At 47.5% G+C, this 57671-nt stretch carries 47 protein-coding genes and 3 tRNA genes (1 of these 50 cut by a window edge); 20 read left to right on the forward strand and 30 right to left on the reverse strand.

Translation table 11 applies throughout. From position 1 onward, the window contains the following. Positions 1–60: 60 nt before the first annotated feature. Positions 61–1653 (forward strand): 5-guanidino-2-oxopentanoate decarboxylase, encoded by a 1593-nt coding sequence (locus B067_RS0105420; protein WP_026244441.1) that lies wholly within the window; start codon positions 61–63, stop codon positions 1651–1653. Between the two features lie 118 nt (positions 1654–1771). Here B067_RS0105420 and B067_RS0105425 read toward each other — a convergent pair whose 3' ends face one another. The 4 genes from B067_RS0105425 to B067_RS0105440 all read right to left on the reverse strand — a co-directional run bounded on the left by B067_RS0105425 (position 1772) and on the right by B067_RS0105440 (position 7689). Further along, on the reverse strand, positions 1772–4900 hold the full coding sequence (locus tag B067_RS0105425; protein WP_019529051.1) for an efflux RND transporter permease subunit: 3129 nt from the start codon (positions 4898–4900) through the stop codon (positions 1772–1774). A 12-nt stretch (positions 4901–4912) separates the two neighbouring features. Then, positions 4913–5821 carry an efflux RND transporter periplasmic adaptor subunit gene (locus tag B067_RS19720; RefSeq protein WP_019529052.1) on the reverse strand — a complete coding sequence of 303 codons (909 nt, stop codon included), beginning with the start codon at positions 5819–5821 and terminating at the stop codon, positions 4913–4915. Between the two features lie 29 nt (positions 5822–5850). Next, positions 5851–7191, reverse strand: a complete 1341-nt coding sequence (locus tag B067_RS0105435) for a TolC family protein (protein WP_019529053.1) — start codon at positions 7189–7191, stop codon at positions 5851–5853. 81 nt (positions 7192–7272) lie between these two features. Further along, a complete protein-coding gene (locus tag B067_RS0105440; RefSeq protein ID WP_156820762.1) occupies positions 7273–7689 on the reverse strand; it encodes a hypothetical protein in 417 nt (138 codons plus the stop codon). Between the two features lie 306 nt (positions 7690–7995). Here B067_RS0105440 and B067_RS0105445 point away from each other — a divergent pair, with 306 nt between their 5' ends. Continuing rightward, positions 7996–8700: a DUF3334 family protein gene (locus B067_RS0105445; protein WP_019529055.1), complete on the forward strand. Its 705-nt coding sequence runs from the start codon at positions 7996–7998 to the stop codon at positions 8698–8700. 67 nt (positions 8701–8767) lie between these two features. Here B067_RS0105445 and B067_RS0105450 read toward each other — a convergent pair whose 3' ends face one another. From B067_RS0105450 to B067_RS0105460, 3 genes are all read right to left on the reverse strand, one after another. Further along, positions 8768–10111 (reverse strand): Na+/H+ antiporter NhaC family protein, encoded by a 1344-nt coding sequence (locus B067_RS0105450; RefSeq protein WP_019529056.1) that lies wholly within the window; start codon positions 10109–10111, stop codon positions 8768–8770. Positions 10112–10195: 84 nt separating this feature from the next. Continuing rightward, positions 10196–12463, reverse strand: a complete 2268-nt coding sequence (locus tag B067_RS0105455; RefSeq protein ID WP_019529057.1) for a TonB-dependent receptor — start codon at positions 12461–12463, stop codon at positions 10196–10198. A 205-nt stretch (positions 12464–12668) separates the two neighbouring features. Beyond that, entirely contained in the window at positions 12669–13505 is an 837-nt protein-coding gene (locus tag B067_RS0105460) for a helix-turn-helix transcriptional regulator (RefSeq protein WP_169335549.1), read from the reverse strand. A gap of 470 nt (positions 13506–13975) precedes the next feature. Between B067_RS0105460 and B067_RS19725 the strand changes: the two genes are divergently transcribed. Next, entirely contained in the window at positions 13976–15310 is a 1335-nt protein-coding gene (locus B067_RS19725) for an agmatine deiminase family protein (RefSeq protein ID WP_019529059.1), read from the forward strand. Positions 15311–15441: 131 nt separating this feature from the next. On the opposite strand, the gene B067_RS0105470 is transcribed toward B067_RS19725, so the two are convergent. Then, positions 15442–15657, reverse strand: coding sequence for a hypothetical protein (locus tag B067_RS0105470; protein ID WP_019529060.1), 216 nt, complete (start codon positions 15655–15657; stop codon positions 15442–15444). A gap of 183 nt (positions 15658–15840) precedes the next feature. After that, positions 15841–17499, reverse strand: a complete 1659-nt coding sequence (locus tag B067_RS0105475; RefSeq protein ID WP_019529061.1) for an HDOD domain-containing protein — start codon at positions 17497–17499, stop codon at positions 15841–15843. A 317-nt stretch (positions 17500–17816) separates the two neighbouring features. Between B067_RS0105475 and moeA the strand changes: the two genes are divergently transcribed. Beyond that, positions 17817–19049: a molybdopterin molybdotransferase MoeA gene (moeA, locus tag B067_RS0105480; protein WP_019529062.1), complete on the forward strand. Its 1233-nt coding sequence runs from the start codon at positions 17817–17819 to the stop codon at positions 19047–19049. Positions 19050–19108: 59 nt separating this feature from the next. On the opposite strand, the gene nhaD is transcribed toward moeA, so the two are convergent. Beyond that, positions 19109–20506 carry a sodium:proton antiporter NhaD gene (nhaD, locus tag B067_RS0105485; protein ID WP_019529063.1) on the reverse strand — a complete coding sequence of 466 codons (1398 nt, stop codon included), beginning with the start codon at positions 20504–20506 and terminating at the stop codon, positions 19109–19111. 215 nt (positions 20507–20721) lie between these two features. Between nhaD and B067_RS0105490 the strand changes: the two genes are divergently transcribed. The 3 genes from B067_RS0105490 to B067_RS0105500 all read left to right on the forward strand — a co-directional run bounded on the left by B067_RS0105490 (position 20722) and on the right by B067_RS0105500 (position 24043). Continuing rightward, on the forward strand, positions 20722–21012 hold the full coding sequence (locus B067_RS0105490) for a cupin domain-containing protein (RefSeq protein WP_019529064.1): 291 nt from the start codon (positions 20722–20724) through the stop codon (positions 21010–21012). A gap of 63 nt (positions 21013–21075) precedes the next feature. Further along, on the forward strand, positions 21076–22017 hold the full coding sequence (locus tag B067_RS0105495; protein ID WP_019529065.1) for a carbohydrate binding domain-containing protein: 942 nt from the start codon (positions 21076–21078) through the stop codon (positions 22015–22017). A 313-nt stretch (positions 22018–22330) separates the two neighbouring features. Beyond that, positions 22331–24043, forward strand: a complete 1713-nt coding sequence (locus tag B067_RS0105500; RefSeq protein ID WP_019529067.1) for an ABC transporter substrate binding protein — start codon at positions 22331–22333, stop codon at positions 24041–24043. Positions 24044–24126: 83 nt separating this feature from the next. Here the strand turns inward: B067_RS0105500 and B067_RS0105505 are convergent, their stop codons facing one another. Then, positions 24127–25578 (reverse strand): protein adenylyltransferase SelO, encoded by a 1452-nt coding sequence (locus tag B067_RS0105505; RefSeq protein ID WP_019529068.1) that lies wholly within the window; start codon positions 25576–25578, stop codon positions 24127–24129. Between the two features lie 284 nt (positions 25579–25862). Here B067_RS0105505 and B067_RS0105510 point away from each other — a divergent pair, with 284 nt between their 5' ends. Both B067_RS0105510 and B067_RS19730 read left to right on the forward strand, forming a co-directional pair. Beyond that, positions 25863–27248, forward strand: coding sequence for an FAD-binding oxidoreductase (locus B067_RS0105510; protein ID WP_019529069.1), 1386 nt, complete (start codon positions 25863–25865; stop codon positions 27246–27248). Positions 27249–27340: 92 nt separating this feature from the next. Then, a complete protein-coding gene (locus B067_RS19730) occupies positions 27341–28486 on the forward strand; it encodes an alpha-hydroxy acid oxidase (protein ID WP_019529070.1) in 1146 nt (381 codons plus the stop codon). A 117-nt stretch (positions 28487–28603) separates the two neighbouring features. Here the strand turns inward: B067_RS19730 and B067_RS0105520 are convergent, their stop codons facing one another. The 14 genes from B067_RS0105520 to B067_RS0105585 form a co-directional block, all read right to left on the reverse strand. Continuing rightward, positions 28604–30748 carry a sensor domain-containing phosphodiesterase gene (locus B067_RS0105520; RefSeq protein ID WP_019529071.1) on the reverse strand — a complete coding sequence of 715 codons (2145 nt, stop codon included), beginning with the start codon at positions 30746–30748 and terminating at the stop codon, positions 28604–28606. An 838-nt stretch (positions 30749–31586) separates the two neighbouring features. Further along, a tRNA-Pro gene (locus tag B067_RS0105525) sits at positions 31587–31663 on the reverse strand. A gap of 89 nt (positions 31664–31752) precedes the next feature. Continuing rightward, positions 31753–32121 carry a MerR family transcriptional regulator gene (locus tag B067_RS0105530; RefSeq protein ID WP_019529072.1) on the reverse strand — a complete coding sequence of 123 codons (369 nt, stop codon included), beginning with the start codon at positions 32119–32121 and terminating at the stop codon, positions 31753–31755. Then, positions 32102–32404, reverse strand: coding sequence for an integration host factor subunit alpha (ihfA, locus tag B067_RS0105535; RefSeq protein ID WP_035801549.1), 303 nt, complete (start codon positions 32402–32404; stop codon positions 32102–32104). Before ihfA ends, B067_RS0105530 begins: the two co-directional genes overlap by 20 nt. A gap of 4 nt (positions 32405–32408) precedes the next feature. Next, the gene (gene pheT, locus B067_RS0105540; RefSeq protein ID WP_019529074.1) at positions 32409–34799 is read right to left on the reverse strand and encodes a phenylalanine--tRNA ligase subunit beta; all 2391 of its coding nucleotides are present in this window, start codon (positions 34797–34799) and stop codon (positions 32409–32411) included. A gap of 216 nt (positions 34800–35015) precedes the next feature. Beyond that, positions 35016–36032, reverse strand: a complete 1017-nt coding sequence (gene pheS, locus B067_RS0105545) for a phenylalanine--tRNA ligase subunit alpha (RefSeq protein ID WP_019529075.1) — start codon at positions 36030–36032, stop codon at positions 35016–35018. Positions 36033–36520: 488 nt separating this feature from the next. Then, a complete protein-coding gene (gene rplT, locus B067_RS0105550; protein ID WP_019529076.1) occupies positions 36521–36877 on the reverse strand; it encodes a 50S ribosomal protein L20 in 357 nt (118 codons plus the stop codon). 34 nt (positions 36878–36911) lie between these two features. Next, positions 36912–37106, reverse strand: a complete 195-nt coding sequence (rpmI, locus tag B067_RS0105555; RefSeq protein ID WP_019529077.1) for a 50S ribosomal protein L35 — start codon at positions 37104–37106, stop codon at positions 36912–36914. A 113-nt stretch (positions 37107–37219) separates the two neighbouring features. Next, a complete protein-coding gene (gene infC / locus B067_RS0105560; protein WP_083921364.1) occupies positions 37220–37765 on the reverse strand; it encodes a translation initiation factor IF-3 in 546 nt (181 codons plus the stop codon). After that, positions 37762–39705, reverse strand: coding sequence for a threonine--tRNA ligase (gene thrS, locus B067_RS0105565; RefSeq protein ID WP_026244442.1), 1944 nt, complete (start codon positions 39703–39705; stop codon positions 37762–37764). The genes infC and thrS overlap by 4 nt, the downstream gene beginning before the upstream one ends. Positions 39706–39832: 127 nt before the next feature. Further along, positions 39833–40909 (reverse strand): histidinol-phosphate transaminase, encoded by a 1077-nt coding sequence (gene hisC / locus B067_RS0105570; RefSeq protein ID WP_019529080.1) that lies wholly within the window; start codon positions 40907–40909, stop codon positions 39833–39835. Positions 40910–41079: 170 nt separating this feature from the next. Then, positions 41080–42075 carry an oxygen-dependent tRNA uridine(34) hydroxylase TrhO gene (gene trhO, locus B067_RS0105575; RefSeq protein ID WP_019529081.1) on the reverse strand — a complete coding sequence of 332 codons (996 nt, stop codon included), beginning with the start codon at positions 42073–42075 and terminating at the stop codon, positions 41080–41082. A 399-nt stretch (positions 42076–42474) separates the two neighbouring features. Further along, positions 42475–42825, reverse strand: a complete 351-nt coding sequence (locus B067_RS0105580) for a DUF6164 family protein (RefSeq protein ID WP_019529082.1) — start codon at positions 42823–42825, stop codon at positions 42475–42477. A 20-nt stretch (positions 42826–42845) separates the two neighbouring features. Then, a complete protein-coding gene (locus tag B067_RS0105585) occupies positions 42846–43469 on the reverse strand; it encodes a DsbA family protein (protein ID WP_026244444.1) in 624 nt (207 codons plus the stop codon). Between the two features lie 139 nt (positions 43470–43608). On the opposite strand from B067_RS0105585, the gene hpf reads away from it, so the two are divergent. From hpf to B067_RS0105625, 8 genes are all read left to right on the forward strand, one after another. Beyond that, a complete protein-coding gene (gene hpf, locus B067_RS0105590) occupies positions 43609–43989 on the forward strand; it encodes a ribosome hibernation-promoting factor, HPF/YfiA family (protein WP_019529084.1) in 381 nt (126 codons plus the stop codon). Positions 43990–44165: 176 nt separating this feature from the next. Continuing rightward, positions 44166–45374: a methyltransferase gene (locus B067_RS0105595; protein WP_019529085.1), complete on the forward strand. Its 1209-nt coding sequence runs from the start codon at positions 44166–44168 to the stop codon at positions 45372–45374. A 130-nt stretch (positions 45375–45504) separates the two neighbouring features. After that, positions 45505–45580, forward strand: a tRNA-Glu gene (locus tag B067_RS0105600). 39 nt (positions 45581–45619) lie between these two features. Next, positions 45620–45696, forward strand: a tRNA-Asp gene (locus tag B067_RS0105605). 842 nt (positions 45697–46538) lie between these two features. After that, the gene (locus B067_RS0105610) at positions 46539–47126 is read left to right on the forward strand and encodes a class I SAM-dependent DNA methyltransferase (RefSeq protein ID WP_026244445.1); all 588 of its coding nucleotides are present in this window, start codon (positions 46539–46541) and stop codon (positions 47124–47126) included. 61 nt (positions 47127–47187) lie between these two features. Further along, positions 47188–47433, forward strand: a complete 246-nt coding sequence (locus B067_RS0105615) for a Rho-binding antiterminator (RefSeq protein WP_019529087.1) — start codon at positions 47188–47190, stop codon at positions 47431–47433. A gap of 170 nt (positions 47434–47603) precedes the next feature. Continuing rightward, on the forward strand, positions 47604–49001 hold the full coding sequence (locus B067_RS0105620; protein ID WP_019529088.1) for a class II fumarate hydratase: 1398 nt from the start codon (positions 47604–47606) through the stop codon (positions 48999–49001). A gap of 22 nt (positions 49002–49023) precedes the next feature. Then, complete coding sequence (locus B067_RS0105625; protein WP_019529089.1) at positions 49024–49707, forward strand: MOSC domain-containing protein; 684 nt, start codon at positions 49024–49026, stop codon at positions 49705–49707. Positions 49708–49797: 90 nt separating this feature from the next. Here B067_RS0105625 and B067_RS0105630 read toward each other — a convergent pair whose 3' ends face one another. Further along, a complete protein-coding gene (locus B067_RS0105630; RefSeq protein ID WP_019529090.1) occupies positions 49798–51867 on the reverse strand; it encodes a TonB-dependent receptor in 2070 nt (689 codons plus the stop codon). 122 nt (positions 51868–51989) lie between these two features. Further along, positions 51990–52262 carry a hypothetical protein gene (locus B067_RS0105635; protein ID WP_169335550.1) on the reverse strand — a complete coding sequence of 91 codons (273 nt, stop codon included), beginning with the start codon at positions 52260–52262 and terminating at the stop codon, positions 51990–51992. A gap of 177 nt (positions 52263–52439) precedes the next feature. On the opposite strand from B067_RS0105635, the gene B067_RS0105640 reads away from it, so the two are divergent. The 3 genes from B067_RS0105640 to ppnN all read left to right on the forward strand — a co-directional run bounded on the left by B067_RS0105640 (position 52440) and on the right by ppnN (position 55809). After that, positions 52440–53105, forward strand: coding sequence for an alpha/beta hydrolase (locus B067_RS0105640; protein ID WP_019529092.1), 666 nt, complete (start codon positions 52440–52442; stop codon positions 53103–53105). Between the two features lie 423 nt (positions 53106–53528). After that, entirely contained in the window at positions 53529–54317 is a 789-nt protein-coding gene (locus B067_RS0105645) for a PhoH family protein (protein WP_019529093.1), read from the forward strand. Between the two features lie 136 nt (positions 54318–54453). Then, a complete protein-coding gene (gene ppnN / locus B067_RS0105650; RefSeq protein WP_019529094.1) occupies positions 54454–55809 on the forward strand; it encodes a nucleotide 5'-monophosphate nucleosidase PpnN in 1356 nt (451 codons plus the stop codon). A 73-nt stretch (positions 55810–55882) separates the two neighbouring features. On the opposite strand, the gene B067_RS0105655 is transcribed toward ppnN, so the two are convergent. The 3 genes from B067_RS0105655 to B067_RS0105665 all read right to left on the reverse strand — a co-directional run. Further along, entirely contained in the window at positions 55883–56563 is a 681-nt protein-coding gene (locus B067_RS0105655) for a GGDEF domain-containing protein (RefSeq protein ID WP_019529095.1), read from the reverse strand. A gap of 303 nt (positions 56564–56866) precedes the next feature. Next, a complete protein-coding gene (locus B067_RS0105660; RefSeq protein ID WP_019529096.1) occupies positions 56867–57268 on the reverse strand; it encodes a DUF4870 family protein in 402 nt (133 codons plus the stop codon). A 29-nt stretch (positions 57269–57297) separates the two neighbouring features. Further along, positions 57298–57671, reverse strand: partial view of a BamJ family beta-barrel-assembly machinery protein gene (locus B067_RS0105665; protein ID WP_019529097.1) — the 3' portion only. The gene runs 103 nt beyond the window's last position; 374 of the gene's 477 nt are visible here — the last part of the coding sequence; its start codon lies off the right edge, out of view; it ends in the stop codon at positions 57298–57300.

A 57671-nucleotide genomic window follows, 5' to 3' on the forward strand; every position in this document is an offset into this window, starting at 1 on the left:
ACTAGACATCCACTAGACACCCACTAGACATTGTTGAACAAATTTTTTAAAGAGGTAGTTATGGCCACTTGTGGTGAAGTATTAGCAAAATTATTAGAAGCCTATGGCGTGGATACTATTTTTGGTATCCCCGGCACCCACACCATAGAGTTGTACCGCGGCATTCCGCAAACCAGCATGCGCCACGTCACTCCACGCCATGAACAAGGCGCAGGTTTTATGGCTGATGGCTACGCTCGCGTCACCGGTAAGCCAGCCGCCTGCGTAACCGTGTCTGGCCCTGGCGCTTATAATATCGCCACCGCCATGGGCCAAGCCAAGCAAGACTCCGTGCCCATGTTAGTGATTTCTGCCGACAACAATAGCTGGCAAAAAGGTTTGGGCGAAGGCCGCCTACATGAAACCCGCGATCTACAAGCCGCCATGGCGGAGTGCTCGGTGTGGGCCCACACCCTAGCTAGACCCGATGAGTTACCGCAGGTGCTGGCCAGAGCCTTTGCTATTTTTAATAGCGAACGCCCCGGCCCCGTGCATATCACCATGCCGCTAAACGTGATCACCGCTAATGCCGACCACGTGCCCGTGCAAACCTGGCCACTGCCCAGCAAAGCCGCACCCGCGCCAGAGCAATTACAGGCTGCGGCAGAACTACTGAATAAAGCCAGCAACCCAGTATTAGTGCTGGGCGGCGGCGCCGCTGGTGCAGCTCGATCTATTTTAGAATTGGCCGAAGCATTGGGTGCACCCGTAACCACTACCCATAACGCCAAAGGCCTGTTAGCCCCCGAGCATCCACTGTATGTAGGCGGTAGCCCTTCACAAACCGCCAGCCGTGAGTTATTCCAAAATGCCGATGTGATACTGGCCATAGGCACCGAGTTTGGCGAAACCGATTACGATTTTTTCTTTACCGGCCATTTCGATATGGGCGCTGCCAAAATCATACGGGTAGATATAGATCGCGCCCAACTCAGCCGCAATGTGTTACCCGCTATCGCCATACAAGCCGATGCCGGTTTATTTGCCCAAGCGCTTACGCCCCTACTAAGCACGCCTTGCAGTAACGGCACCGCCCGCACCGCTGTCGCCAGTGCCGCCCGCAAGGTAGATGATATAGAAGGCTACCAGCTGTTTTTAAGCCAGCTACAGGTCGCGCTACCCGGTGCAATTTTAATTGGCGACTCTACCCAGCCCGCCTACTTTGCCGGCCTGCAATATGACGCCCCCGCTGCTCGCCGCTTTGCCAGCGCCGCCACCGGTTACGGCACGCTGGGTTATGCCCTGCCCGCCGCCTTTGGTGCCAAGCTAGGCCAGCCCCAGTTACCGGTGATCAGTTTAATTGGTGATGGTGGTTTGCAGTTCACTATTAATGAATTATCCACCGCAATAGAGGCACAAATCCCCGTTGCCATCGTGGTATGGAATAACCAACGCTATGAAATGATTGCGCAAAACTTTATAGAAGCAGGTATGGAACCCATAGCCTGTGATATCTACACGCCAGATTTTAAAGCGATAGCACAGGCCTATGGTTGCCCCGCTTATAGAGCCCATAACCTAGAGGAATTAACGGAGTACTTGCGCACTGCACAACAGCAAACCGTGCCCACGCTAATAGAAGTAATGGAAGCAGATTTTTTGCCCGCTCAGTAAATTGTTAAGTAAACATACGAAAAGTTATCTTCAGGTCTCCACCTGATATTTGCAGGGGCTTTATGCCCCTGCTTTTTTTTGTCTGTTACTTATACGGTATTGAGTGTGATGTTTATGCTTACGTTACTGACTGCGGCATTTGCTTACCGCGGCCATGAGCCCAGCTATACAGCAGGGGCAACACAAACAAGGTTAACAAGGTGGAGGAAATTATTCCCCCTATCACCACGGTAGCCAAAGGCCGTTGCACCTCCGCACCGGTGCCAGTGTTTAACGCCATGGGCACAAAGCCTAAGCTGGCCACTAAGGCTGTCATTAATACCGGACGTAACCGCAGCAACGCGCCATCAATAATGGCTGAGCTTAAGTCACCACGCTGATGCCATAGTTCGCGTATAAACGACAGCATCACCAAACCGTTTAGCACTGCCACACCCGACAAGGCGATAAAGCCCACCCCTGCGGAAATGGATAGCGGCATACCCCGAAGCCACAAAGCAATGACGCCGCCGGTTAAGGCTAAAGGCACACCGGTAAAAATAATCGCAGCATCTTTAAACGAATTAAAAGCCATCACCAACAAGCCTAAAATGATTAGCAGCGTTACCGGCACCACTATAGCTAAACGCTGGCTGGCCGATTGCAGCTGCTCAAAACTGCCGCCGTAGTCCAACCAATAACCGGCGGGTAAATTCACCTCTTTATCTATACGTTGTTTTGCTTGCGCAACAAAAGAGCCTAAGTCTTGGCCGCTAACATTGCTGGTAACGACTACCCGACGCTTGCCATTCTCTCTGCTGATTTGATTGGGGGCCGGCGCTAATACCAAGCTCGCCACTTCCGACAAAGGCACATAGCCGCCGTTGGCCAAAGGCACAGGCAGTTGCTGTAAGGCGTTCACATTGAGTCGCAGCGGTTCGGATAAACGCACCACTAATTGAAAACGTCTGTCGCCTTCAAAAATTAAGCCCGCCGGTTCACCACCTATGGCCATGGCCACCAAGTCTTGCAGTTCCATCACACTCAAACCATAACGGGCAATGGCCAAGCGCTTAGGCAGCACCGATAACATAGGCAGGCCTGAGACTTGCTCCACTCTGGCATCTACCGCTGCAGGCATGCTTTGTAAAACTTGTAAAATTTGATCGGCCGATGCGCTTAGCTGCTCTAGGTCATCACCAAACACTTTAATACCTAAATCGGCGCGCACCCCAGAAATTAATTCGTTAAAACGCATTTCTATAGGCTGGGTAAACTCATAATTATTACCCGGTAATTGTTTAACCGCGTCCGCTATGGCCAATCGCAATTCTTCCTGTGGCAGCTCGGGATTTGGCCAAGCACTGCGCGGTTTGAGCATGACAAAGGTATCGGCGACATTGGGCGGCATGGGATCAGTGGCCACCTCTGGCGTGCCAATTTTAGAGAACACCAGTTCCACTTCTGCAAACGCTAAAATTTCTTGCTCCAATAATTTTTGCATAGCCACCGACTGCTGCAAACCTGTGCCGGGTATACGCATGGCATGCAAGGCGATATCCCCTTCGTTAAGCTGCGGCACAAATTCAGAGCCCATGCGGCTGGCCAAGCCTGCTGACAGCAACAGTAATACCAGCGCCGCTGCCAATACCGGCCAACGATGCTGCATGGCCATTTGCAAAGCCGGTTGATAGCAAGACTTAGCCGCGCTAATCACCACACTTTCTTTTTCGCTAACCTTGCCGTTCATAAAAATAGCCACGGCAGCGGGTACCAAGGTTAAGGAAAAAACCAAGGCTGCTAATAAAGCCATTACCACGGTAGCCGCCATAGGCTGAAACATTTTTCCCTCCACCCCGGTTAAGGTGAATAGCGGTATGTACACCACGGTAATAATTAACACACCAAATAAACTGGGGCGTATCACTTCGTTGCTGGCATCAAACACTAACTGCAAACGCTCATTTAAGGGCAGCACACCGGGTTTGTCGCGCTGCGCCTGTGCTAAACGCCGAGTTGCGTTTTCAACAATAATCACCGCGCTGTCAACGATTAAACCAAAGTCCAACGCCCCTAAGCTCATTAGGTTAGCTGATACCCCCGCTTGCACCATGCCGGTAATGGTCGCCAACATAGCCAAGGGGATAACCGCTGCAGTTATTAACGCAGCGCGCATATTGCCCAGTAAAATAAACAACACGGCAATAACTAGCAGCGCGCCTTCTATCAGATTTTTTTTAACCGTGGCTATGGCCTTATCAACCAAACGGGTGCGATCGTATACCGCTTCAACGTGAATACCCTCGGGTAGTGTTTGCTGCACTTGCTGTAAGCGCGCCGCCACTGCTGCAGCCACCGCCCGCGAGTTTTCACCCACTAACATCATGGCCGTGCCCAATACTGTTTCGCGGCCATCGCGAGTGGCCGCCCCGGTGCGTAACTCTTTGCCTATAGCCACTTCAGCAATGTCGGCAATTTTTATAGGCACGCCATTAATAGACTTCACCACCACCTGTTCTATATCGTCGATACTTTGCAGCTGCCCCGGTGAACGCACTAATAATTGCTGGCCGTTATTTTCTATATAGCCAGCGCCGCGATTACTATTATTGTTACGCAACGCGGTGCTGATATCCGCCATGGCGATGCCAAATGTGAGCATGCTTTGCAGCTTAGGGGTGATGTGGTACTGCTTATCAAAACCGCCTATGGTGTTGATCTCGGTAACACCGGGCACCAAGGCTAATTGCGGCTTGATTATCCAATCCTGAATTTCCCGCAAGGCCGTTGCATCATAGGCTGCACCATTGGCTTGCTTAGCACCCGGCGTGGCCGCAACGGTGTAGGAAAATATTTCCCCCAAGCCGGTAGCTATCGGCCCCATGCTAGGCTCTATGCCCGGCGGCAAACTGCTTTTAATTACCGCCAAGCGCTCATTAATCAGGCTGCGGGCAAAATATAAATCGGTGCCTTCATTAAATACCACAGTCACTTGCGATAAACCGTAGCGCGATAAAGAGCGGGTATACGATAACTGCGGTATGCCAGCCAAAGCCGTTTCTACCGGATAGGTAATGCGCTGCTCTGACTCCAAGGGTGAGTAACCCGCTGCTTGAGTATTAATTTGTACCTGCACATTAGTAATGTCAGGCACGGCATCAATCGCTAAGTGTTGATAACTCCAAACCCCTGTGCCCAATAGCACAAAGATGAAAGACATCATTAACCAGCGACGCTCTATAGAAAGGCGTAATAGTGCTTCAATCATGAGATAACTCGCTTAGTGTTGGTGCTCGGCGCCAGACTTTTGCAAGTCGGCTTTGATGAGATAACTGTTGGCGATGACATAGTCTTCGCCGATGTTTAGCCCTGCTAACACTTCATTGTAGTGCTCATCGGCACGCCCCAAGGTAACGGGCCTAGCTTTATAGCTATCACCCTCTTTAACAAAAACCACAGGCCTGCCCTCCAGCTGCTGTATCGCACTGTTGGCCACCACTAGGGGCACGGCTTCTCGCAATATGCTGACCTTGGCCTCTAGCAACATACCCGGCGTCCACTCACCGTTACGGTTATCGATGGGTACTCTGGCCAGTACAAAAGCCGAGCCTGTATCATTGGGGATTAAGTGTTTTATCACTGATAGTGCTTGGTTATTTTTCGCGTTCATATTCGCGTTCAAGCTTACCTGCTGACCTACCGCTATGGATTGTAGTTGGCTGGGGAATACCTGTAGCTCGGCCCATAAACAATCAAAGTTGGCGACGGTAAACAGGGTCTGGTCTGCCGTACTCTCACCGACGGTGGCATGCCTATCAGTGACCATGCCGCTAAGTGGTGCCGTTAGGGCGTAGCGCCTGAGGCTTTCATTCGACTCTACCTCGGCTAACACATCACCCTTGCTCACCACATCGCCAATGTTGGCTTTCGCCGTGGCAATGGTGCCGGGAAAACGCGCCCGTATATGGCTAATTAAATCGGCATCAGCCACCACCTTACCGTAAACACTTAACGTTTGGTGAATGTCACCGGGGCCAGCGCTAGCGGTTTTTATCCCTGACTTTGCGGCGATTTGCGGGCTGATGACTACCCCCTCATCGTGGTGATCATCACCGCTGGCGACGGCAAAAAAAATATTGAAGCTCAGCGCTATGGCCAACAACAATTGCGATAAATCGATTGCTGGCATCGTTATAAATCGTTTTGTAATACATGCGTTCATGGTTGTTTTTCCGTGAGTTCTGGCCCGGCCGAAGTAGTGGCTGATAAATAGTGGCTGGCGGTTAAAGGCTGGGCGGTGAGCTGCTCTATATCTGCGCCGTAACGCAATGCCGTGCTAGCGGCGGCAATTAAGCGGCGCTGGGCGGTGAGTAACTCTTGTTGCGCACTGACATAATCGATGTAGCCATAACGCCCGCGCTGATAGGCTTGTTGGGTTTCTTGCAGGGCAGCTTGTAAGGCGGGCACTATGTCTTTGCGCAGGTCACCGGCAATATGTATGGCTTGCTGACGCTGGTTAAATGCAGCAAACAACTGGGTGCGCAGCTTAAGCAGAGCAGCCGTTTTGCGGGCCGCCACGGCCTGGCTGGCGGCGGTTGCTGAACTCAGCGCGGCGCTGCTGCGGCTGCCAGCAAACAAGGGCACCGTAAACCCCGCCACCACCGCGGTATCATCACTGGCTTGCATATGTTTAATACCCAGCGACCAGTTAATGTCGGCGCTAGCTGCAGTTTTCGCCAGCGTTAGCTCGGCTTCTTTTAAACGCTGCTCGGCGGTGTATACCTGTATCGCGGGGTTGCTAGCGAGGCGACTAAACAAGGCCTCAAAACTGGCGTCCTCACCAAAGCTGTATAAGTCCCCCGTTACGGTATCGAAGCCTGCCTCGTTGGCACCCCACAGCGCGGCCAGCGCGATTTTTAGATAGCGCAGCTGCTGTTGCTGGGCATAGACACTCAAATGCGCCTGCGCAGCGGCGGCCTCGGCGCGCCTTAACTCAGCCTTAGGGCTGGCACCCGCCTGAGTACGCTTGCGCACTTCATTAACCGTCTCTTTGGCTAGGCGCTCGGCGCTATTAGCTAGGGCTAGTTGCTGCTGCGCGGACAGCACGGCTATATAACGACGCGTCACCTCGCCGAGCAAGCTTAGCGACTGTAGCTCTCGCTGGGTGTCAAAGTGGCTGCGGCTGCGCTGAGCTACTGCAATACGTGCATCGCGCTTGCCACCTAGCTCTAGGGTGGAAGACAGTGATACGGTGATATCGGCCTGGTCAAAGCCATTAAACTCACCGGAGCCGGCAACGTTCTCTAGCTCTATCCCCAGCGCATAGGCTGGCCTGAGTCTAGCACTGGCCAGCTGACTATTAAGTACCTGCGCTTTAAATTGAAAACTTTGCAAATCCGGGTTGGCAGCCAGCGCCTGCTGTATGGCCATGGTTAGGCTTAGGCTACTACTGCCAGCCTGCACGCTGCCGCTAGCTAGCAGGGCCAGTAATAAGCCCGTAAAAATAGCTTTGATTCCGCATGGGCTAAGGCCCACAAATGCGGCGAATAATCGAAACATGGTGTAATCCTGCTGTTATCGAATGATATTGATAAACCACTGCAACCAGGGCAGCGATCCATAACAGTACTATGGCGAGGATTAAACTCTGGGAGGGCGAAACAAGCTGCTAGGGTGACTGCTGGCGACACTGTGGTGATAATCCACAAACCGGGCCTCAGCAAAAGAAAAGTTGGCGTTGTAAATACTATTAGCCAATAGCTTAGCCAGCTGGCCGTGACAGTGGCAGCAATGTTGGCAATCTAACAGGCTGACTGATGGGGGGGATTGTTTGTCTTGAATGTCGTGATTACTGTCGTAAGGCGTGTCGTTAAAAGTGTCGTGTAGGCTTTCGTGAAGTGAATCCTGCGGTGTATAGCCTGGCGACGCAGAATCTAGCTCGCCTTGGGTTTCATGGTGGACTCTGTCGGACTGATGTACCTGATGGGCATCGGCAGCCGCCAACACAGATTGCAATGCAATCCATATCACCAGTATGTAGTACACAAGGCTCTTCATTACGCCGTCCGTCATTACGCCCTCATACACCTGTCCGTTTGCATTGCTATGTCCATCTGGCTAGCTATAGCCGGTAATGTAAGTAGAAGCGCCCTACACATAGAACTATGCCTATTATTACCGCCGAACACTCTAGCAACAGCCTATAGAGGCTGTCAACCAACATGGCAGCATGTCTGTAATGCAAGCAGTACCGCTTACGCTAAAGATGGTCAAATTAGATATTTACAACTATAGTGGTCGGTCTAAATCATTATTTTTTAACGTATTCCTTGCGACATTACACGCTAATAAGAAGGTAAACAGATGGCTGTAAAGAAACCCAAAGCAAATAAATCTAAGCGCATTACCACTGAGGGCATATTGCTTAAGCTGTGTCATTCCGTGACTTCCGTCTTAGGAGCGGCTACTGGTAAATCGGTGAAGCACTCTGCCATGGTGCAGAAAATTCAAAAAACCAGCCTGCGTCCAGATTTGGGCTGTTTCGTGTTATTTGATGGTAGCTTTTCAGGCTTGGTGATTATCAACTTTTCCAGCAAAGCCGCTATAGAGTTATACCGCGACTATATGATTAATATGGGCATGCCCGCCGAAGAGCTAGCCAACTCCCACACCGCTGACGAAGTGGGCGACGTGATGGGTGAGTTGATGAACCAGATTGTAGGTAATTTCACCAATAAGGTAGGCAAAGAGCTACAAACGGTGATTAATCAAAACCAACCTAAAATGATGGCGATTAATAAAAGCCTCTCCATGTCTATAGACACCAATATGGATCTCGCTCAATCGCGCCGCGTGTCTTTTAGCACTAATCAAAACAATGTGTTTTTCTTAGAATTGGCTATGGATAAAACCGAGTTTATCGAGCTAGAAGACTTCGAAGTTGAAGCTGACAGCTGCCCCGATGATATTATCAATCAAGAGGCTAATAAGCGCGCCTTAGCCAAACAAGCTGCAGCCCACGCCATCGCCCAAGACAGTGATGATTTAATCGACTCTCTAGGCATTTAAAAAACACCACCGCAATAACAAAAAACGGGCATTAAGCCCGTTTTTTTATGCCTGTTATTTTTAGCCGCTATAAAGCCACAACAATAAATGCCACGCACGCTAATGCTGCCGCTAACAATACATAGGGTAATTGCGTTAAGGCATGGGCCATGACACTGCAACCACTGCCATGGGCAGACAGTACGGTAGAGTCACCATAGAAGCAGGCGTGGCTACCAAATACACTAGCCGATATTAATGCACCTATAACCAAGGGCATATTGGCATCCACACTAATCGCCAAAGGCATGATTATGGGTGTGGCTACAGCAAAAATCCCCCAAAAAGAACCGGTAGCAAAAGCGATTAAAGCCATGCTAATAAAGGTCACTACCGGCAACCAGTTGGCTGTCATTAAGGGCTTCATGGTTTCGATAACGTACACGGTTAAGCCCAACTGATCGTTAACGTCTTTCAACATGAAGCCGGCTACCACTGTCGCCAACGGCAACAGCATAGATTTAAAACCGTCTAATAAAGTATCAAAGGTATCCGCAAGGGATAAAAGCTTTTGGCCAAAGGTTAAAACAACCGTCACCGCCAAAGCCAATATAACGCCTTTTAAAATATCGATATCCAAATACCAAGTAAAAAATATCAATGTACAAATAGGAATAATAAAATTGAGTAACACGCCGCGGCCGCTATAGCCGTCAGCTTTATCATCGCCAACCATAGTGTCGTCTACGACTGGCTTATCACGCATATTAAATTCAGCCGTTTTCATCGCACCCAATAAAGGGATTTTTTTGAGAATCACCAAGGGCACTAAAACCACCGCAAACCACGCATAAAACATATAGGGTATTGCTTGTAGATACAGTACAAAACCTTCACCGGTTTCTATATTTAAGCTCTCTTCCAGCACCGCCGAAAAATAAACCGCCCAGGTGGATAAAGGAATCAACACGCAAATAGGCGCGGCGGTAGAATCCACCACATAGGCCAACATCTCCCTGGAGACACGGTATTTGTCGGTGACTTTTTTCATGGAGGAACTAATGGTTAGGGTATTTAAATAATCATCTATAAAAATAGCCAAACCTAATAGCCAGGCCATTAGCAATGCAGCCGTGCCACTTTTGATGCGGGTGGCCACCATTTTTCCAAACTCTACAGCACCACCAATTTTAACCAGCAAACCAATTAACGAACCCATAAGGCCGCAAACAAGAATGACCCAGCCTATGGTTTCATCGGCCATTACCGACAGCATAATGCCGGTAAGGTTGGTCATTACATCGCTAGGCTCTAGCATTAATAAGCCTATTATTACCCCTCCCAATAAAGGCTCAACGGTACGCTTAGACCATATCGCAAAAACCAACACCATTAAGGTGGGTAGTAAACTGGCTATACCTAAATCTGTCATAGCAATCTTTTAACTCTAGGAATTTTTTACACAAAAAAGCCTGGAGGTAAGATCATTACACTCCAGGCAAACGTCAGTGACTATTTAAAAACGTAATGAAAGGTCTACACCATAAGTTCTGGGGTAACTAGGCGTGGTTAGCACCGCACCTAAACCTTGCAGATCGTTTATATATTGCGTGTACTCTTTATCCGCTATGTTTTTCACCCATAACGAAGCTGACCAACCACTCTCTTCTGCGTCTAAGCTTACACGCGCATTAAACAAGGTGTAGCCATCTATTTTAGAAATTTTACTATTATCAATTTCTGCATAGTGATGAGCACGCGTGGTGAAGTCCAACTGCACAGAGCCCATTAAACCATCAGCTACGGTATTGCTATAACGGATTAAACCATTACCGCTAACCTCAGGAGCATAGGGCATATGCTGGCCATCACGCCCTGGCGCCACATCAAAAGGCTCAGTAGCAATAGCTTTTTGTTTAGTCTCCAGGTAAACCCCACCTAGTTTTACATCGATATGATCCGAAGGAGCCCACCAAACATCAGTTTCAAAACCTTTAATGGTTGCATCCGAAGCATTTTCATTAATCAATAGCGTTGCTAAGTCACCACCGCCAATGGTCATGGCAAGAATCACGTCGTCATAGTCATAATAAAAAAGCGAACCATTCCAGCGCAAACTACCGTCTAGCAAATCCGATTTAATACCAATCTCATAAGCCGTTAAGGTTTCTTCATCATAGGGCTGTTCAAGTATCGCTTGCTCGGTAATATCGCCTATATAACCACCGCTCTTAAAGCTATCGGCAATACTGGCATACACCATAGTGGTGTCGTTAAGGTCATAGTTTAAACCTACGCGATAAGACGATTCTTTAAAATCGACCTCATCATCAATAAAGGCATAAACTAAATCTGAGGTTAGTAAAGGTGCTGGCACGAAATCACCGTTAGCATCTGGACCTACACCAGGCTCATTATTAAAGGTGCCACCCACAAACTTACGAGTTTCATCGGTATAACGTAAACCCAGTACTGCCGTTAAGGCATCAGTTAAGGCATATTCGTTGTGCCAAAATATAGCCGCAGAATCCGTCTCTAATTCATAGCTATGGTTTTGACGGAAGCCGCCGTAAATTTCGGTTAAATCGGTTTCGGTTCTAGGGGTGTCTAGGGTATCCGTCGATAGAAATAAGCCTAGTGTTGAGTTCCAACCGTCGCCACTATCATAGGATAAACGCAATTCTTCAGTCAGTTGATCAAACTCGGTTTCATAACCCACATCTACTGAGCGGAACGGTGAACCATCGGCGTCTTCCTGCGACTTTCTATCTACCGTGTTATATCCGGTAATAGACGTTAGGCTGAAATCACCCATGTCATAGTTAATCGATACCGAAGCACCAAACACATCGATTTCATCGCGGTTTACTATGCCGGCATTGGTAGTATAGGGATCGTTATCGTCTATCGTAACCGCGGCGGTGTCGGGGTCATAATAACAATCAGTAGAATTGCTTAACTTACCTGCGGCTATAGGAGCACAAACATTCCAAGAGCCGTCACCGGCAAAAGTGGGGTAACTATTATACTGACCAGCATCAGACTCTTCACTACCACCCATCATCGAAGCGTGTACCGTTAACTTTTCATTAACATCCCATAATATTTGTGCACGAACAGCGTATTTTTCAACATCGCCTATCTCGCCATGTACGCTATGCTTGTAAGGGCCACCACTTTGATTAACGGTATTCACCGACAAGCGACCGGAAATATCATCACTTAGCGGACCGCTGACAAAGCCTTCTGCAGTATAGGCATCATAGTTGGCCACGCCAAAATCGATACCCGCTTCAAATTCTTGCGTGGGTTTATTAGAGAAAAAGTTAACCGCACCACCAGTGGAGTTACGACCATATAAGGTACCCTGAGGGCCTTTTAACACTTCAACTCTATTAACATCAAACAGCGCGAAGTTAAGCAAGGTAGAATTACCGTAATAAATATCATCCACATGTATCGCTATAGGCGAGCTTTGTACGGCGGTAAAATCATTTAAGCCTACACCACGTAAAGTAAAGTTGGGGATAGCATTACTAGACGCGTAAGAAACAATTAAGCCTGGGGTTTGAAACTGAACATCAGCGGCCGATTTAAAACCTAGGTTTTTTAAATCCTCGCCGCCTATAGAGGTAATAGCAATAGGCACTTCTTGCACGCTTTGCTCACGTTTTTGCGCTGTAACAACGACCTCCTCCAAGGCAGCCGAACATATCTGACCTGCCCCCACAACAGCTGTTAACGCTATAATTTTGTTGAGTTTTTTCTTATTAAATAGTTTCATTAAATCCTCACATTTTTATTATTCAACGCCTTTACTCTAGCGGTAAATGGCATGACTTATTGCTCATGGTTACTTTGCAAACGCACAACTCCATCCGCACACGAATGACATATTGCATGGACTATCCAGAATAAAAAACCCCTCATATGAGGGTATATTTTTTATGTCCTCCGTAACTAGCCTATGCAGGATAAAATATTGGCTATTAATGGCTAATTTTGGCGCTATGCCATAGCAGCGACAAAGGATCGCAATCTTCACCCCTATCAGCGAATTCCAAAGACTTAAAAAACAAATGATAGATTTCAGAATGCGAACACACATTTAGCTTGTTATATATCGTCTTTCTATATGAGCGCTCAGTCTCTGTGGATATACCCATTTCTCTGGCAGCCGATTTTGAGGAACTGCCTCTAAGCATACAGTTAACGGCATCTTTCTCGCGTTTACTCAACACCGAGCGGCCAAAGTTTTCAAACGCTTTGTTGAGGTAATCACAAAACTTATATTCATCGTTGGCCAACTTTTCCCAGTTCTTAGCTACCAAAGAGATAATGATGGATTCTATAGACTTTAAGGCCATTTTTTCTAAACGGCTAAATGGCGGTAACTTTCGTGTTCTAGCAAGAGAAACCACGATGGCAACGCCTGCACCGAATTGTTTCAAATAAAAAACCTGATCGATCAAACCGCTGTAACAGTAATATTTTTGGTGATATTCACTATCAAAGAAGCCTTCTGGAGCCGCGTCGTTAATATGAAAAAATCCATTGGCGTTATTTTTATAGCTTTGGTATAGGGGGCTTAGTATAAAAGCCCCCTTTAGGTATCTGTCGTAAAAGGCATCTTTGTATTCATCGTCCAACTGATCGTGCAATATTTTTGGTGTGGGGCCTACGCCATAGGCCATAATAACCGCACTATCAAAATCACTAATGGCTTTAATACTGTTAAGAAAAGACGCTGCAAAGTCTGACCGCTGCAACACATTAATTAACTGCGAAACGCTCTCCTGCCATTCAAAGCCACTGCCATTAATCATAACGGCCACCATAAGCTAAATACCATAGTCATATCACGTCCCCACGTTGCTATCGTTATTGTTATAGCGCCAATGCCAATTATTATTTTATCTTTGTATTTTCATACTTATAAAACGTGGTTTTATTATGCTCTTATAATTATCACAACCATTAAAACCCAAGCATAACCTCTGCATATAACTGTAACAGCCTAAACTATTGCACAGCCCACACCGCATAAGAATAGCCCGATGGGGTAGGTTACAACCCTGTATAGATACAATATTTTCTTACTGTTTTTCTATTTACGCCCTAATAAAATTCGCCGCTAAAACTGTTTTTAAAACAGTTAAAACAGTTAAAACAGTTAAAACAGTTAAAACAGTTAAAACTAAGCTATACCGCTATCACCCGCGAATGTGGGTATTTATCAAAAAATAATCGTTATTTAATAGCTGCCCCAATAACAATTAAAATAAGGTAACAATCTATGTTAAATAAATCCCGTACGTTGTTGGCTGGCTTAGCTATAGCCGCTGCAACCTTAACCTTCGCCTCTACGCTGCATGCAGAAATTAGAATGCCAGCAGAGTTTGAACCACAAAAAGCTTTATGGGTCGCCTGGCCAAGTTATACCTACGTCAACGGTTTTAGCACCACAGTACCGGTATTAAACATCATTGCTGCCGCACAAGCCCATACCACTGTGGTAGTACAGGTGATAAAAACTAGTGACATCAGTAACATCAGAACGCAGATTATTAACCGCGGTATACCGCTGGATAATATCGAGTTTATGGCCGCCAAGCGCGACGATATGTGGCTGCGGGATATGGGCCCAGTATTTCGCTATAACGGCACCAAAAAAGAGATGGTGGACTTTCAGTTTACCGGCTGGGGTGCTTATGGCTTATACGAACCTTACAGCCAAACCGAAGGCAACCTAGACAAACTACTAGCCGGCAAGCTGGGCTTGGATATACAAAGCTCATGGCTAGTTCATGAAGGCGGCAATCACGAGTTTAACGGCCAAGGTACTATGATGCTGACTTGGGCGGTTGAGGACCAACGTAACCCTGAAGGCCAATCCGAACTCAAGCACTACATCTACGGCGAAGATAACAGCGTTAATGGCACTAAAAGAGCCATCATCGAAGATGAATTTAAGCGTGTATTTAACGTGAAAAAAGTCCTCTGGTTGGAGCAAGGATTGGTAGAAGATCCCTTCGCCTTTACTAGCATACCCGGCCCGCAGCCCGGCACTAAGGCCTATACCTTTGGCACCGGTGGCCATGTTGACGAGTACGCGCGCTTTGTAGGCCCCAACACCATAGCGTTGGCAGAGATTACCGATGAGCAAGTAGCCCACGACACTAGCGGCATAGCCGCCTTGTCACAGCAACGCTTAGAGGCAAACTTTCAGGTGCTAAAAAAAGCCCGCGACCAAGATGGTAACCTCTTCACCATCGTGCGTATGCCACATACCGATATGTCCTATGAACTGACTAATCGCAGCGATACCATGAACGAATGGCTTTCTGAGTTTCTGTTTGATGATACCTTGGACTCACTGCCCAACTCGGTTTATATCGCCGCCGCAAGCAGCTATATGAACTTTGTTATTGCCAATGGTGTGATTATCGTGCCGCAATACTACCAAGCCGGTGGCGACTTAGGCGTGCAACAGCGCGACCAACAGGCTATTAGCGTATTGCAATCGGTGTTCCCTAATCGCAGCGTGGTGGGTGTTAACCCCTATGCGATTAACTTAGGTGGTGGTGGTATGCACTGCATCACAGCCCATGAGCCTGCTGACTTAGAATAATACCAGAATAAAATCAGTCCCCTCTGTTCATTGTTCAGCAGCGAGTCGCTGGGCAATGAACTTTTTAACGCAGATAATTGAAGGAAGAAAAAAGAAGAGATGACTATAGCTAGTCGTTATGACAGTAAGTGTTAACGTCTTTTTTTGAACAGGCCCAGTTGACTGGATTCAATTTGAATTTTTTTAGTGATGTAATCAACCGTCACATCCCAATATCCCATACGATTGAGCACTACCCCTTCAACCACACCCAAGTTTTTCCCCAGTTCCAAAAAGTGAGGGCTTTTAGGCTTAAGGGTAACTTTATCGCCCACCTTAATTTTCGGTTGATGTAAAGCGATAGGCACGTTGCGAGCTCCGTATTGTTTTTTGAATTAGCAATCATAAAAGCACCCAAGGAAAATAAACAGGAACAGTTATGGGTCTGATCGTTTTTAAACTATTTCCCCTGATATAAGTACTGCGCCATTGCCGTCCACTCTTAGCATTATATAGATCAAAAAAACACGATGACGCTACAACTTTTATCGCTACTGTGCAGATAATGCCCTACCCGCTTGTTTAATAACACGCGAAAAGTCAGCAAAGTGCTGCTCCGTCAGTTCCAGCTCTTCGCCGGCCATATCGGCATATACCAAAGCCACCACACGTAGGCCGCTTTTGATAGGTGCCATCACAAAGCGCTTTTGTTCAGCGATTAAGGCTTTTACCGGCTTGCTTAACAGCTTATCTAAGCCGGTGGTTTTGTCGGGAGACACCCATACGGGGCCGGAGCTACGAGAACAATAGCGGAAAATTGAATCCTGAGATTCACTGATTGAAAGTTCCAAATCTTGGGTCCAGTGTTCAATATGACTACCGGCTAAATAAGCGAGTTTGATTTCTTCCTTTTTATTCACCTTAATAAAAACCGCCACCCGCTCTAGGCCTATGGCGTCGTAGATACCGTCGGCGATAATTTTGCACACACTGGCCACTGGTTTTTGCCCTTCGGCCGCTGCCCACAACTCTTCGATCAATTCCATTTGTCTAACAGCACTGGCTGGCCTTAGCACCTGTTTCTGCTCTAGTACTTTTTCTTGTAGCTTATTTTTCGCGGTAGTTTTTTGTGTACTACTAGGCTGCGCAGTTGTTGCTATGCCTGCTTGTGCAGCATTGTCTACATGGCTATTGGAGCGCAGTAACAATGATTCAATATCACGCAATGTTTTTTCTGTAGCCTCTATATCATCGACGGGCTCCATCGCCTCTATGTCGACAGCATGCTGCGCAGGCATTAAATCGCTCCCTATGCTAGGCCCATACTCCTTCGCCATCGCCATAGCTTCGTCGGCACCTTTGCGCAACAAGTCCATACCGCTACTAATATCTAAAGAAAAATCTTTGGTGATTTTATTTAAAGCGCTAGTCAATAGCTTAGAATCCCAGCCTGCCTCTATACCACTGCTCATCATATTGCCCAGGTTGATCGCTTTCACCTCTGGGCTATGTTTAGCAGGGTTAAAACTATCGGATAGGGTTTCGCTCAGCGACCAGCTATCGGCCAAGGCCTTAGACATATCGATAAAAGACATACCCGTTAATTGCTGCGCCGCCACAGAGGCACTGCCGTGATTTTTTTGTAATAGCTTTTTGTATTCTAGACTTTCAGCTATGGGGCTAGCCCAAAAAACCAATTCCCCCAGATTTTGCAATAAACCGGCAATAAAAACATCTTCACTGCGACAACTTTTCATTTGCTGGGCAATATTTCTAGCATGCACCGCCGTATGAAAACTCTGCGCCAAACACAGCAGTAAACGCTTTTGTTTATTGGGTTTTTTGATAATGCTGTCGATTAATGCAATAGATATGCAAATACAGCGTATGCCATTAAAGCCTATACGCACTATCGCTTGGCGCAGCGCACTGTCTTGGTCGCTGGCCTTCAACGGCAGGCGCATGGCTGAGCCGGGTTTATACTCTACGCTATTAGCGATTTTTAACACCTGCGAGGTTAACGCTGCATCTTTTAAGATAATCTCGGCTAAACCGCTGGCGCTGGTATTGGCATTACCAATTAGTGAGGTAATTTCACTGCTCACCGAGGCCAAAGCCCGCATTTCAGTTTTTTGCAGTATGTCTAGCCACGGGGCGCTATCTATGTCGCTGTCCGTGTCCTTGGATTTACGATCTACAACTTTGCTCATTAGGGTTTTATCTGCCGCTAGTCATGGGGTCAATGTCATTTTGTAGCTCAAATTCCTAAAAAAACAGCTTATTACTAAGAATTTGAACCGAAATTTTAGCTACCACTATGGAATAAAGATAGGCAGTACTTATACTGATATGGACTAAGAAATGCAAAAAACATCTACCCCAGTGAAGTGCGCATTATTTAATCAGCTCATGGGTTTAGGCTATAAATAACTTGCTAATTAGCGCTAGTTTTTTATAGGCTCTGCGGGCTGTATACGCTTACAGCATTCAAGCTTAGCCTAATAACACTCTATAAAGGTAAAACCCCATGGACTCTTGTGCAAGTAACGGCCTTATGCCCTTAGAGGCAGCCCAGCAATTACTGCAAGAGGCAGTCACTGCTCTCAACAGCACTGAAAACATACTCTTAGAGCAGGCGCTGGATAGAGTGTTGGCCTGCGACCTACAGGCGGGCTTTAATGTACCCGGCTATGACAACTCGGCTATGGACGGCTATGCCTTACGCGCAGGCGACCTAGCCCAGCAACAAAACCTAAGCTTGATAGGCAAGGCTATGGCCGGCCGGCCTTTTGCTGGCAAAGTAAGCCAAGGCCAATGCGTGCGCATTATGACTGGCGCCGCCATACCCGATGGTGCCGATTGCGTGATTATGCAAGAGCGCTGCAGCGCCGAAGGCGAGCAAATCCGCTTTCATGAACGCGCTGAGGTGCATAACAATATCCGTTTTGCAGGGGAAGATATTACCGCTGGCAGCTGCATACTGCAGCAGGGCAAACGCCTAAGCCCCGTAGATATAGGTTTAATCGCCTCGGTGGGCGTGGCTGAGGTTAAGGTTTATCGCCGACTTAAAGTTGCGCTATTTTCTACCGGTGATGAGCTACAACTGCCGGGTACGGCGCTGGCCAAGGGCTGTATTTATGACAGCAATCGCTATGTGGTGGCAGCCATGCTGGCGCGGCTGGGTGCGGATGTACTGAACTTGGGAGTTATCCCCGATGACCCTGCAAGGCTGGAGCAAGTATTTATAGAGGCCGCTGCCAGCTGTGATGCCATCGTCAGCTCAGGGGGTGTATCGGTGGGGGAAGCTGATTACACCAAAGACATATTAAACAAAATCGGCCAGGTCAATTTTTGGAAGATAGCCATCAAACCCGGTAAACCCTTTGCCTTTGGCAGCATAGGCAAGGCGTTATTTTTTGGCCTACCGGGCAACCCCGTAGCCGCTACCGTCACCTTTCACCAGCTAGTTACCCCTACACTCAGGGCACTAGCCGGCGAGCAAAACCTGACCAGCCTGTCACTGCCAGCACGCACTCAAATAGCCTTGAGAAAGCAGCCCGGACGGACCGATTTTCAGCGCGGCATAGTAAGCCGTGACGGCAACGGCGGGCTGATCGTCAATGATACTGGCGAGCAAGGCTCAGGCATTTTATCCTCAGTTAGCAAGGCCAACTGCTATATCAAGATCCCCCGTGAGTCAGGTAATATCGCCGCAGGGGAAACAGTAGAAACTATCCCTTTCGATAAATGGCTAGCGTAGGGCTTTAACGTATGTAGCGTTGAAAAGGGGCTGCGCGCTATCAGCCCTGTATTAAGCTATCAACCCTGTATTAATAAATGCACATAAATACTACCGGCATAGCCCAAAGCAATGGCCGGCAACCATTTTAAATGACCGAAAAAGGTGTAATAACCTCTGGCTTGGCCCATTAGCGCCACCCCAGCAGCAGAGCCAATAGAGAGTAAACTACCCCCTACGCCAGCTGTTAAGGTCACTAGTAGCCACTGCGTCTGCGACATATCTGGCTGCATGGTTAGCACCGCAAACATCACCGGAATATTATCCACCACCGCCGATAACAAACCTACGACAATATTGGCCATGGTAGGCCCTAGCTCGCCATACATAGCAACCGAAGCCAGCTCTAAATAACCGATAAAGCCCAAGCCACCTACCACCATAATCACCCCGTAAAAGAAAAACAGGGTATCCCATTCGGCATGGGCCACCCGCTCAAAAATATCAAAGGGCTTTTCTGGTCTGTCGGTAGGTATGCTGGATTGCGGGGCATCATGGCCCGCTTTGCGTAAATAAAATCCGTAAAACTTCAAATAAGCCAAACCGGTCATCATGCCAAACACCGGCGGCAGATGTAAAAACTGATGAAAGCTCACTGCCGTACAAATTGTAGCAATAAACAACCCGACTATAGCTAAGCCACCTGGCTTAATGCTGGCCTTCTGGCCATTATTGGCCGGTGGCAGGCCGGTGGGTATAGCAAAGCTCATAATGAAGGCGGGGATTAGAAAATTAACCGCTGCGGGTATGAATAATTGGAAAAAAGTGAAAAACTCAATAATGCCTTTTTGCCATACCATTAGCGTAGTAATGTCACCGAAGGGGCTAAAAGCACCACCGGCATTGGCAGCTACGACGATGTTAATACAGCTGATATTAATAAACTGTTTATGGCCTTGCCCTACCGTCATCACCACCGCACACATAATCAAGGCAGTAGTGAGGTTGTCGGCAATCGGCGAAATGAAAAAGGCCAGGATACCGGTAAACCAAAACAAGCCCTTATAAGTAAAACCATTTTCAATTAACCAATCCCTTAGCGCATCAAAAACACCGCGCTCTATTATAGAATTGATATAGGTCATCGCCACTAACAAAAAGAAGAACAGCTCGGCGTATTCTAAAAAATTATGCCGTATAGCATGCTCTACTGCTAAAGAAGAGTGATCACGGTAAGCAATAGCAATCAGTGCCCATATTAAACCAGCCGCTAACAGCACCGGCTTGGATTTTCGCAAATGTAGCTTTTCTTCCAATATCACAAAAACATAGGCCGTTACAAAAATAGCCAATGACACTAAGCCTACCCAATGCCCCGTTAAATCTATCGCCTCATTACTGGCCATAGTCTGAGTACTGCTGGCAACAGCAGGCATGGCAAGCAACAACAAAGTGATAACTTTGACTAGGATATACATAGCGTCCTCTTATATAAGGTTAATATGCCATTAACTCTTAACACCGCAATACGATTAAAACTGTATTTTGTATCACTACTAGCGTCAATCTGACAAGCAGATATTGTAACACTTAGATAAAAAAACTCGCTATCTTAAATAAGCGCCAAGCATGGACGCAACAATCTTATCGTACTACCATGCCTACCCCATCTATCACTATATAGAGTTCTTACATGTGTACTAAACATACTGCTGCCAAAGGCCTATTACAAATTGAAAATGAGCGCGTTATTGTTACCGAGTGGTGCTTTCCACCCAATGGTGAAACCGGCTGGCATAAACATGCCTACGACTATGTGGTGATTCCGGAGCAAGACGGACAATTGAAAATTGTTACCGAACAAGGCGAAAGCATAGCGCAATTAACGGCCGGGCAATCCTATTACCGGCCCGCCGGCATAGAGCACAATGTTATTAATGCTAACGACTATGATTTTGCTTTTGTAGAGGTTGAGCTTAAGTAAAATGCAACGGCGGCTAGCACAAGTACTTAAACCGTATAACACCTTACAGGCATATACGGATTGATGATTGCCCTCTATAAATCAAGAGCGACGATAAGCCTTATACTACTCAGCCTCCTATTATTGCTATACATCGCTAGCCCGCAGGGTATAGAGCCACGCTCTATACACCAACTCTGGAATTTAGGTCATCTCGCTTTATTTTTTAGCATTAGCGCAGTCATACTACTGGAACGCCGCCAACAACATAGCGACTTGCGCTCAGAAGCCATAGAGGCTCTGCTATACCCACTGCTTTTTGGTTTACTCATAGAGCTCATTCAACCCTTATTTGCCAGAACCGCAGACATATCAGACCTGGCAAAAAACGGCATAGGCTCGCTACTGGCTTTTTGCTGGCTCTCACGCCACCTAGCCCAGCCAAAGCCTCGCAGCCTACTGCTTAAAATATTTAGCCTACTGGTTTTTTTATTTATGCTAAAACCTTACATGCTTAGCCGCTATGATGAGCACTTGGCTAAGCAAAGCTTCCCATTACTCAGCGACGTTAGCAGCCATAGCGAACTGGCGCGCTTTCAGCCTATAGGTATACACACGCAAATTAATTTAGCTAAGCAGGCAGCCCATTTACCCTCGCCAGCCTTAGCGATACAAATCAATAATAAAGAACGATACAGTGGCGTCAGTTTAGCGCACCTCCCCGGCGACTGGCGGGGCTATCAGCAACTCAAGCTAAGCCTTTATTTGGACGGTGGCCACACCCAGCAACTCACCCTGCGCATACATGACCGCTTACACCCCAAAGGGGGGAATGAGTATAACGATAGATTTAATCAAAAAATCACACTAAGCCCAGGCTGGAATCACCTCAGCATCAACTTAGCCGAGGTAGCGCAGGCGCCAGTACAGCGCGCTATGGATATGGCCAATATTGTTGACCTCAGCCTATTTATGATAGAGGCCACGCCACAAACACTGTGGCTGGACGACATCTACTTGCAGTAATGCCTCCTGCTAGACCAGCCCAGCGCTTAGTGAGGCTTATAAGCCATAAATATGGCGTATCTCAGTGTCGGTTTAGGCCTTTTTATCAGTAACACGCGCCAGACTAACAAGCCCATAATAATTTACGCCTTTCCATATAGCCCAAAAACGCTAATAATGATGAACAAACAACTAACAATAAACCTTGTCGGCAATGCTTTATCTGCAACTACGCCATTAATACCCGGACAACCCTAGTAACACCGTCTAAAACTGGCATTTGAAGTATTAATACCCATAATTAATAAGCCCTAACCATTAAGCAACTGCGCCTATGCCCTATCCGTGTCTTACTTTATTGCTGTTACTCTTAATCACTAGCGCTAACCTTGTACAGGCCTCTAGCAAAGTATTACTGCTTAACTCCTACCACCCGCAATACACATGGACAGAAGAATTGACTCACGGTGTTAGAAATGCACTAGCCAAGGATATAGCGCAGGAAAATATCTATATAGAATATATGGATAAGCGCCGCTATATCGATGACCCTGTATATAATCAAAAACTCATCGACTTATTGCAATATAAATTCTCTAAAAACATCCCTGACATTATTATTGCCAGCGATGATGCCGCCTACCGGTTTATGCTGCAATACGGTGACACTCTATTCCCCAACATCCCTATAGTATTTTGTGGTGTTAATGTTTTCGACCCTAGTGATTTATCCAACAATCCCAACATCACTGGTATAGCCGAAGGTATGGATATAGAAGGTAATCTAAATCTCATCACGCAAGTACAACCTAAGGTAAAAAAAATAATACTAATAGGCGACACTACCGGCCTAGGTTTAAGAATGGTTGGCGCTGCTGAAAAAATAAAAGCCTTATGGCAAAAAAAATCCAGCAAAAAACATATTGAAATAACCATACTTGATGATTTTTCACTGCCAGAGCTGTACAACACGCTAGGCCAACTACCCAAAGACACTGCCGTTTTATTAATGGCCATACACAAAGACAGGCTGGGCGCCTATTTTTCTTTTCAGGAAGACCTGCCGAAACTCTCTGCCAGCAGCAGCGTGCCAGTCTATGGCATGTGGGGGTCGCTAATGATAAATAACGGTGCCATAGGCGGCATGATGAATGACCCTTATCAGCATGGCAGTAACGCGGCAAAAATGGCCCTACGTATACTCGCGGGCACAGCGGTAAAAGACATCACCGTAAAAGAAAGTGCTCTCTACCAACCTAAATTTGATTTTTTACAGCTACAACGCTTTCACATCAACGAAAAACAGCTGCCACCTAACAGCAAAATATATAATAAACCCGACAGCTTTTACCTAAAAAATAAAAGCTTGATCGATAGCAGTATCGCTATTTTTATATTTTTATCCTTTATTATCGCCCTGTTATATCGAAATATACTACAGCGCAAAAATGCTCAAAATAAGCTATACCAATTTAATATAGATTTGGAGAACACCGTAAGAGAGCGAACTCTAGAATTAGAAAAGAGTAACGAGGAACTACAAAAAGCCTCTGCCTTGATGAGCTCATTCGCTCACACCGACAGTTTAACCAGCTTAAGTAATAGGCGATCGGCGAATCAAGAGATACCCACCTATATGAAACGCCACTCTATTAGCCAGCAGGGTTTTGTATTGGGCATAGTTGATATAGATCACTTTAAAAAAATAAATGATAACTACGGCCACCAAATCGGCGATGATATTTTAATAGCGCTGGCACAAACCTTAAACAGCAGCCTAAGGCCTAATGACAGGGTTTATCGTTGGGGTGGCGAGGAGTTTATTATTGCCTTGCCGGAAACGTCCATGCATGAAGCAACCGCAATATGCCAAAGGTTAAGCAAAAACATTGCCGCAATCAGCGTCGATAATATTAGCAATATAACCGTGAGTATAGGCATCACCTCATTACAGAAACACGATAGCTACGACTCCATCATACACCGGGCCGACACCGCCTTATACCAAGCCAAAGAAAACGGCAGAGACCAAATTGTGACTGGGTGATATATTCACCTTATCAAACAACTTCTTTTCGTCAGCAAAACCCTGCTTAGCTATCTCATCACGTCATTGATGAGATAGCTAACTTAGGTTCCACAAAAGGTCTGGTAGCCCTGATCAAAACCGCTATCATCCGATTGGTAGTGAGCGCTCTGCTCCGTTTCTTCATAGGGATGACGTAATACCGCAAGAAAATCCAAGGCCGTAGTGGCCTCACCGCTCTCTTCACAAGCCGCTAGCACCGCTTCAACATGATGGTTTCTGGGAATCACCACCGGATTAGATTTGCGCATAGCAGCTTGCAGCTCTTGGGCGCTGGTTGTTTGCGTGGCTACTCGCTGCTGCCACTGTTGGTAACAGGGCCCTAAATCGGCGGCGATAGTAGCTTGCACTTTGGTGTCGGTAAGCGATTTAGTTAGGCTATCAAACGTCTTCGTATAATCTAGCTTCAACTCAGCCATCCTAGCTAAAAATAACGCTATCAGCGCGTCATCGCCCTGCTGTAAATTTTGCAGCCCCAGCTTATCGGCCATCATGCGGCTATAAGCCTGCTGAAAACGCTCGGGGAAATCAGTAATTAAACCCTGCATTTGTGCCAGCACCTCTTTATCTTCGGGGTGTAGCACCAACAGGCTTTCGGCAAACCGCGCCATATTCCAATTAACAATATTAGGCTGATTACCAAAGGCATAACGCCCGTTACGGTCTATAGAGCTGTACACGGTTTGTGGGTCGTAAGCACCCATCATGGCGCAGGGGCCATAATCTATAGTATCGCCGGAGATGGCGGTATTATCGGTATTCATTACGCCATGAATAAAACCCACCCGCATCCATGCAACTACTAGCTGTATTTGTTTTTCTATGACTTTATCTACCAAGGCAACGGAGTGGTTAGCTGCCTGCTGCTTTATCTCTGGGAAGTGCCTAGCTATAGCATAATCACGTAGCGCGGTTAGCGATTCCACATCACCTTTAGAGGCAAAGAACTGAAAACTACCCACACGTATATGGCTGGATGCGACTCTAGTCACTACCGCCCCCGGGCTGGCTTGCTGCCGGTAAACCGTCTCACCGGTAGTGACTACCGCCAAGCATTCCGTAGTAGGCACGCCCAAGGCCTTCATAGACTCGCTCATAATAAATTCGCGTACTGCCGGGCCTATGGCACAGCGGCCATCGCCAGCTCTGGAATAGGCGCTCACCCCAGAACCTTTCAACTGCAAATCCCAGCGTTTGCCGTCATCATCTAACAGCTCACCTAATAGATGGGCACGGCCATCGCCTAGCTGAGGATTAAAACTGCCAAACTGATGGCCTGCATAGGCTGTTGCAATAGGCTCTGCCCCCGCCAGCAATTGATTGCCCGAGAAGTATTGCGCTAAGGACTCGGCGTCTTGCTGCAACTCTTGCGGAATATTCAATTGATTGGCTAGGCGCGTGTTCCATAATAAAAGCTTAGGCGAGCGCACAGCCGTTGGTTGCGATTTATCATAAAAACGCTCACCCAGGCCCACATAGGTATTTGAAAACTTCATAACGCTTTAACCTCTACAACTGCCAATCTTAAACAGGCGCTCTTATTACAAGAACTTTTATACGAGTACTCTTATATATACGAGCACTCTACAGCCTCATCGTAAAGACATCCACAACAGCCTGCAGTTGCTATAACAGCTGGATAATAGGCACAAAGGTGATGATGTTTTGTAATGAACTGATCGACATTAATCACTATCTGAGAACGATGAATCTCATTAAGCTACCGAGTTATGAGCCTCCCTATAGCCCAGAATCCACAGACACAAACAAGGCCAACAACATGACAGATCTCATAAGCCAATTACGCAACATAGTCGGCGATAAAGGCCTGCTACTCGGTGATGATATTAGCAGCCGCAGCGCCGGCTTTTGGCAAGGTGGAGCCTTACAGGCTAAGGCCTTGCTGCGGCCGCAAACCACGCAGCAAGTGGCTGAAGTGCTGCAGCTATGCCGACAGCACCAACAAACTGTGGTTACCCAAGGAGGCTGCACCAGCCTAGTCGACAGCCATCACTCCAGTGCCGACAACATAGTGCTCTCCACCGAGCGCATGAACGCCATAGAATCTATAGACATAGCCAACCGCACCGTCACCGTGCAAGCAGGGCTGATACTGGAGCAATTGCAACAGGCGGTGAGCGAACAGCAGCTGAGCTTCCCAGTAGATTTTGGCGCCAGAGGCTCCTGCACCCTAGGCGGCATGATGGCCACCAATGCCGGCGGTAATAGCGTGCTGCGCTATGGCATGATGCGCGAGCAGGTACTGGGCATAGAGGCGGTATTAATGGACGGTACTGTTATCTCATCCATGACCCCCTACTTAAAAAACAACACCGGCTATGACCTTAAGCAGCTGTTTATAGGCAGCGAAGGCACCCTAGGGGTGATTACTCGTGCAGTATTACGCCTGCGGCCGCAGCCCTTGAGCAGCCAAACCTCCTTAGTCGCTACCGATGACTTTACCCAAGTTTCACAACTACTCAGCTATTTAGACCAGCAATTTAACGGCGGCCTAAGTGCCTACGAGGTTATGTGGCAGGACTTTTACGCCCTCAATACTGGTGAGCACTCTCACAATAAGCCGCCTATGCCTGCCGATTACAACTACTACGTATTACTAGAATACCAAGGTAATAACCCTGCTAGCGATGCGCAACATTTTGAAAATATATTGGGTGAGGCCTTTGAGGCGGAATTAATAGTGGATGCGGTTATCGCCAAATCCGATGCCGAACGCATTGCCCTATGGGAGATACGCGATGACGCTGAAACCGAAAAAGCTAAATTTGGCTGTTTCCTGCACACCTTTGATGTCAGCCTAGCCATAGGCGATATGCCGCTATTAATAAAGCAATTGCATAAGCAGCTAGAGCAAGCGTTTCAACACTATGAGCTGTTGGTATTCGGCCACCTCGCCGATGGCAACTTACACTTGTGTATTTGGGAAGACGGCATGCAGCGCAAAAGTGAGGTGGAAAATATCGTTTACCAAGAAATCGCAAAACTGCAGGGCTCCATCTCTGCGGAACACGGCATAGGTTTAGAAAAACGAGATCACCTACACCACTCCCGCAGCCCTGCAGAGATAGCGCTAATGTGGACAGTGAAAAACGCCCTAGACCCACAGCACTTACTTAACCCCGGTAAAACACTACCCAAGCAATAAGTAGTAAAGTGACGCAGTGACAAACCACAAACTGCGCGCATAAAATTGCATAGCACTACAGAAAACCACATAAAACTACAGAGCACTACGCCATGATACGCCCTTTTATTGAACTGCAATCTGCTCAAGATTACCCCGCAATTGCCGATCTTAAAGCGCGCGCTAAACAACGCCTGCCTAAATTTGTTTATGATTACTTGGTGGGCGGCCTGGGGCGTGAGTGCTCTATCCATCGCAACGAACAAGCCTTTGACGAAGTGACACTAGTACCCAATTTCTTAGTGGATCTGCATAACGTCAATCCTTCCATACAACTCTTTGGCCAAACATGGAGCCTGCCCTTAGGCGTTTCGCCCGTAGGCTTCGCCGACCTTTATTGGCCAGGTACCGAACTGATCATGGCCAAGCAGGCCAAAGCAGCAGGCATCCCTTTTACCCAAAGCACGTTTTCCAATGAGACTATTGAAGATATAGCCGCCGTCGCAGGCGACAGCCATTGGTTTCAGCTTTATGCCAATCGAGATTTCGGCATTATGCAAGACCTCATGACCAGAGCACAGCGCGCCGGTGTTAAAAATTTATTAGTCACCGTAGATACCCCACAGTATTCCAAACGCGAGCGCGATTGGCGCAACGGCATGTCCTCCTCCGCCATCCCCTCGCTAAAGCAATTAGCACAAGTTAGCAGCAAACCCGCCTGGGCATTGCGGGCCGCATGTAAGGGCGTACCCACACTAAAAACCCTTAATGCCTATGTGGATAAAAAAGACCGCGGTAAAAGCGCCGGCAACAATCGCCTCTTAGATCTTAGTGACAGGTGGTATGACTGGGAGTTATTAGAACAGGTACGCCAGTGCTGGTCGGGCAACCTCATCATTAAAGGCGTTATGGACTTAGGCCTATGCCAGCAATCCATAGAACGAGGTGCCGACGGCCTACTGGTTTCCAACCACGGCGGCCGCCAGTTTGATGCTGCCCCCGCCACCATAGAGCTACTACCGCGCATAAAAGACAGCATAGGCGACGCTGTGCCCATACTGCTAGACAGCGGCATACGCTCGGGGCTAGATGTGCTGCGAGCCATGGAGCTGGGCGCAGATTTTTGTATGTCAGGTAGAAGTTTTTATTACGGCACGGCAGCACTGGGCGATAGAGGGGCTGAGTTTGTTATTTCGTTATTGGCTGATGAAATAACCAATGAGATGAAGCAGTTTGGTAAGACTAGCTGGCGGGGTTAAGTCGTTTTTTATCAGCTCAGAGAAAAACATAATCTATATACGTCTCTACTGAAACGGATATAGATTCGACACAATTAAGCAAGAGATATTGAAAATAATAACGGCTAATAACGCCCTTTAATCACCACCAGTAAAATTAGTAATGTACTTAATGAAATTAACTGGCGGTAACGGTTTAGAAAAGTGATAGCCTTGAATGTAGTCGCAACCTAGATTAGTAAGCACCCTGACCTGATCAAGTGTTTCTGCGCCTTCAGCAATAATTTTTATATTAAGCGTTTTTGCCATAGCAATAATGGTTGAAACGATAATTTTATCGTCAAAATTATCTGTCATTTCCTTTACAAAAGATTGGTCTATTTTAAGAAAATCAATAGGAAAACGGCGAAGATAACTTAATGATGAGTAGCCAGTACCAAAATCATCAAGGGCAATCGTACTGCCATGATATTGTAAATTTCTGAGCATTGTTAGGCTATTACTCTTATCAGGAGCCAAAACACTCTCTGTCAACTCAAAGCAAAAGTCGCTAGGCATAAGTCCATATGAAGTTATAACATCAACCCATTGGTTATTGTCGGCATCATTGACTGGAAACTCATAGACCGATCGATTGACGCTTACGACCAAATCGGTAAAACCAATATCTTTTAATTCCCTTAAAAACTCACAAGCCTTATTTAAAACTATTTTTCCAATATCGGTAATAAGACCAAACTCTTCAGCAATGGGTATAAATTCAAATGGCGTAATCCATTGATCGCCATCACGCCAACGAACCAATACTTCGCATTTAGTTACACGCTTGCTTTTAGTACAAAAAATAGGCTGATAAAAAACATCAAGGCCATTATTACTTATAACATTAATCAACTTGTTTTTTAACTCAGTACGACGCATAGAATTTTTATGAAATACTTCAGAGAAAAAACAACTCCTATTCCTTCCTTTACCCTTAGCACGATACATAGCTTTTTCCGCCATTTCAAAAACATCAAGCTCAGGCCAACTATTTGGATAGCAAACCGCACCACAACTAATAGTAGATTTAACATTAATATCATTGATCACAAAAGGATCAGCGAACGACTCCATAATAATATTCACATATTCGTCGACCTGTTCTTGCGAATCTATATTGTTTGCAATAATTGCAAAATCATCCGAACCAAAATGTGCTAGCGTGTCACTAGGGTTTATAATTAAAGAAAGCCGTTTAGCAACCTCTTTAAGTAATTCATCACCAAATCGATGACCATAGAAATCATTAATGTCTTTGAAAAAATCAATATCAACAAGAAGAACCGCTAATTTTCTATCGTCGGATAATTCATCAATTCTGGCTTGGAGTAATTTTTCAAACAAAAATTTATTAGGAAAATGCGTCAACGCATTATAATTAGCCTGGAAGGCTATTGTTTTTTCAGCATACTTACGATCGGTAATATCATAAAAATTGCTGACGTAATGCGTAGCCTCCAATTTTTCATTAGTTAGCGCACTAATCATTAACCAGTTAGGAAATAACTCACCATTTTTTCGCTTATCAATTACCTCTCCTTCCCAATAGCCTTTGGTTAATATTTCATCCCACATAGACTCATAAAATGAAGACCCTTGCTTTCCTGATGATAAAACATTGGGGTTACTACCAAGAACCTCTTGTTGGCTGTAGCCAGTAATGCTGCTAAACGCTTGATTGGTATAAATAATTTCTGCGTCACTGTTACAAACAATAACGCCTGACTTACTTTGCTCCATAACTTTTTTAGCAAGGCTAAGCTTATCGACATAACTATTTTTTTCTAGTTCTTTGCAAATCAGTCCTGAAAACAGTAAAAATAACGATTCCGCATCTTTACTTGAGCTTAACGGGGTTTCAAACATAGCCACTAGAATTGCTTTGGTTTGACCCTGACTATCAATTAATGGCATACCTGCATAGGCATCAATTCCCATTTCTATTAATAACTTGTCATCAGGGTAACTTAAACGCACATCTTCAGAAACTATACACAGCTCGCCGCAAATAGCTTTTTCGCAAGGCGAACTTTTTAAGGGATAACTTATATTGCCAGCAATCTGGCCATTTGCGCAAAATGTGAGCGTTTTAATTGTCTCTTTATCGTCATCTAAATTAGCGATAAAAACATAATCTGCATCAATAACGCGAGCTAGAGCACAGGTAATATTTTCTAAAAAATCATCATTATTAACATTGGAAATACTGCGAATAACATCATGAATTTTACTTTCCGTCATTGAATTAGCCTCCTTTATAATACCGTTATACACTTAACCCTCTACGCACTGTAGATGTACAGTGCGTAGAGTTAATCTTTAATTTCCCCTTTACATAAGCACTACAGACGTCTTAACAATATCTATCATACAAACCCATAACATCAGATTAAACACAGGCTTAGTCAACCTATCGTATATATGTATGACTTTTTTATAGGGGCAAGTGATGAAAAAGCGAGAAAATAACAGCTCTTTAACTACGCCTAAATGGGTAGTTATACCTATTCTTCTATATCTTCACTTTAAAATGTAACGAACAATGATTTGTATCAAGTGCTACCTAGATAAAAGCACTTAAACAGTGCGTTGTAGGAAAAGTTAGGCGGCAAATTATAAGCGAAGAGTACGACGGTAAAGAAATACTGCTACAGGATTTGGTAGTTACAGCTTTAACAAGAGGTTGTTCAAGTTTTCGCACTAGGGCTGTACGAGTTTATTTATCGTGGCAGGATTGTATCAAAACAGCTTGAGGCTGCTTTTCTCCTTCAGGCCTGTAAGGTTTTGGGTAACGTCACTATGTGGCTTGTGGCATCTTGTCCCGTGGAGACAAGCGGTATTCGGCTAGCCTCACCCTAAAGGGCCGCCCTTGATAAAGCGGGCGTTACCTACATTTGCTACGCAAATTCCGGTTCGAACCTGAGCGCTTTAACGACAAAATCGCAGGAGCGAATTTTGATCGACCTTTAGGTCGACCCGAAGGGAGAGCCACATGGATGTGGCGAATAACAAAGCCTGCCGTTTCGGCAGGTTAAATAAAAAAGGGCCATGCTTTCGCATGGCCCTTTTTTATTTAAGTTGGTCGGAACGGCAGGATTTGAACCTGCGACCACTACACCCCCAGTGTAGTGCGCTACCAGACTGCGCTACGCCCCGATACATCTTAGGCTTTACAATCTTTACTATGCCGCCTTAAGAGGGGCGAGAGTATAATGCAAAGTGGTGCTGCTGTGAATACGTAATTGCTATGCAGCGAGAACTTTTAATACATCTTCGAGTTCTGTGATCACTTCACGCAACATCGCTTTGTATTCTGTTGAATTTATAGCCTGATCGTCGCCGTCTTCTTCGCCAACCATGCGCTGTCTTGCGCCACCAATAGTGTAGCCTTGATCATAAAGTAGACTGCGAATTTGACGAATTAATACCACATCTTGATGCTGATAGTAGCGACGGTTGCCGCGACGCTTCACCGGTTTTAATTGTGGGAATTCTTGCTCCCAATAACGCAATACATGTGGCTTTACTGCACACAGCTCGCTCACTTCACCAATGGTGAAATAGCGCTTGCCTGGTATTACCGGCAATTCGTCGTTATGACTCGGTTCCAACATAGGTTTCAACTCGTGATTTTAACTTCTGGCCTGGGCGAAATGTCACCACACGGCGTGCTGAGATGGGTATCTCTTCGCCGGTTTTAGGGTTGCGGCCCGGGCGTTGGCTTTTGTCGCGCAGATCGAAGTTGCCAAACCCCGACAACTTGACCTGCTCATTATCTTCTAGCGAGTGGCGTATCTCTTCAAAAAAGAGCTCCACCACCTCTTTCGCTTCGCGCTTGTTTAGCCCCAGCTCTTCGTATAGCCGTTCAGCCATCTCCGATTTAGTGAGAGCCTGCATGCGGTTAGTTCCTTAGCGTTGCTGCAAATTGCGTTTCTAGTGCTTTGATCACTTGATCAACACACACATTAACTTCATCTTCGTTAAGAGTGCGTGATGAATGCTGAAACGTCAAGCCGAGCGCTAAACTTTTTCTTTTAGTATCAATACCTTTACCTTCATAGATATCAAACAACCTTAGGTTTGTCAGGTCGCTGCCAGCAGCCGCTTTGACTGCTTTTTGTACGGCTCCAGCCTCAATTTCCCGATCTATAATCACCGCTATATCGCGCCTAACCTCGGGGTATTTTGATAATTCACTGAACCCAGGAACCTTACCAGAGCTTATGGCTGCCACATTGACCTGAAATAAGTATACCGTTTGCGAGATACCGAGCTTTTTCTGTAGTTGCGGATGTATAGCGCCTATATAGCCAACAAACTTACCATTTCGGCGAATTTCTGCTGTTTGGCCGGGATGTAGGCCATCACATTCGCCACGGGCAAACTCAAAGCTACCGCTGGGGTCGCATAGGGCTAAAACCCCTTCTACATCACCCTTCAGGTCGTAAAAGTCTACAGTTTCGCCATTTTCCAACCAAGATTCTGGCTTGCGTCTACCGGTAATCGCCCCAGCTAGCATCTGCTCTTGCTTAGGCAGCCCGCTGCCATCGGGGATAAAGCTCAAACCCGCTTCAAATAAGCGTACCCGGCTTTGCTGGCGATTGAGGTTGTGCTGCATAGCGGCCAGCAGACCCGGCCACAAACTAGTGCGCATCACCGACATATCGGCCGAGATGGGGTTATTCAACACCACCGCCTCGTCGTTGGGGCAAACTAGCTGGTGCATTTTGGGGTCTATAAAGCTGTAGGTAATGGCCTCTTGATAACCATTGGCTACTAGCTGGCTGCGTATTTGCTGTAGTTCAGTCAACGCTTCTGGCTTGGCGCGCAAACCAAGTTCGGCGTGTATCTTGGTGACCGGCAAGCGGTTGTAGCCATAAATACGGGCCAACTCTTCCAGCAGGTCGGCTTCTATCGCCATATCAAAACGCCATGAAGGCGCTACTACTTTCCAACCCTCCTCGGTATCAGTGACATCCATACCCAAGCGAGAGAGTATGTCTTTAACCTCGGCGCGGTCCATGGTTAGGCCTAACACCCGCTCTATACGGTTGGCGCGCAGGTTTAGCTCGGCGGCTTTGGGTAAATCGGGCTCTGATGTTACTTCTATCAACGGCCCGGCTTCACCGCCCACTATATCTAATAACAACTGGGTAGCACGCTCACAGGCTTTGGCCTGCAATTGATAATCTACGCCGCGCTCAAAGCGATGCGATGAGTCGGTATGCAAGCCATAAGAGCGCGCGCGACCGGCAAGCTTAACCGGTGCAAAAAACGCCGACTCTAAGAATATGTTTTTGGTTGCACTGCTCACGGCAGTGGCTGCGCCACCCATAATGCCCGCTAAGGCAACCGCTTGCTTTTGATCGGCAATCACTAAGGCATCATCACGTAACTCTAGCTCTTGACCATCTAACAAGGTGATTTTTTCACCCTGTGTCGCCTGGCGAACGTTTATGCCGCCACTTAATAGGTTTAAGTCGAAAGCATGTAGCGGCTGGCCTAATTCCAACAATACGTAGTTGGTCACATCAACTACCGCATCAATAGAACGCAAACCGGCGCGGCGTAGTTTTTCCTGCAGCCATAAAGGTGAAGGTTTAGTGGCATCGACATTGCGAATCACGCGGCCTACATAGCGTGGGCAATCGGCTGAGGCGCTTACCGCTACGGGGAAGACATCATCTATGGTGGCAGCTACTGCAGCTACGGTTAAATCATTCACCGCAATTTTATTTAATACGCCAGTCTCGCGGGCAATACCGGCCACGCTTAAACAGTCGGCACGGTTAGGGGTTAAGTCGACTTCGATAATAGTGTCGTTTAACTGCAAGTACTCGCGTATATCTTGGCCAGTAGGCGCATCGGCGGCCAGCTCCCAAATACCGTCAGAGTCTTCACCCATAGCCAGCTCTACCTGCGAACACAACATACCGTGTGATTCTACGCCGCGCAGCTTGGCTTTTTTAATTTTAAAACCTTTGCCATCGTCAGTAGGCAACTTGGCGCCTACGGTAGCAAAAGGAATTTTAATACCCATGCGGGCATTAGGTGCACCACAAACTACCTGTACAGTTTCATCGCCGCCGGCTACTTGGCAAACGCGCAACTTATCAGCATCGGGGTGCTGCTCTATGGCGATAATTTCGCCCACCACTACACCAGTAAATTCGCCGGCAACAGGCTCAGTACCTTCTACTTCAAGGCCCGCCATGGTCAGCTGCTCTACCAACTCTGCGGTATTGATACTGGGGTTTACCCATTCCCTAAGCCACTGTTCGCTTAATTTCATTTTTCATTCCTAAAAGTATTCTTTCTTTTACGTCATGCCGAACTTAATCCGGCATCTATATATTCTTTAATCTAGGTTCTGGATACCGGCGTTCGCCGGTATGACAGCTAACTAGAGGTATTACTCTAGAGACTAGCGACTAATCGCTAGATTCCCGCATTCGCGGGAAGAGCCTGCCCCATGAGCAAAGTGAATGCTTTGGGTATGACTTTTTATTTATTTAAACTGCTCTAAAAAGCGCAGATCATTGTCATAAAACAAACGCAAATCATTTACGCCGTAACGCAGCATCGCTAAACGCTCCACCCCCATACCAAAGGCAAAGCCAGTATATTTTTCGGTATCGATATTAGAGTATTCAAATACGCTGGGGTGCACCATGCCGCAACCCATTACTTCTAACCAACCGGTTTGGCTACATACGCGGCAACCTTCACCGCCGCAGTTTACACACTGTATATCCACTTCTGCCGAAGGTTCGGTGAAAGGGAAGTAAGAGGGACGAAAACGCACGGCTAATTCTTTTTCAAAGAACACCCGTAAAAACTCTTCCACTATGCCTTTTAAATCGGCGAAGCTACTTTCTTCACTGATTAACAAACCCTCTACCTGATGAAACATAGGGGTGTGGGTTAAATCGGAATCGCAACGGTAAACACGGCCTGGGCAAATAACTTTAAGCGGTGGCTCTGTGTTTTCCATCACCCGTACTTGTACTGGTGAGGTGTGGGTTCGCAGCACGGTGTGTTCATTAATATAGAAGGTGTCGTGCATGGCGCGCGCTGGGTGATGCGCAGGAATGTTTAACGCTTCAAAGTTGTGGTAGTCGTCTTCTATCTCTGGGCCTTCTACGGTTTCAAAACCGATGGCCTCAAAAAAGCTAGCTATGCGCTCTATGGTGCGGGTTACCGGATGCAGGCCGCCTACATTTTGGCCGCGACCAGCTAGGGTAATATCGATTTGCTCTGCGGCTAATTTTTCAGCAATGGCAGCGGTTTCTAGGGCGGTTTTTTTCTCGCCTATAGCTTGCTGCAGAATTTGCTTAACTTTATTAATTTCGGCACCGGCAGCTGGACGCGCTTCCGCAGAGAGTTTACCTAAGCCTTTTAGCAAATCGGTAATACTGCCTTTTTTACCCAAAAACTGTACCCGCACATCGTCTAGTGCCGAAACATCGTGCGCGTCGTTAATGGCTGCTCGCGCTAGTGCGGCGAGAGACTCTAGATTTTCCATCGATAGCCTTCTTTGTATGTAATACTTTTTGTTTAAATAGTGCCTTCGTAAATAACACACTAGTTTCTATTCTTTAAGCTTATGGATACCGGCGCAAGGCCGGTATGACACAGTAAAACGCTCTACCGTCATTGCGGTTCTGACCCGCAATACACTGCTTTGAGTACCGGCACTAGGCCGGTACGACAGAGTAAAGTTTCTACTACACAGTAAAACTCTCTACCGTCATTGTGGGCCTGACCCGCAATCCACTGCTACCGATTGTAAAACCGGTAATTCAGTTGTTTTAGAAAATGAAAACAGAGCCCAAGCCTTACTCTCATTTTTCTAAAACAACTATTGCCGCGCAATTTTTCCCCTTTAAAACAAAAATAGGGAAAGAGCGTCAGCCCTTTCCCCATTTCCTGCACTAAAAAGTGCAAACAGAAGATATGGTAGAAATAGGGGGGTCAGAGTCTAGACTCCGACCCCCCTATTTCGCATATTTCTTATGCTAAGGCAGCTTTTGCTTTTTCAACAACAGCAGCGAAAGCAGGCTTATCATGCACAGCTAAATCGGCCATAACGCGACGATCTAGTATGATTTCAGCTTTTTTCAGACCAGCGATTAAGCGGCTGTAAGACATGCCATTGGCGCGTGACTGTGCATTGATACGGGTAATCCATAGTGCACGGAATTGACGCTTACGTTGGCGACGGTCACGATATGCGTATTGGCCAGCTTTAATAACAGCTTGCTTAGCAACACGGAAAACACGTGAACGGGCACCGTAGTAACCCTTGGCTTGCTTTAAAATCTTTTTATGACGACGGTGTGCAGTGACACCACGTTTTACTCTAGGCATTGTGAGACTCCTCTTGACCTAAAAAATGGTGTGCTTACTTAGCACGCAACAAACGATCGATTAATACTTCATCACTCTTGTGAACGAGTGAAGTACCACGTAGCTGACGCTTACGTTTGGTCGTCATTTTGGTCAAGATGTGGCTCTTGTGGGCGCTTTTACGCTTGTAACCACCAGCAGTCTTTTTAAAACGCTTGGCAGCCCCACTATGTACTTTAGCTTTAGGCATCGTTAGATACTCCGCATTTGGTGAGTCTTATGACTCAAAAATAAATGTACCCTCAATTAGCAGGCCCTACGAGCTCACTGCTAGTTAAGAGGCGAAAAAGAAAGAGCTAGCTCTTACTTCTTCTTCTTTTTAGGGGCAATGACCATCGTCAATTGACGACCTTCCATCTTAGGATGTTGCTCTACAGTGCCTAACTCTTCCAAGTCAATTTCAACTCGTTTGAGTAGGGCCATGCCTAGCTCCTGATGGGCCATTTCGCGGCCGCGGAAACGTAATGTCACCTTGGCTTTGTCCCCGTGTTCAAGGAAACGTGTGAGGTTGCGTAGTTTTACCTCATAATCTCCTTTATCCGTATTAGGACGGAATTTCATCTCCTTAACCTGTGTACGAACCTGCTTCTTCTTGGAAGCGGCTTGCTGTTTCTTAGCCTCGAACACATGCTTACCGTAGTCCATAATTTTACAGACTATCGGATCGGAATCTGCTATTTGCACCAAATCGAGGGTCGCTTCTGCCGCAGCAGCTCTGGCCTCTTCAATAGGTACCACACCGACCTGTTCACCGTCGGCCCCAATCAAGCGAACTTCTTTTGCCTCAATCTCTTCATTAATTGTGGCGCGTTTGCTCTTACCTTTAGTTTGTTGTTGCTTAATCTCTATTTCTCCGTTGTTGACTCTTGGCCAATGCGACCGCGGTTGGCAATATCCTCATGAAGTAGCTGCTCAAAAGCCGCCAAATTCATGGAACCTAGATCATCACCATTACGCGCACGTACGCTTATTGTCTGAGTCTCTACTTCCTTATCGCCTAAAACTAGTAAATAAGGAACCCGCTGAATTGTGTGCTCGCGGATTTTAAAGCCGATCTTCTCATTTCTCAAGTCCGCATCCACTCTAAATCCTTTATTTTTCAAGGAATCGGCAACTTTTTGCACATAGGGGCTCTGTTTGTCCGTAATATTGGCAATTACTACCTGGGTCGGTGCCAACCATGTTGGAAATTTGCCTTCGTAGTGCTCGATCAAAATACCGATAAAACGCTCGAATGAACCCAAAATGGCACGGTGTAACATCACTGGCGTTTGTCGTGAGCCGTCTTCGGCAACATATTGCGCATCCAAACGGCCAGGCATAGAGAAATCCACCTGAATAGTCCCCAGCTGCCAAACACGGCCTATGCAATCCTTAAGCGAGAATTCGATTTTAGGGCCATAAAAAGCACCTTCACCGGGCAACTCTTCCCAAGGTAGCTCTTTACTATCCAATGCTTGCGCCAATGCTTGCTCCGCTTTATCCCAGCTTTCATCACTGCCCACACGCTGCTCGGGGCGGGTTGATAGACGGTAAATCACCTCACTAAAGCCAAAATCTTCGTATACCGCATGAAGCAGGTCGATAAAGGTGCCCACTTCCTCTTGGATGTCACCTTCGGCACAGAAGATATGGGCGTCATCCTGCACAAAGCCGCGCACACGCATAATGCCGTGCAGCGAACCTGAGGGCTCGTTACGGTGGCAGGAGCCAAACTCCGCCAAGCGCAGGGGCAAGTCACGGTAGCTCTTTAAACCTTGGTTAAACACCTGCACATGGCAAGGGCAGTTCATGGGTTTAACGGCAAAGGTCTTTTCATCAGACTCTAGGGTAAACATGCCATCACCAAACTTGTCGGCGTGGCCAGACTTCTCCCACAGGGAGATATCCACTAATTGCGGGGTTTTAATCTCTTGGTAACCGTTGAGATCTTGCTGCTGACGCATATAGCCTTCAATCGTCTTATAGACGCTCCAGCCTTTGGGATGCCAAAACACCATACCCGGCGCTTCTTCCTGCATATGGAATAGGTCGTATTTTTTACCCAGCTTACGGTGGTCGCGTTTTTCGGCTTCTGCTAAGCGGTGTAAATAGCCTTTTAAATCTTTCTTGTTGGCCCATGCGGTACCGTATATGCGCTGTAACATTTGGTTGTTAGAGTCGCCGCGCCAATAAGCACCGGCCACCTTCATCAACTTATGCACTTTCAGCTTGCCGGTGCTGGGCACGTGGGGGCCACGGCACAGGTCCATCCAGGCACCTTGGCGGTACAGTGAGATTTCTTCGCCTTCGGGTAGATCTTCAATGATCAGCACCTTGTAGCGCTCACCCATTTGCCTAAAGGTCTCTATAGCCTTCTCGCGAGTCATCACGATGCGCTCTATGGGGTGATCTTCTTTAACAATCTCGCCCATGCGCTTTTCGATTTTGACTAAATCGTCTTGGGTGAAATTATGGCCGGTAGCGAAATCATAGAAAAAGCCATCTTCAATAACCGGCCCTATGGTGACCTGTATATCGGGGAAGCACTGCTGCGCAGCCTGCGCCAATAAGTGAGCGGTAGAGTGGCGTATCACATCCAGCCCCTCTTCATCCCTTTCGGTGATGATAGAGAGCTCGGCATCCGATTCTATTAAATAAGAGGTATCAACAGCCTTGCCATTGATCTTGCCCGTTAAAGCCGCTTTGGCTAGGCCTGGGCCTATGTCCATCGCTACGTCGTGAACAGTGACGGAATTATCGAATGAGCGCTGGCTACCATCGGGAAGAGTTACAGTTACTGCAGGCATGTGCTTTCCTTATTCAGTGGTGGCCCCTACCAAAGGTCACGTGAAATTTAAATGAGGTTATTTCAAAGGGCGCAAACTCTAACCACCCGCGCCCCGCTTGTAAAGGCAATATGCCCACCCGGCGGGTTTAGCCTAGAATTTCTTTTATCGCAGTGATTAAAGCCTGCATCTCTTGATCGGTGCCTACGCTAATACGCAGGTATTCACTGATTCGCGGCTTGTTAAAATAACGCACGATAATCTTGTGCTGGCGCAGCTGCGCAAACAAGTCTTCGGCTGCGATACCAGTGGGCTTGGCCATCACAAAATTGGTTTTGGAATCCAGCACCTCAAAACCCAGCGCCGCCAACTGCGCCGTCACCCACTCACGGGTGGCGATAATCTTTTGGCAGCAGTCATTGAAGTAACCCACATCATCTATGGCAGCGGCAGCGGCTCTTTCTGCCAAGCGATCTAGCGGGTAAGGGTTAAAGGAGTTTTTCACCCGATTCAAACCATCGATCAAGGCCTTATTACCCAGCGCAAAGCCCACCCGTAAACCCGCCAACGAGCGCGATTTAGATAAGGTTTGCACCACTAGCAAGTTAGGGTATTGGTTAATGAGGCTAGCGGCAGACTGCGCGCCAAAGTCTACATAGGCCTCATCCACTAACACCACCGACTCGGTGTTTTTAAGCAACAATTGCTCTATCTCAGCCAGCGACAGTGCCAAACTGCTAGGCGCATTGGGGTTGGCAAAAACCACCCCGCCGTTATTCTGCATAGACTCGCTGCAGTATTGCGCTAAGTTAATAGAGAAATCATCCGCCAAGGGCAGCTCACAGGAGTCTATATCGTACAAACTGCAATACACGGTATAAAAGCTATAGGTAATATCGGGCATTAACAAAGGCTTATCACCGGCAAAAAACGCCTGAAACGCTGCCGCCAACACCTCATCCGAGCCATTACCCACAAACACCTGCGCTTCATCCAGGTTATAAAACTGGGCGATAGATTGCTTTAACAGCGAGGATTCAGGGTCGGGATATAAACGCAGGGCATCAATATTGGCCTGCGAAAAAACCGCATGCACCTTAGGTGAAGGCGGATATGGATTCTCATTGGTATTGAGCTTAATTAAACCCTGCTCTTTAGGCTGTTCACCTGGCGTGTAAGGATCTAAGCGGTGAGCTAAATCGCTCCAATATTTGGACATAAACATTGCACTCGCAATTTCAGTTTCTTTAAAAAGAGTCGATAAAAAATGTATAAAATTTCAAAGGCCTTAGTCTACAGAGGCTAGTCGCTGGTCGCTAGAAAAAGCACACCATCCAGCCAAATCTGCACCACACAACATTCAACCTCTAGCGACTACAGGCTAGGAGCTGGCGACTAGGAACTAGCCGACAACTCCCGCTGCCGCTGCCTCTCACGCTCAGCCTGCTTAGCCGCCCTACGCTGCTCGGTAGAATCAACCGCATCGCTACCCATATGCGCTTCGCCGCGCTGCTTAGCCAATTGAATTTGTTTTTCACGTTCGGCAAAACGTTGGCGCTGCTCTTCTGAAACTTTATCAAAACAGTAAGGGCAGCTAACGCCAGCTTGGTAATGCTCTGACGCTTTATCCTCATCAGTGATTGGTAAGCGGCAGGCGTGGCATTGGTCGTAATCGCCTTTTTCTAATTGGTGATTAACCGTAACGCGATCATCAAACACAAAGCACTCGCCTTTCCATAGGGTTTCTTGTTCGGGTACTTCTTCCAGATATTTTAAAATACCGCCGTGCAGGTGATACACCTCGTCAAAGCCCTGCTCTTTCATATAGGCGGTAGACTTTTCACAGCGTATGCCGCCGGTGCAAAACATGGCGATTTTTTTGTGCTTGGCGGGGTCTAGGTTTTGTTTTACGTATTCGGGGAATTCTCTAAAGGTGGTGGTATTGGGATTAACTGCGCCGTCAAAAGTACCCACCTGATATTCATAATCATTGCGGGTATCCACCACCAGTACTTCCGGGTCGCTAATTAATGCGTTCCACTCTTTAGGCTGCACATAGGTGCCCACCACGCGCTTGGGGTCTATGCCCTCAACACCCATGGTGACGATTTCTTTTTTAAGTTTTATTTTAGTGCGGTAAAACGGCGGCTTATCGGTGTACGACTCTTTGGTTTCTAGCTCGGCTAAACGCTGATCGGATTTTAGCCAAGCCAGCGCCGCATCAACACCGGCGCGCGGGCCGGCGATGGTGCCGTTAATGCCCTCCTGGGCTAGTAACAAAGTGCCTTTAACCTGGTTGGCAACTAACATTTCGCGCAAGGGCTCACGCAGTTCTTCGAAATTTTCTAGGGTGACGAATTTATATAAGGCGCAGACAACAATCTGTGACATGGGGCTTCCTCTTAAGCGGGCCGGACCGTAAATCCAGAGCCTGGGAGTACAATGTAAGGGTGGTTTAGCACCCCAGTTAATCGGCGCGCATTATAGGGGATAACAACCCTGCTGTCTTTAGGGGCTTTAGCTCGATTTCATCTAGCTCTATCGCGGCTAGCCCCTTTAACCTTCGCGCTTAAATGCCTATAGCCTATTTCACTGCCGTCCCACAATTTATGGAAGCATGACTTCGGTGTTGATTGTTGTGACCTTCGCCAGCATGGATGCTGGCGCAGAGCCTACATGGATGTATTTACGGCGTGTCACGGCAATCAATACCGGAGTCATGTCTCGAAAGCAGCGATCACCGTGCATCTAATGTTTATGAGTCACTAGTGAGCCTATTTATAAAAAGTCCTATAGCCACCCCAAGAAAGGCGCTATAGACACAAACAACACCATTAGCAGCAACAGCGTCATAGCACTAATTTGCACTGGTGCCGCCTTAAACCTGTCTTGTAAGGTAGCTAGCGGTTGCTGGCCCGGCTCATCCCGTAGGCTGGCGACGCGCTCAATTTGGTAGGCCTCTATCAAGGCTCTGGCCTCTGCCTTTTGTGAGTTATCTTTTAACCATAAACCCGCTATAGACACTCCCCAGCGCCCTGCTGAGCTCTCATAAAAATCCAGCGCATTATCGTCCAATAGCTGCCGCACGGCATCGGCTTCTTCGTCGCTAACACCATTGAGTTTAAAAATTAATACGGACATAACGTGTATACAGCCATGGATTATTGAGAGGGATGTAATAGGGCGTGCAAATGCCGCAGTGTAACGCCTTCATCTTGGTAATCCAAAGTTAGCGGGATTTTTTCCTCGTCACGTACTAACACCAACGAGGGAAAGCCCGCTATAGGCCAGGACCTGGCTATAACTATATCGTCTTGTAACTGCTGCTCTATATGCGCTGAATGCAGCTCACAGGAAAACTGTGCCTTATCTAAGTCCAACTCCCCTGCTAACTGTATTAATACCTCATCATCCGAAGGGTTAAGCGCGCGCAAATAATATGCCTGCTGTATTGCCAGCACCATATCCTCCGCGGCCTGCTGCCGCCCAGCCGCCAGCACCGCCCGGCAGGCGGGATAGGTGGAGCGCCTAGGCTGACATAGCCGCCAAAAATCATGGTTAAAATTAGCACCTAACTGCTGTTCAATATTTCGCCACGTTGCCTGCAGCATCTGCTGCATGGCCTGCGGCATAGGCTGCTGGCTATCGGCCGCTAGGCCGCCCAGCACCGCACGCCACGCTATGTCAGCTGGCAGTTTATTTTTTAACCGCAGCAAAGTCGATCGGTAACCCCAGCACCAGGAGCACATAGGGTCGTGAAAATAATAGAGTTGAACTTTCGTCATAGTAGGTACACAAAGCTATTGCGTGGGGGGCAGTTAAAATAAATGCTAATTAGCGCATATAACTGTGAGCTAAATCAAAACCCTTTTGCAAATATCGTCTACACTGAATATGAACTCTCGGAAAAAGGTCACATTACCTATGCAAATAACCATTACTGGCCATCATGTAGAAATCACCGATGGCATTCGCGAAGCCGTTAACTCTAAACTCTCCAAAATCGACAACCACTTCCCCGACATACAGACCGTAGACGTTATCGTCACTGTCGAAAAAAACCGTCAAATCGCCGAAGCTAACACCCACTTTTTAGGTAAGGACTTTAGTGCCAAAGCCGATAATGAAGAGCTGTATAAATCCATAGCCGAAATGAGTAGCAAATTGACCAAATTGCTGCAGCGCCAGAAGGAACAGGTGAAAGCGCATCCACATCAAAAACCTGAAGTCGCCGACACCGACTTAGAGGCAGAGCTAGAACTTATAGATGATGAGGACGAACAACTACTGGCCGCCAACCAATAACCCCTCTTTAGGCGCTAAACTCCGCGTTTAGCGCCTGCTCTCTTCCCCCCTTTTTATTAGCTCCCTATAACTTGTACCAACACGACTTACTACCGGCATAAGTACAGCTGTGCATGAACACTCATACATGAACACTGCTACAATGGCCCACCACTATCACAACCAGCCGCCCCCCCATGCTTTGCCAGCAAGATTATTTACTCCATTTTCACACCCTAGATGCCGTGCTCACGCAACAACAGGCACTGTGGCAGCCGCGTGCGTTTTATCAAAGCCAAGTAGCTTGGCAACAGCAACACCCGCAATTATTTACCGCACTGCTAGCACTCAGCGACCAACAGGTAGAGCAACTCAGCCAAAACAATGCGCAACGCCTGCAATGGTTTAGCCACTACCTGCCCGATAGCTGCCAACAACTGGCTTGCTTTGAGCCGCCCAGCCTAAGCGCTACAAGCGCAGACATTAGCCCGTTTAAAACCGTAGCCATTCCCGGCCGCAAACTGGCACAAATACTAGCATTTAGCCAGGCCCTGCCCGACTCCCCCAACAGCTTAATTGAGTGGTGCGCAGGCAAAGGCCATCTGGGCCGTACCATCAGCAACTTGACCCAACAAACCGTGCACTGCCTAGAGTTTGACCGCCAGCTCTGCGACAGCGGCCAACAGCTGGCCCACAAACACCAAGCCGACCTGCACTTTCACCACCAGGACGTGCTGCAAGCCTTGCCTACACAACTACAAGGCCCACAGTACGACCACATAGGCCTACACGCCTGCGGCCAGCTGCACATACAACTGCTAACCACCGCCTGCCAGCAACAAGCCCAGCACATCACCCTGTCGCCCTGCTGCTACCACAAGATCGCTGCCGAGATATACCAACCGCTGTCGCCAGCCGCCGCCAACAGCGCCCTGCAACTAAGCCGGCAAGACCTACAACTGGCACAGGAAGAAACCGTCACCGGCGGACAGCGCATACACAACTTACGCTACCAAGAGCAACTGTGGCGATTGGCCTTTGACGAGCTACAACAAGCCCTTAGCGGCCAACACAGCTACCAGCCGCTGCCCTCAATTAGCAAAAAAATCTTTAGCGGCACATTCCACGACTTTTGCCAGTGGGCCGCCAAGCACTGCCAACTTAGCCTGCCGCAAACCCTAGATGCACCCCGCTACTTGGCCAAGGGGGAGCAACGTTTACAACAGGTGCGGCGCTTAGACTTGCTGCGGCAGCTTTTTAAACGGCCACTGGAATATTGGTTAGTATTAGATCGCATTTTATTTTTATATCAGCAAGGTTACCAAGCTCAACTGCTGCAATTTTGCCCCAGCAGCACCAGCCCCAGAAACCTACTGATCAGCGCAAAGCGGCAAACTGTTCAATAAATCACCCAGCACTGCTCAAGCAGTCACCAACTACCGCTTTTTTTAGCCTTAAATGACATTAGGTGTTGACGTAGTCGCTCAGCCTCTTATAATTCGCGTCGTTTTCAGCATATAGCTGTAGGCACTCTGCGTCCCCATCGTCTAGAGGCCTAGGACACCGCCCTTTCACGGCGGTAACAGGGGTTCGAACCCCCTTGGGGACGCCATTATTTTTTATTCGTTGTATGGATACTGCGAAATTCTAAGGACCGGTAGTTCAGCTGGTTAGAATGCCGGCCTGTCACGCCGGAGGTCGCGGGTTCGAGTCCCGTCCGGTCCGCCACTTATAAGACAACCCATCAGCCACCGTCCGGTGGTTTTTTTATATCTGAAATTTGACCCATAAGGGGCTCGAACCCAATAGCGGGTTTGAAAAACTTCGCCTACGGCGGAGTTTTGTCGCCAGCTTTACTCATGGCGCCTCGCAGAGGTTGTAACAGCCTCAAGCTGTTACAAACAGTCTCGTCCTGAATTACGCGCCAGCCTAGCTACAACTACCACCTACATAATCTTGTCATGCCCACTACCTAATCTTGTCATACCGGCGAACGCCGGTATCCATGCTTTTTTCTCTTAATGTTTATCGCAGTAATTTGCCTGGCCGGGTTCCGCCCTGCTAGGCGGGTTACTTGACTCGCTACGCTCGGCCTACGGCCCGACCTAAAGGTCGTTCAACGCAAAATACGCTTATGTGCTTTTGCTTGCCCAAAAGAAAGCTAACCAAAGAAAACGGCACCCCTACTTCATTCGGGTGCCCTGTGCTACTCACAAATTTCGCCTAGTGAGGAATTTGGACGCCAGTTTTATCATGGCGCCCGAAGGGTGAAAATACGCTAAGGCGTATTTGAATCCAAAATTAGCGGTCGCTTCCGAACTCACCTTTTGAAGATACTCAATCTTCAAAAGGCTCAGACATGCGTCGCTGCTTCGCCCCGCTAATTTTCTCCGTTGCTCGGCGACTCCCAAGGGGAATCTGGGTGCTCCGTAGATGGGTAATCACTAGAATTGATTATTTATGGGAGTATTTACACTCTCGTGTTTGCATATAGACATTATTTTCCATATACGGACATAATAAGTAAAATCACCTCACTTAAACTATCACTCAGTCACGGAGAAAAAATATTGAACAATGAATGGGACGAATATGCCGAAGGCTGGGATGCTGACGACGCAGTACAAGAGTATGCCAACAAGGCTTTTAAGGAACTGGCTAATATTATCGAGCTTAACGACAGCCTATCTATCTTTGATTTTGGTTGTGGCACAGGCTCTCTTACTGAAATATTGAGCCCAAGAGTAAAAGATATTATTGCCCTTGATGGCTCATCAGAAATGATAAAGCATCTGGCCAATAAAAATTTAAACAACGTCTCAACTATCCCCGGATTTTTAACTCAAGAGTTAATTGACAGCCACCCTCATCTAACAAAGAAATTCGACTTAATCGTTGCATCTTCCGTTTGTGGTTTTCTACCTGACTATAATCTGACATTAGGACTACTCAAATCTCTTTTAAAAACCGATGGTATATTTGTTCAATGGGACTGGCTATCAGATGATGACAATTCTGGCATGGGTTTATCGGAAGCCAACGCATTACGCGTTCTAAAGGAAAACGGCTTCGTTGAAGTAGAAACAAAAAAACCATTTTCAATGAAAAGCTCAAAAGGCACACTGGAAGTATTAATGGCTATAGGCAAACAGCGCTAAAACATTATCAAGGCCAGAACCTCCTTATAATCAGAGTCCCCTTATAAATAGGCATATAAAAGTGATCAACTGCAACCAACACGACTACATAGAAATAGCCTGCCTATACCAGCTGCCAATCAAACTCACCCTTAAATCAGGCGCCCCCATAGCAGCCACCGCTATCGACACCCAACGCAACGACGCAAAAGAAGAATGCATAAAAATAAAAGTCGGCTCCGACCATCAACTCATCGTTTTAAACGACATCAGCACCATGCAAGCCCTAATAGCTAACCCTCACTTTGATACGATTAGCTTTAGCTAACACGCTAGGCCTACATCTATACCCACCCCTACACTTACCCCGTAACAGAAAACCTAATCGCCTAACCTACCCCCACTCCAAAAACCAAACGCAACAAGACAAAGCCCACCGAAACCAGCTACAGTTACCACTACAATTACATTACTCACAACCACAGAGTAAAGCCCACCATGGCCACAACTAAAAAAACCTACCGCATAGAAAAAGACAGCATGGGTGAAGTACGCATACCTATCGATGCACTATATGGCGCGCAAACCCAGCGCGCGCTAGATAATTTCACCATTAGTTCACTCACCTTGCCGCGCAGTTTTATACGCGCACTGGGCTTAATGAAACAGGCCTGCGCTGCGGCCAATGATGAACTGGGCCTGTTAGATACCGACATAGCCAACGCCATACAGCAGGCGGCCAGCGCGGTAGCGCAGGGGGATTACGATAACGCGTTTGCGATAGATATTTTTCAAACAGGCTCGGGCACTAGCAGTAATATGAACGCCAATGAGGTGATAGCCAAACTGGCTAGCAGCGCCTTAAAGCAAGCAGTACACCCCAACGACCACGTAAATTGCGGGCAAAGCTCTAATGATGTTATCCCCAGCTGTATACATGTGAGTGCCAGCTTGGCTATTGCCGAGCAATTGCTGCCCAGCCTGCAACATTTGATCACCTGTATTAACGAGAAAAGTCTGCACTATATCGACACGGTAAAAACCGGCCGCACCCACCTAATGGATGCCATGCCCATTACCCTACAACAGGAGTTAGGCGGCTGGGCAGCGCAGCTGCAACACAATACCGAACGCATAAATCACAACCTCAGCGACCTACAGCGCTTAGCTATAGGAGGCACCGCGGTGGGCACGGGCATTAATACCCACGCCGATTTTGGCGCTAAGGTATGCGCGCAACTGCAACAACTCACTGGCTTACCTTTCAGCACCAGCGATAATTATTTTGCCGCTATCAGCAGCCAAGATAGCGCAGTCGCCATGAGCGGCGAATTAAAAACACTGGCGGTAAGCCTGATGAAAATCAGCAATGATTTACGCTGGATGAACAGCGGCCCATTAAGTGGCCTAGCGGAAATTACCCTGCCAGAGTTGCAACCCGGCAGCAGCATCATGCCCGGCAAAATTAACCCGGTTATCCCCGAAGCTGTGGCCATGGCCTGCGCCCAAGTAATAGGTAACGACAGCACCATTACTGTGGCTGGGCAGTCGGGAAACTTTCAGCTCAATGTGATGTTGCCGATCATCGCTTACAATTTATTGCAAAGCATAGAATTATTAAGCAACGCGCTGCGCGCCTTGGCCGACCAAGCCATTAGTGGCTTTAGCGTTAACAGCGAACACTTGCAGGCCAACCTTAGCAACAACCCCATACTGGTTACCGCGCTAAATAAAACCATAGGCTACGACTTAGGTGCCGCCATTGCTAAACGCGCCTACCACGAAAAACGCCCGGTTATTGATGTAGCCGTAGAAATGACCGACTATAGCCGCGAGCAACTCGAACAACTGCTAGACCCGAAAAAACTCACCCAGGCATCCCAACCCACAGGCTAATTAGCTACTGCAACTACACACTATGACGCAACCGCATTACCTTAATGGCCTTTACATAGGCCAAGTTGAACAACTCTACGGTATGGCAACTGCCATTAATAAACAGCCTGTTAGCGGCAGCCTGCAACTAACCACTACCGGCTTACACGGCGACGCCAGCGCCGACCAACGCCACCACGGTGGCCCCGAGCGCGCCCTGCACCACTACCCCGCCGAGCACTACGCTTATTGGCAACAAAAATATGTTGGCGCTAATATCTGGCAAGCACCAGGCATGGGCGAAAACCTAAGCACCACTGGCATGACCGAGCAAACCGTTTACTTAGGCGATCGCTACCAGTGGGGCGAGGCCATAATAGAAGTTAGCCAGCCTCGCTCGCCTTGTTTTAAACTGAATAAACGCTGGGGGATTGAAGGATTCTCTACCGGCATGCAAGACATCAGCCGTTGCGGTTGGTTATATCGGGTAATACAAACTGGGCTAGTGAGCCAAGAGCAACCGCTACAATTAATTGACCGCCCCGCTAACGCCATGAGCTTGCAACAAGTCTGCGATAGCTTTTTTGGCGATCCGTTAAACCCAGCGGGATTAAAACAGCTCGGCCAACAAAGCCGTTTATCAGTTAGCTGGATGGCCAAGGTGCAGCAAAGGCTAGCAAGCCAAACCGTAGAGAATTGGAACTTTCGTTTATTAGGTCACGAATAAAAAAGGCCTACGCTAGGCAGGCCTTTATAAAATGTAGAAAAATAATCCAGCACGAACTAACGTGCTTAGCAAATAAGTTAACGCGCTACACTAAAAACTCACCCGCATACCAAACTCCACCGAGCGCCCCGCTTCTGGCGCAGAGTCACGTAAAAAACTGACACTGCCGCGTATTTCTTCATCGGTTAGATTTTTCAATTTCACAAATAATAAATACTCTTGCGCACCACCCTCGTTAAAACGGTAGCTAGCTCCGGCATCCCAACGGGTATAACCCGCCGTGCTCAACTCAAAGTCGCCGGGTTTGTTTTGCTTGGCGGCATCGATTACCGAGAGGTAAGTATTAAAGGGGCCACGGTTGTAATCCAAGCGGCTACCCAAGCGTGAAGGCGGCATGCGCGGTACATCAGCACCATTTTTTAATTCGCCCTTAATCGCATCACCAAACAGGCTGAGGTCAAACTCGCCCGCTAAAGCCTCACCCAAGGCAAGGCTAAACTCAAACTCCACGCCGGTGAAAGTGGCATCTTGCTGCCTGTAAGCAAAGATATCAGTTTCATCTTGCACGCTGCCGCTATTAGCCAAGTAGATGTAGTCACTAAAATCGTTGTAGTAGGCGGTGATAAAACCATCGACTAACTCGCTTTGGTAACTAAGTGATAGCTCGGCGTTATTGGCCCGCTCGGTGCTCAACTGACGATTGCCTAACTCTATGACACCGGAGGCGGCGTGAGTGATGTAATCACCTAGGTTGGCAGCCACATTAGAGAATAACTCTTCCGTAACCGGCGCTCGTTCCGAGCTAGAAAGCGCAGCACCCAACTGCCATTGCTGGTCGATTTGCCACAGAGCAGAGGTCGATAGGCTTAGGCTGTTATAACTTTCCTCCGCTATTGTACCCTTAGGTTTAAAGCTGTCTTTATCTAGTCTAGCCCCCAGCTCATACACCACATCGTTGTGGTGAAAGTCTTCCACAATAAACAGGCCGTAGCGGCTAAGCTCCGTTTGCGGGATAAACGCCTCGGCACCAATGGCCGAGAAGTCTGACTGCACAAACTGCATGCCCAGCGCGCCGTGTAAACCTGCCAACTCGCGGTGTACCAGCTCTATGCGGCCTTCCCAGGCCTCGTTGCTAAATCGGGTGCCACGCTCGCTAATCCCCGTGGCCTCGTCCTGCTCTAGCTCATCGTGCTGATAATCGCTGTAGCTCAGTGCCCAGCGTACGCTCTCGATAACGTGATCTTCGGAGAGGTTATGGGGCAAGATAGCGCCGCGCAGGTCGTAGCGGGTTTGTTGCATATCCAGACGGATAATTTCCTCGCCGGCCTCTTCCTGCTCTGCACCTAGATGTTCGTCTTCATGAGCAGCGTGCGCACCCGGCGGCAGGCCATATTCATTGTCCAAACGGTTAACGGCTAAGCCTATATAGCCCAAGTCAAAAAAGTAGCTGCCGCCAAAAGTAAAACTGCTTAGCTCACTATCAGAGTTGGCCATTTGGCCCTTGTTTTCGCGCTCATGTTCATCAGGTACTGACGCCGCATAGCCGGGTATGGCGATGTTATTAGTTTCGCGGGTTACGCCACTCACATAAAAGGCAGCTTGCTCGTTGCCCCCTTCTAACTTGAATACGGCGGTATTTTCATCATTGACACTGCCGTGCCGTAACTCCAGCGCCCCGCTTAGCTGCTCGGGCGCAGATTCGGGCACACGGCCATCGATAACATTCACTACGCCGCCTATGGCACCACCGCCAAATAACAGGGTTGATGGCCCCCTGAGCACCTCTATGGAGTCTGCCAGCACTGGCTCTACCGCCACCGCATGATCGGCGCTAGTATTTGAGGCATCGCCACTGCCGGTGCCGTTTTGCAATACGGTAACTCTAGCGCCCTGCTGGCCGCGTATCACCGGTTGGCCCACTGCGGGGCCAAAAGAGGCGTTGGCCAAGCCCGGCATATTGGCTAGGGTTTCGCCTAGGTTGCTGGCTACTTTATCGCGCAGTGCCTCACCCTTAAGCACCGTTACCGGCAACGCGGTTTGCGCATCGGTTTTGTGTATAGGGGTGGTAACCAGTACGTGCTCCATTTCCAGAGCATAAGCAAAAGACGGTAGGTATACGCCGCACAGCATCAAAGCTGGCAACACAATAGATTTTTGCATGATATTTCCTCATAGGTATTCGGCCAGCGCTAGCTCGGAGAACGATAGCTCGAGCAATGGCCATAACTTGTTTTAACTAAGTTTTAACTGTGGTGTAGCTGTGGTTTAACTAGAACCAGGGCTTAACAAGCGTGAGGAGGTGCGCGTATAGCATCAGCACTGCGCTGGGCAGGCTGTAAATAGGAACGGTAGGTTTGTAGTGAGGATTGCGGCAGTAACACCGCCAATTGATAATCGGCAGCATTGGCCACCGCTGCCGTTGTACCGGAGTGTAAACAAATAACACAATCCAGTTCAACCGACGCATCTGCATGATAATGCTCGGCACTGACAAAAGAGGCCAGCAGTATAAGCAGCGATAAAGCACAGGCTTTTAAAAACATTGCAGGGTTCACAATAGCGTATCAATTAAACAACGAGCGGCGAGCTTAGCAAATAATACTTGCGGTATATAGCCCTATATACAAAAACCATACACACACTCACTACCCAACCACTATTTGTGGTTTCACCCTAGCGCTAGGGCAGTTATCATTAGCACACATTCATCACCTCTACTAAAGATCTACGCTATGACTGCCACACTAGACTGTATAAAAATCGAACCTCGCCTACCCGCCCAAGCCAGCATCATTTGGCTGCACGGCTTAGGTGCCGACGGCAATGATTTTGTGCCCATAGTGCCCGAGCTACACCTACCCGATGAGTTGGCCATACGCTTTATCTTCCCCAATGCTCCTTCCATACCGGTGACTATTAACAACGGCCACGTAATGCCCGCTTGGTATGACATTTTAGAAATGAACATAGATCGTAAAGTGGACAGCCAGCAGTTACGGGCCTCCGCGCAAGCGATACAAGTATTGATACAGCAAGAAATAGACAGCGGCATAGCTAGCAGCAATATTATTTTGGCGGGCTTCTCACAGGGCGGCGCCGTGTGTTATGAGGCTGCGCTAAGCTTTGGCCAACCCTTGGCTGGCCTACTTGCCCTCTCCACCTATTTTGCCACCGCCGACAGCATAGCCACTAACCAGACACACAAAACCCTGCCTATACAAATTTTTCACGGCAGCCAAGATAACGTAGTACCCGAACAGCTGGGCCAAAAAGCCCACCAACATCTGCAAAGCCTAGGCTTTAACAGCCAGTATCAAAGCTTTGCCATGGACCACGCCGTTTGCCAACAAGAGATAATAGCAATAGGGACATGGATAAAAGGCTGTTTACAAAAATAAAATTAACAAATTGAAAACAACTAGTGATTTTTGTCAAAAAAAGTTTATAAAAAAACTAATATTATTACTTGACGAAACCAGCGCTACTGCATTAACTTGCAGTAAGACTTTTTAAAAAGATAGTTTTTCAAAAACTGCCATTAACAACAAACATTACGAATACGGCGTTTACTATCTTTATACCATTGTAATTTTGCTAACATAAAAAATTCACACTATTTTATGCTAGCAAAAACAACACCAAGCTATTCGTGAGCTTCGCCGCTCACAGTATTTACTACGCTGCTTTTTTACTAACAAAAACAAAAAATAAAGCGCGCAAACAAGACATGTACACGTTGGCAGTTTTTTAATTTTCTTACGGGTAATAGTGACCACCACTATCCCGTAGCAAAGTGTTAAACCCAAACGGAGAGTGTCATTATGGCGAAAAGAAACCATGCGAAACGCAACCCTCACCCCAGCGAGGCCGATACTAGACGCGGCCACAAACGCACCCGCGCATCGCGGCGCGACCACCCTCAAAGTGCAGAAATTTTAGAACTCAACGCGCATTATCTGGAAACCGCTTACAGCCCAAAGCGCGTCAAAACGCCCCTGCAAGCCAAAACTCCCGCCCAAAAACGCTATATCAATGCCATTAACAACCACTGCCTCACCTTTGGTACTGGCCCTGCAGGCACGGGTAAAAGTTATTGCGCCGCCGCCCTAGCTGCAACCGCCTTAGAAAGTGGCACCATAGAGCGTATTATTTTAACCCGTCCTGCGGTTGAAGCCGGTGAGCAACTAGGCTTTTTGCCCGGTGCCGTAGACGATAAATTTGCCGTCTACATCGACGCCTTCAGGGACATACTCAATGAGCGCTTAGGAGCAGGCGCCGTAGACTACGGCCTCAGGCATGGCCGCATAGTCGCTGCCCCGCTGGCTTATATGCGCGGTAAAACTTTTAACCAAAAAACCTTTGTTATTTTAGATGAGGCGCAAAATACTACTCCAGCACAAATGAAAATGTTTTTAACCCGCATAGGTGAAGACTGCAAGGTAGTGATTAACGGCGATATACTGCAAAGCGATATACGGGGCGAGAATGGCCTAGCCGACGCCATCAAGCGTGTACAAGGATTGAACAGCGTTTATGTACACCGCTTTGAGCGCGACGACATCGTGCGCAGCGGATTAGTAAGAGAGCTTATAGATCGCTACGAAAACTAAGCCTTAAACCTAAACTTATTAATATTTACTCACCAGCTTGCCTATAGTCAGCTATTATCAATAATAAGTGCCGCTTATATAAACCTATTTTTAAGCGGCCTCACTCTTTCTTATCGTTGATGGCATTAAGCTTATTATGGAAAAAATCAAACGCGTTTTTATTCGCCCCAATAGCAGTTTAAATCTTCTTTCTCACCGCGAAATTGACGGCCTTAGCAACCCCGACAACCAAATACACGCCCTCTTTAAACAATGTGCACTAGCCGTGTTAAACACCGGCGCTGAAGACGATGATGCCACCAAACTTACCAAGGCCTTTAGCGATTTTAGTATACGCGCCATACCTGAATCCAGAGGCATAAAACTGGTGGTAGAAAATGCCCCCGCCCATGCCTTTGTTAATGGCAGAATGATTAACGGCATTCAAGACCACTTATTTTCAGTATTGCGCGACATCGTCTACACCCACCATAAAATCACCAGCGGTGGCCGCTTCGACTTTAGCAGTGGCGACGGTATTACCGATGCGGTGTTTCGTATCTTGCGCAATGCCGGGGTGGTAAAACCCAACCGTGCCCCTAATTTAATGGTGTGCTGGGGCGGCCATGCCATACAGCGCAATGAGTACGACTACACCAAAGATGTGGGCTACCAATTAGGTTTGCGTGGCTTTGATATAGCCACCGGTTGCGGCGTAGGCGCCATGAAAGGCCCTATGAAAGGTGCTGTTATAGGCCACGGCAAACAACAAATCCGCAATGGCCGTTACTTGGGGATTACCGAACCGGGTATTATTGCTTCGGAATCACCCAACCCTACGGTCAATGAATTAGTGGTACTTCCGGATATAGAAAAACGTCTCGAAGCTTTTGTGCGCCTCTCCCACGGCATTATTGTGTTCCCCGGTGGCGCGGGCACCGCTGAAGAAGTGCTGTTTTTATTGGGCTTACTGATGCACCCGGATAATCGTGATATCCCTATGCCGTTAATCTTTACTGCGCCGGAAGAAAGTGCCGACTATTTTAAACTGTTAGATGCCTTTATCGCCGACACCCTAGGTGAGCAAGCTCAAAGCTTTTATCAAATTATTATTGGCGACCCCGAAAAAGTGGCGATACAGTGCTCCCAAGGTATAGAAAAAGTACATAAACATCGCCGCCTAACCAATGAGTCCTATGCCTATAACTGGCTGCTAACCATCCCCCATGAAATGCAACAGCCCTTCGACCCCAGCCACGACAATATGCGTAATTTAAAACTAGACCGCGAGCAACCCCCGCACTTATTAGCCGCCGAATTAAGACGCGCCTTTTCTGGCATAGTGGCAGGTAACGTTAAAGCCTGTGGCATAGAGCGGGTAAAAGCCCACGGCCCTTTCCAGCTACAAGGCGACAAAAGCCTAATCCACGCGTTAAACGATTTACTCAGTAATTTTGTTAAACAAGGCAGGATGAAAATTAACGGAGAGTATAAGCCTTGTTATAAGTTGTAGGCCAGTCGCTAGTTTATAGTCTCTAGTCTCTAGGTTTTAAAACTAGAGACTGTGATCTCAGTACTAGCGACTGTTACTCTTTATATTCCCCAAACATGCCCGATAGTGCTGCTTTCTCTTCCAGGCTTACCGAAAATTCTGGCTTGCGCTCTAGCACTTCGTGAACCACTTGGTTGCGGCCCTGATCTTTGGCTTGATACAGGCAGCGGTCAGCGCGCTCTACCAATTGCTGGGCGCTGATGCTGCCTTGTTGAGTCTCGTATAGCGCCACCCCCAAGCTGGCGGTGAGGCCTATATCTTGCCCTGCTACCATCACTGGCGTGAGCGCTATGGTTGCTCTAATACGCTCAGCTACCTGTAAGGCGGTGACTATATCAATGGAAGGCAAAATCACGGCAAACTCTTCGCCGCCATATCGGCAAGAAGTGTCTAACTGCCTAGTCGTTTTGGATAAAATCTGAGCCGTGCTCACCAAGGCCTGGTTGCCCACCTCATGGCCCCAGCTATCGTTCACTTTTTTAAAGTGGTCCAAGTCCACCATAATCAAGGCCGTGGCTTGTTGGCTGCGGCGCGTGCGCTCCATTTCCTGCTCCAGCACCGCGGTGAAATGGCGAAAGTTATACAGCCCAGTTAAGCTGTCGGTGCGCACCTGCTGCTGTAAACCCGCAACTTCATGGCGCAGCGTAATCACCTCTTCGATAATAGGACAACTAGGCTCATTGACTGGGCATTGCGGGCTAGGCTGATTGGTCACAAAGTGATCCTAGGGGGAAAGTTATCATTAGCACACAATATAAATTTAACATGGGTGGATATCCAGTCTAATAGAATTATTTTTATACCCAGACAGTGCGGGTATTCACACCATGAAAATGCTAACTATAGAAGATATCCGCTAGCTACAGTTTGGGATACCCGCCCTAGTTAGGACAACGGCTAAGCTCTAGCGAGTAGCCTTACAGCTAGTCGGCTGTTATTGACTTCGCCCTAGTGATAATAGCGGTAGCAACACCCAGCCTGGACGATTTTGAAGCTAAGCCCCGAATCGCCTTCTAAACTAGTAATCAGTATCCGCCATAGGCATGGCGCGACCGTTGGACAGACGCAACAGGCCGCGTATCAACCTGTACATCACCCACAGCCCCACCACCCAAAACATAATGATGCCCAAAGGTATGCCTATTAAGGTAAACAATAGGGCAAAAGCGATAGCAAACCACAGTAGCGCATACCAAAAAGTGCGTATTTGCCAGCTAAAATGTGAAGCCAAATAACTATCCTGCACCTCATCCTGCTTGGCATAGTTTAATATCACCGCAATCAGTGAAGGCCAACCGGTTAAAAAGGCGGTAACGATAAAAGCGGGCGTCATTAAGCCGCTAATGGCGCTAAACAAATGCAGGCAATAAATAACATAGGTGAAAGTCACTAGGTTGCCCTTGGGCGGTACATTATTCATTACAGAACTCCGGCAGGTTGATTCAAAAGCTAGGGATTGATAGCTAACAGCTCTACTTCAAAAATCAGCGTAGAACCCGGTGGAATTTGACCCGCACCGCGGTTGCCGTAGGCCAAGTCACTGGGGATAAAAAAACGTTTCTTTTCACCTACCACCATGGTTTTTAAACCTTCGGTCCAGCCTTTAATCACCTGGTTTAAACCAAACTCTATAGCTTGACCACGCTCTACCGAGCTATCAAACACTACGCCGTTAATCATAGTGCCGTGGTAATGCACTTTCACCCTATCGCTGGCGGCAGGATGCACTGTGCCGCTACCCGCTTGTAATAGCACGTACTGCAAACCCGAATCCGTAGTCACTACCTCCTCGGCCTGGCCATTAGTACTTAAGAAATCTTTGC

This window comes from Dasania marina DSM 21967 (assembly GCF_000373485.1).
Classification (GTDB): domain Bacteria; phylum Pseudomonadota; class Gammaproteobacteria; order Pseudomonadales; family Dasaniaceae; genus Dasania; species Dasania marina.

What these genes read in the sequence shown, in the direction of transcription:
- B067_RS0105420 (WP_026244441.1), top strand. Translation starts at nt 61, where the DNA reads ATGGCCACTTGTGGTGAAGTATTAGCAAAATTATTAGAAGCCTATGGC.
- B067_RS0105425 (WP_019529051.1), bottom strand. Translation starts at nt 4,900, where the DNA reads ATGATTGAAGCACTATTACGCCTTTCTATAGAGCGTCGCTGGTTAATG.
- B067_RS19720 (WP_019529052.1), bottom strand. Translation starts at nt 5,821, where the DNA reads ATGCCAGCAATCGATTTATCGCAATTGTTGTTGGCCATAGCGCTGAGC.
- B067_RS0105435 (WP_019529053.1), bottom strand. Translation starts at nt 7,191, where the DNA reads ATGTTTCGATTATTCGCCGCATTTGTGGGCCTTAGCCCATGCGGAATC.
- B067_RS0105440 (WP_156820762.1), bottom strand. Translation starts at nt 7,689, where the DNA reads ATGAAGAGCCTTGTGTACTACATACTGGTGATATGGATTGCATTGCAA.
- B067_RS0105445 (WP_019529055.1), top strand. Translation starts at nt 7,996, where the DNA reads ATGGCTGTAAAGAAACCCAAAGCAAATAAATCTAAGCGCATTACCACT.
- B067_RS0105450 (WP_019529056.1), bottom strand. Translation starts at nt 10,111, where the DNA reads ATGACAGATTTAGGTATAGCCAGTTTACTACCCACCTTAATGGTGTTG.
- B067_RS0105455 (WP_019529057.1), bottom strand. Translation starts at nt 12,463, where the DNA reads ATGAAACTATTTAATAAGAAAAAACTCAACAAAATTATAGCGTTAACA.
- B067_RS0105460 (WP_169335549.1), bottom strand. Translation starts at nt 13,505, where the DNA reads ATGATTAATGGCAGTGGCTTTGAATGGCAGGAGAGCGTTTCGCAGTTA.
- B067_RS19725 (WP_019529059.1), top strand. Translation starts at nt 13,976, where the DNA reads ATGTTAAATAAATCCCGTACGTTGTTGGCTGGCTTAGCTATAGCCGCT.
- B067_RS0105475 (WP_019529061.1), bottom strand. Translation starts at nt 17,499, where the DNA reads ATGAGCAAAGTTGTAGATCGTAAATCCAAGGACACGGACAGCGACATA.
- moeA (WP_019529062.1), top strand. Translation starts at nt 17,817, where the DNA reads ATGGACTCTTGTGCAAGTAACGGCCTTATGCCCTTAGAGGCAGCCCAG.
- nhaD (WP_019529063.1), bottom strand. Translation starts at nt 20,506, where the DNA reads ATGTATATCCTAGTCAAAGTTATCACTTTGTTGTTGCTTGCCATGCCT.
- B067_RS0105490 (WP_019529064.1), top strand. Translation starts at nt 20,722, where the DNA reads ATGTGTACTAAACATACTGCTGCCAAAGGCCTATTACAAATTGAAAAT.
- B067_RS0105495 (WP_019529065.1), top strand. Translation starts at nt 21,076, where the DNA reads ATGATTGCCCTCTATAAATCAAGAGCGACGATAAGCCTTATACTACTC.
- B067_RS0105500 (WP_019529067.1), top strand. Translation starts at nt 22,331, where the DNA reads ATGCCCTATCCGTGTCTTACTTTATTGCTGTTACTCTTAATCACTAGC.
- B067_RS0105505 (WP_019529068.1), bottom strand. Translation starts at nt 25,578, where the DNA reads ATGAAGTTTTCAAATACCTATGTGGGCCTGGGTGAGCGTTTTTATGAT.
- B067_RS0105510 (WP_019529069.1), top strand. Translation starts at nt 25,863, where the DNA reads ATGACAGATCTCATAAGCCAATTACGCAACATAGTCGGCGATAAAGGC.
- B067_RS19730 (WP_019529070.1), top strand. Translation starts at nt 27,341, where the DNA reads ATGATACGCCCTTTTATTGAACTGCAATCTGCTCAAGATTACCCCGCA.
- B067_RS0105520 (WP_019529071.1), bottom strand. Translation starts at nt 30,748, where the DNA reads ATGACGGAAAGTAAAATTCATGATGTTATTCGCAGTATTTCCAATGTT.
- B067_RS0105530 (WP_019529072.1), bottom strand. Translation starts at nt 32,121, where the DNA reads ATGTTGGAACCGAGTCATAACGACGAATTGCCGGTAATACCAGGCAAG.
- ihfA (WP_035801549.1), bottom strand. Translation starts at nt 32,404, where the DNA reads ATGCAGGCTCTCACTAAATCGGAGATGGCTGAACGGCTATACGAAGAG.
- pheT (WP_019529074.1), bottom strand. Translation starts at nt 34,799, where the DNA reads ATGAAATTAAGCGAACAGTGGCTTAGGGAATGGGTAAACCCCAGTATC.
- pheS (WP_019529075.1), bottom strand. Translation starts at nt 36,032, where the DNA reads ATGGAAAATCTAGAGTCTCTCGCCGCACTAGCGCGAGCAGCCATTAAC.
- rplT (WP_019529076.1), bottom strand. Translation starts at nt 36,877, where the DNA reads ATGCCTAGAGTAAAACGTGGTGTCACTGCACACCGTCGTCATAAAAAG.
- rpmI (WP_019529077.1), bottom strand. Translation starts at nt 37,106, where the DNA reads ATGCCTAAAGCTAAAGTACATAGTGGGGCTGCCAAGCGTTTTAAAAAG.
- thrS (WP_026244442.1), bottom strand. Translation starts at nt 39,705, where the DNA reads ATGCCTGCAGTAACTGTAACTCTTCCCGATGGTAGCCAGCGCTCATTC.
- hisC (WP_019529080.1), bottom strand. Translation starts at nt 40,909, where the DNA reads ATGTTTATGTCCAAATATTGGAGCGATTTAGCTCACCGCTTAGATCCT.
- trhO (WP_019529081.1), bottom strand. Translation starts at nt 42,075, where the DNA reads ATGTCACAGATTGTTGTCTGCGCCTTATATAAATTCGTCACCCTAGAA.
- B067_RS0105580 (WP_019529082.1), bottom strand. Translation starts at nt 42,825, where the DNA reads ATGTCCGTATTAATTTTTAAACTCAATGGTGTTAGCGACGAAGAAGCC.
- B067_RS0105585 (WP_026244444.1), bottom strand. Translation starts at nt 43,469, where the DNA reads ATGACGAAAGTTCAACTCTATTATTTTCACGACCCTATGTGCTCCTGG.
- hpf (WP_019529084.1), top strand. Translation starts at nt 43,609, where the DNA reads ATGCAAATAACCATTACTGGCCATCATGTAGAAATCACCGATGGCATT.
- B067_RS0105595 (WP_019529085.1), top strand. Translation starts at nt 44,166, where the DNA reads ATGCTTTGCCAGCAAGATTATTTACTCCATTTTCACACCCTAGATGCC.
- B067_RS0105620 (WP_019529088.1), top strand. Translation starts at nt 47,604, where the DNA reads ATGGCCACAACTAAAAAAACCTACCGCATAGAAAAAGACAGCATGGGT.
- B067_RS0105625 (WP_019529089.1), top strand. Translation starts at nt 49,024, where the DNA reads ATGACGCAACCGCATTACCTTAATGGCCTTTACATAGGCCAAGTTGAA.
- B067_RS0105630 (WP_019529090.1), bottom strand. Translation starts at nt 51,867, where the DNA reads ATGCAAAAATCTATTGTGTTGCCAGCTTTGATGCTGTGCGGCGTATAC.
- B067_RS0105640 (WP_019529092.1), top strand. Translation starts at nt 52,440, where the DNA reads ATGACTGCCACACTAGACTGTATAAAAATCGAACCTCGCCTACCCGCC.
- B067_RS0105645 (WP_019529093.1), top strand. Translation starts at nt 53,529, where the DNA reads ATGGCGAAAAGAAACCATGCGAAACGCAACCCTCACCCCAGCGAGGCC.
- ppnN (WP_019529094.1), top strand. Translation starts at nt 54,454, where the DNA reads ATGGAAAAAATCAAACGCGTTTTTATTCGCCCCAATAGCAGTTTAAAT.
- B067_RS0105660 (WP_019529096.1), bottom strand. Translation starts at nt 57,268, where the DNA reads ATGAATAATGTACCGCCCAAGGGCAACCTAGTGACTTTCACCTATGTT.